A 55,139-nucleotide genomic window follows, 5' to 3' on the forward strand; every position below is an offset into this window, starting at 1 on the left:
TCGCGGGCCAGCACCGTCAACCTGGCTTCCAGCCGCTCCCGGTCGGCATCGAGCTTGGCGATCGCCTTTTCGATCTCGCCACCCTTGGCGGCCGCGCCGGCGGAATCGCCTGCTACGTTGACAAGGCGCAGCGGGAAGGTGTTGCCCTCGCCCTTCCTTTCGCGAAGTCGCGCGATCTCCTTTTCGCGGCGGTCCAGCTTTTCTTCGCGATCTGCAAGCGTGGCGAGCAGGCGCTCGACCTTCTTGTCCAGTTCACCCGTCCTTTTCTTCTCGGCTTTCAACGCGTCCCGCACGGCCTTGCTCTGGGCCGCGATCTCCTGGCTGCGCCTGTCCGCTTCCTTGCGCTGGCCGCGCAACAACGAAATGTCGCTGGCCAGCTTCTGCAGCTCGGATTCGCGCGCCACCAGTTCGATCTGGCGGTTGCTGGAGGAAAAACTGGCTTCATCATACATGTGCTCCAGTTTTTCCAGCTCGAGTGCGCGCTTTTCCAGCACACGCTCGGTTTGGGCAAGCCGATCCGTCAGACCCTGCAACTGGTCTTCGCGCTGTCGAAGTTCCTCGCTCTTGGCTTCGAGTTCCAGAAGGGCCTGTTTCTTGTCCTTCCGCTGGATTTCCAAACCCTTCAGGGCCTCGAGGCCACGGCCGATCTCGACAAGCTGTTCGGCTGATTTCTCGCGCAGCGACTTCACGCTCATTTCGAGCCGGCGCGTCGACATGGCGAACTCGGCCCGGACGCGGTCCTTGTCCGCCTGGATCTCGGCCAGCGTCAGCGGCATTGAACCCTCGACGCGTTTGCGCGTCAGCGCCACCGCCCTTCGCCAGATCGCCGGAGCAATCATCAGCGCCAGAAAGCCGGCGCAGAGAAAGCCGAGAACAAAGAACAGGATCGACTGAACCAAGATGACTATCCGTTATGGATGGCAAACAATCATAAGCAATTGTGCCACGTTCGCATGACGGAATTCCAGCGCTGCGGCAAGGGTCCGCCGCGACACCGTCCGGGTCGCGGCTTCAAAAAATCCGATCGAGATGATGCAGGTGTCCCGCTCAGAACGGATTCCAGGTCGCACGCTGGGTAAGCTTGAGGTAACCGAGATTGACGCCGAGGCGGGCGCCAACGCCGGTACGGATCGGCACCAGCAGCACGTTGTTGTTCTTCATGACGTTGAAGCCGACGCCGGCCACGATATAGGCCGAGCCGGCAACGCCGCCGAAACGATTGTAGAGGCTGCTCACATCATTGAGATTGTAGACCAGCATCATCACCCGCGAGCCCTCGCCGCCGAAATCCCAGCCAAGCGACGGCCCCTGCCAGAACACTTTGTGATCGCCGGCATTCTTGGTGTAGAGCGTGCCTTCGCCATAGGTCAGGCCACCGATCAGCGCGCCGGACCCCTCCTCGCCAAGCAGATAGCCGTTTGGCAAGCCGTAGGAGGCGAAGATCTTCTCGACGACGGTGGCGAGCCCGCCCGATGTCGCCCCGAAGAATTTGTGACCGGAATCAACGATCTCCTGAGCGGTGTATTCCTGGGCTCGCGAAGCCGAGGGGGAAAGGACGACAAGGCCCATGAGAGCGATCGTCATTGTGAGGACGCGGAAAAAAGTCCGGTCGTAGAATCGGGAAAACATGCTTCCAATCTCCGTCAGGGAGCACTTTCGCCGACGCCTCGCATCCGTTCGGCTCTTTGGCGGCCGTTAAGGATGACTGTTACGGGCAAACTATGCCGTAATTCTTTTTCAACCATTAAGCTTTCACATGAAGATGGCGGTTCGAAGGCTGGTTTTAGCCCGGTTTCGCTCGCTTGCGCATCCACTTGCGTGAACGCACCATTTTCTATCACGGCAAATTCTGGATTTGTTGATGCACGCACAAGCGCTGTGTATTCAGAAAGCCTTGGGAGCGAGCGTGATTCGTGTGGACAGGCGTGATCGTCGATCGCCCGGCCCTTGGTTGTGAAATTTTGCAGGGACTTTTCGCTGATGGCCGAGCTTTTCACCCTTTCCGCACCCGATCTCGCAGCACTTTTGTGCAGCCGGGTCTGTCACGACATTATTTCGCCGGTGGGCGCCATAAACAACGGGCTCGAACTGCTCGATGAAGGCGGCGCCGACGAAGATGCCATGAAACTGATTCGCCAGAGCGCCAGAAATGCCTCGGCCCGCTTGCAATTCGCCCGTATCGCCTTCGGCGCGGCCGGTTCTGCCGGGATGATGATCGACACCGGGGACGCGGAAGCCGTTGCCATCGCCTTCCTCAAGAACGAGAAGCCGGAACTGATCTGGAACGGAAGCCGCGCGCTGTTGCCAAAAAACAAGGTCAAGCTGCTGCTCAATCTCATTCTCGTCGCCAACGCCGCCATCCCGCGTGGCGGCAAGCTTGTGGTCACGCTTGAGAACCTCGACACCGCGCCGCGCTTTGCTCTGGCCGCGAGCGGTCCGATGCTGCGCGTACCGCCGAAGTTCCTCGAACTTCATTCCGGCCACAGACCCGAGGAACCGATCGACGCGCATTCGGTGCAACCCTATTACACGCTTCTCCTGGCGCGCGAAGCCAACATGACGATATCGATCCACGCAACCGCGGAGGAAATCGTCCTGTCCGCAGCCTGAGACTTCCTGGAGCGCTACACTGCGTCTCGGCTGCATGATCCGCTTGCCAACCTGTAATTTGGATCGCTCGCCAGCAGAAAGCACAGATAAAGAGCTTTTCTAACAATACCTGGCGTCGTAACTGAAAGATTTTCCGATCTGAATAAGTCGAAGTATCGACGAAGAAGAATACGTAAATAGCGCCTTTACAAAAATTTTACCCAACGGGTTTTCGGCTTCTTTACCGGATTGACCCTATGGTGCCTTCCAGCCCCTCGCGACGCCGACGGCAAAGAAGGCCCGAATGAAACGCTGCATGTTCATCGACGATTCGAGCGTCATCAGGAAGGTTGCAAAGCGCATCCTGGGTGGCCCCGACATGCTGGTCATCGAAGCCGCCAGCGGGTTTGACGCGATCGAGATGTGTGCAGCCGATATGCCTGATATCATCATCGTCGACGGCGCCCTGCCGGACATGCAGGCGGTAGACGTCATTCGCCGTCTGCGCGCCCTGGCAAGCCCGATACAGCCCCAGATCCTGATTTCGCTGGTTGAGGTCGAAGTCGCGGCGATCATGAAGGCAAAGCGCGCAGGCGCTCAGGGCTATCTGCTGAAGCCGTTCAATCGGCCGCAACTGCTCGAATGCTTCCGCAACTTGAAAATCGCATCTGACGCCAGATCACGAGTAGCTGTTCAAAAGCAAAACCCGACGGAAAGCCGGGTTTTTGTAGGAAACCAATCGAAAGATGGGTTTCAGGCGCTGACGCGGATATCCTCGGGTTCGCGCAGCACATAACCACGGCCCCAGACCGTCTCGATATAATTCTGGCCGCCGGAAGCGGCATCGAGCTTCTTGCGCAGTTTGCAGATGAAGACGTCGATGATCTTCAGTTCCGGTTCGTCCATACCGCCGTAAAGGTGGTTGAGGAACATTTCCTTCGTCAGCGTGGTGCCCTTGCGCAGCGAGAGCAACTCCAGCATCTGGTATTCCTTACCGGTCAGATGCACGCGCTGGCCGCCGACCTCGACGGTCTTGGCGTCAAGGTTCACCACCAGGTCACCGGTGGTGATGACCGACTGGGCATGACCCTTGGAACGCCGCACGATAGCGTGAATGCGGGCAACCAACTCATCCTTGTGGAACGGCTTGGTCATGTAGTCGTCGGCGCCGAAGCCGAGACCGCGCACCTTGTCCTCGATGCCGGCCATGCCTGAGAGGATCAGGATCGGCGTCTTCACCTTGGAAAGACGAAGTGTCCTCAAGACTTCATATCCCGACATATCAGGGAGATTGAGGTCGAGAAGGATGATGTCGTAGTCGTAAAGCTTGCCTAGGTCGACACCTTCTTCGCCAAGGTCGGTCGTATAGACGTTGAAGCTTTCCGATTTCAGCATCAGCTCGATGCTTTGTGCGGTTGCACTGTCATCTTCTATCAGCAGAACACGCATTTCATTCCCCTTTTCTGCCGCCGGACCATTTCTCGACCCGTCCAGGACCGGAGCAGTGATTGCCTAGAGCAGAGGCTGCCATCGAATGGTTAACAAAACCTAATTCCGTGCTGATGACGATATCAGATTTTTTAACCTCTTTCTACACCTTGTTGAATCTAATGATGAATCACAGAACCAAACCGCTAATGCAACACATTAATAAGCCAGACTAAGTGACTCCAGGGACTCGCTGGCCATGCTTCCAACCGAGGGACCGAAATTTTTACCCGGCCTTAAGTCCTGAGCCGTATGATTAACAATGCCCGTAAACGAATGGTTACCGCCGGCAAAAAACTTTAGGGGTTTGTTTCCCATAGTTCCGGGAAAGCCGGTGGAAACGGGTGAAGCCTCGGCTTGCCGGGGCGGATTGGACGATATGTGCAGGTGTGCGTTTCCAGGAGTACCGAATCATGAAGTCACGTGAAAACCTCGTTCGACTGAAGCAATTTCAGGTGAACGAGAAGCGGCGGCAGCTGCTGCAACTCGACATGATGATCGCCGAATTCGAACGCATGGCCGTCGAACTGGAACTTCAGATCACCGCCGAGGAAAAGAAGGCTGGCATCACCGACATCAACCATTTTGCCTATCCGACCTTCGCCAAGGCGGCGCGTTTGCGTCGCGACAATCTCAGAAATTCGCAAAGCGATCTCGCCCAGCAGCGAAGCATTGCCGAATCACTGCTCGGCGAAGCCGAAGCGGAGCTCTCCAAGGCCGAAATGCTCGAATCGCGTGACACCAAGATCCGCGACGCCGAGACCGGCGGCCGCAGCGCCATGATCGGCTGAAAACAGGGCTCCAGGCCCAATTTGCACGCGGCGATCGGGCATTGACCCTGGATGCCGCCACTCGCCAGACGGGTGTCAGTCTCAAGCCATCCTTCCTGTCCCGCAGCCCGCGCGCGAGGTATCCGGGTCGAACGCATGTCTGTCGTGACCGACCACAACAGCCTTGCTGAGCTTGTGGAGCGGGGTCGGCGCGAAAAGCTTGCCGTTCCCTAGCGAACTTCTTTCCTTTTGAAGAGGCCGGCGCCGCGCATACCTTTCTCGGCCCAAGCCGATCTTCAAGGTGGCGCTTGCGGCCTGACACGGGAGAATCGTTTCGGCAAAACAAAAAGGGCGCGGATTGCCGCGCCTTTCATCGTCCTCGAACCGGGTTCAGACTACGATCCCGAAAAGTGGAATCCGGTTTTCCGAAAAGATCATGGCCAAAGCTCTAATGGCGATATTGCTGGATGCGCGTCGTGCGCAGCCCGGCAAGGCCGTATTCATCGATCGATGCCTGCCAGGACAGGAATTCCTCGGTGGTCAGCTTGTAGCGCTGGCAAGCTTCTTCAAGACTCAAAAGCCCGCCGCGCACCGCAGCAACCACTTCCGCCTTGCGCCGGATAACCCAGCGACGAGTGTTCGTCGGCGGCAGATCGGCGATCGTAAGAGGGCTGCCGTCGGGCCCGATAACATATTTGACTCGCGGTCGAACTAGATCGGTCATCGTACTCTCTACTAAAAACTCAAAGACCCAATCCCCACCACATTACCGCCACAGCTTTAAAAATTGCCTAAGCGAACCCTAATAGCTAGGTAAGGTTCATGAACGCCGCGTTAGTGTTTTCGTCGGCATTTGAGATATCCGCCGGCAAACGCGGAATTTGCTGGCGAAAATCGGCGCCGCCACAAAGCTGGCGCACCCGAAGTGCTTGACCTATATTCCGGCCATTGGCATTCAAGCGCCGCCAATCGGGCGCCGCGCAGAACGAAAGAACCATGAACAGCCTCGACCTTCCCGGAAGCCCGCAAAACACCCGCGTCGTCGTTGCCATGTCGGGCGGCGTCGATTCGTCCGTCGTCGCCGGACTTTTGAAGCATGAAGGCTATGATGTCGTCGGCGTGACGCTGCAGCTTTACGACCACGGCGCGGCAACGCATCGGGCCGGCTCATGCTGCGCCGGCCAGGATATCGACGATGCCCGCCGCGTTTCAGAGACGCTTGGCATCCCGCATTATGTGCTCAATTACGAGGAGCGCTTCCGCAAGGCGGTGATCGACCCGTTCGCCGAAAGCTATGTGGCCGGCGAAACGCCGATCCCTTGCGTTTCCTGCAACCAGACGGTGAAGTTCGCCGACCTTCTGGCGACGGCGCGGGAGCTCGGCGCCGACGCGCTGGCCACCGGCCACTACATCCGTTCCGGCGCCAACGGCAACCATCGCGCTCTCTACCGGCCGGTCGACGCGGATCGCGACCAGAGCTATTTCCTGTTTGCCACCACACAGGCGCAGATCGACTATCTGCGCTTTCCGCTCGGCGGCCTGTCGAAGCCGCAGGTTCGCGCCATTGCCGAGGAAATGGGGCTTAACGTCGCCGCCAAGCAGGACAGCCAGGACATCTGCTTCGTGCCGCAGGGCAAATATTCCGACATCATCGCCAAGCTGAAGCCGGCCGCCGCCAACCCGGGCGACATCGTCCATATCGACGGCCGCGTGCTCGGCCGCCATGAAGGCATTTTGCGCTATACGATCGGCCAGCGCCGCGGCATCGGCATCGCTTCGGGCGAGCCGCTCTACGTCGTCCATCTCGATGCTGACCGCGCCCGCGTCGTCGTTGGTCCGCGCGAGGCGCTGGAGACGCACAAGATCTATCTGCGCAACATGAACTGGCTGGGCGACGGGCAGCTCGCCGACATTCCGGCGACCGGGCTGGAGCTCTTTGCCAAGGTGCGCTCGACGCGCCCGCCGCGCCCGGCCGTGCTCCATCACCGCGCCGGTAGCGCCTTTGTCGAGTTGGTCGACGGCGAATCCGGCATCGCGCCGGGCCAGGCCTGCGTGCTCTATTCCGACGACGGCAACGAGGCCCGCGTGTTCGGCGGCGGCTTCATCGAGCGTTCCGAGCGCGGCGCCGAGGCCGAAGCGATGCTGAACCGGCTTGCTGCCCGGCCGGCGCAGGTTCCCGCCGAATAGAGCAGCACCGCCGCTTTTCTCTTAGAGACTGTTTCGAAATTCGCTCTGGCGAGTCATATGGTGGTGGTTTCGAGAACCGGCCTACGCCGGCCGTAGCCTTCATAGGGCGGAGCGCCTATGAGTGCTTCGGCCGGCGAAGGCCGGAGCGCAGCGGACATTTGGGTCCGTGAGCTTCGCGCATGACCCCGAAAATCGAAATCGATTTTCGGAAAGGATCATGCGCAAAATCAAAAGTGCTACAGCGTCCTTTGCGCGTTCAAAAGGACGCGCGGCGCTGTAGTAGCGCAGAAAACGCCATCGGATGGCCGCTAGAGTAGAGTTTCCAAACGGTCTCTCAGGAAGGCGATCCGGTATGGGCAACCGTGCCGGCGGTCAGGATACGCAGCACCCTGATGGCTTCCTCGCCGCTGGTGCGGGGTTCCGCCCGCGTCTCGATGCACTGGATGAAATGTTCCAGCTCGCGCGTCAGCGGCATGCCCTCCCCGACCGCCACATAGGACGGCTCGTTGGCGGTGAAGGCCCATTGGCCGCTGTCTTGCCATACCGCGTGGCGGTAGACGGCGAGCTTGCGCTCCCATGGCTCGACATCGTCGAACACCGCCATCGCCTTGGTGCCGACCACGGTCAGCCGCCGCTCACGGTAAGGATTGAGCCGCGAGGCGAAGAGATGGCTGCGCAGGCCATTGGGAAAGCGCATGTGCAGATGCGCGAAGTCGCTGAGCCTGTCGAGCAGGGCAGCCCCTTCGCCACGCACCTCGACCGGCTCCGAGCCGGTGATCGCCAGGATCATCGACAGATCGTGCGGCGCAAGATCCCACAACGCGTCGTTTTCGGTATGGAACTTGCCAAGCCCGAGCCGGTGCGAGTGGATGTAGCGCACCTCGCCGAGCTCGCCGTTGTCGATCAGCGCCTTCAGCGTCTCGAAAGCGGGATGAAAACGCAGCACATGGCCGACCATGAAGACGCGGCCGTTGTCGGCCGCCGCCTGCACCGAGCGCTCGGCATCGGCCACCGTCAGCGCGATCGGCTTTTCCACCAGCACATCCTTGCCGCTCTCGACGGCGCGCACCGCCATGTCGGCGTGGAACTGCGGCGGCAGCGCCATGACGATGGCATCGACGTCTTTGCGGCCAAACAGCGCCTCGGGCCCGATCGCCAGGCAGTCCTGCTCGCTGGCGAACCCTTCGGCACGGGCAGGGTTGGCGTCCGAAACCGCGTGCAGCGCGCCGAGCGCCTTGAGGGTGCGGATGTGGTTGCTGCCCCAGTATCCGCAACCGAGGACTGCAATGCGCGGTTTCATCAATTTCAGACCATGACTTTCGTGGCCGAGACATAGCGACGTGCCTCGTCGAACTCAACCCCGGCAGCTCAGCTCAAATATCTGCCCGGCAACGCATTTCGGCGACCCTCAATATGACGGCATGCCGACTGCATCGATGCTTGACAGGCTTGGTGTCCCAACCTTATATCCGCGCGACCTTGGCGAATGCCTCGACATGCCTTTCGATTTGAGGCGGATTTCGGGCCTTTCGCCGCCCTGGCGGGGTAGCTCAGTTGGTTAGAGCACGGGAATCATAATCCTGGGGTCGGGGGTTCAAGTCCCTCTCCCGCTACCATCACGGTCACCTAACGGCCTGATATTGTTACAGATTTTTTGACAAGAGAGTTCAGGACCGCTCCCTTTGCAGTTCTGATCTTCCTCAACTCATTGATAATAAAGGCGTTTCACCTCGGGGTTCAAATCACCTCGGGTTCAAAACCCAACCGCTACCACACGGCTCAGGAATGCGACTGTGCTCCTGGACCTTGCCCCCTGATGCGCTAGATCGAGAAAGCAAAGGGCCAATTTCGAGGCTTCTCACCACCTCGTTTGGGAATACGACAATGGAATGGCGATTAGCCGAACGGTTTTCCTTCGAAGGGCACTCTGTCGCTTGGAACGCAATCGGCGAAGGTCCGCCTGCCGTTGTGATGCACGGTTCGCCCTTCTCTTCGCTCGAGTGGCGGCGCATCGCGCCGTGGCTCGCCCGCCACCGGCAGGTGTTCTACTATGACATGATTGGGTTCGGGCAATCGGACAAGCCCGAGGCAGATATCCTGCATGGCGCCCAGAACAGGCTGTTCACCTCGCTTGTGAGGCATTGGGGCCTTGTGCGACCCGACGTCGTCGCGCACGATTTCGGCGGGTCAGCTGCCCTGCGTGCGCATCTTCTCAACGGCCTCGACTATCGCAGTCTCGTGCTGATTGATCCAGTCGCGATCAGCCCCCAAGGATCAGCCCTGGTGCAGGCCGCCAAGGAGCATCAGGAGGCGTTTGCAGGACTCCCGCCCTATGTTCACGAAGCCATATTGCGCGCGTATATCGGGGCCACGGTGAAGCACGCGCTCCGAGAAGAGGAGATGCAACTCTACCTCAGGCCGTGGCTCAACAAAGGGCAGAAGGCCTTTTGGCGTCAAGTCGCGCAAATGGACGACGAATACAGCTATGAGGTGGAGCATCGCTACGGCGAAATCCGCTGTCCGGTGGCCATCCTGTGGGGAGCCGAAGACGAATTCATTCCGTTGAAGGACGGCGAGGAACTCGCGCGACGCATTCCCGGCGCAGCGTTCACCGTCATCCCCGGCGCCAAGCATCTCGTACAGGAGGATGCGCCCGAAGCGATCGTCGCTTCCGTACTAGACTTCTGGCGACAACTGGAGGGAAACGCCATGATCCGCATCGGTCTGCAGAAATGACGTAGCGCGATGCACTCGCGTGCGGAGCATCGATCTTGCAGCCATCAAATTGCCTTGGACGCTCCGGGTGACGCCGTTCTCCAGCGGTGGAGGCCCGTAGCAGCGCTGTGCCATTTCCTATGAGCGTGCGACGGCCACACCCGGCAATTTAACGACAATCATGTCGGCGGCGCGTAAGCGCAACGGAGGCGACAGCCTGTCAGGAGGCATAGATGCCCGATACCACCGATACCGGAGAAGGCAAAGAACCCGACCGAGCCCTCGTCGTGCTTGCGGACTCGCGAAGCGTTACGCCAGCCCTTCCGACGCCTCGTTGGATATCTAGCGATGATTTCTGCCCACGACAAAGTTCGGAGCCTAATTTAATCGGGAACAAATCGGCGGCTGTGCGATTGGAGAGCCAATCAGCCGCGATGCGGCTGAAAAGCCTGCCTCCGCGAGGGCTGTCGTGCGCATAGGACACTTTAGAAAGCCAATTGTCATCCAGCCCGGCCGGATAGACCGTGACAGAGTTGTCGTTTCCGTGTCGGACGCAGCCGAAGTACTGCTGCGCGACTGGCCGAAGCCAACCTGCGCCAGGCGCCTTGCGGCAATAGAAGCTTGCCTAGCCGTGATGCGGGGAGAGAAGCCGCCCAAGGTTGCGCGACAGGCTTTCATCGTCGCGGCAAAGGACGCCAGAATCCTGCTCGACGAGAAATCTCGCTGATCGACCGGGCTCCCATGCCTGGCGCGAACGCCTGGTAATTTTTCGTTTGTCCGGAGGTGATCATGGCCGAAGTCCCCAAACCGAGTCTCGCCGAAGCCAGAGGTGAAATTCAGGCGGGCGCCATGCACGACAAGACCCCAGGTTTCGACCCTGCCGTCGCCCCATTGGAGACTGACGCCGAGGCGGCGGACACACGAAATCCGAGCGTTGAAGCCGGTCCGCGACGTTCTCATCAGCGGAAATTCGAAAACGACACCAGCTTTGCCGGTGCGATGCGGCCGGTCGAGAGCGAGCCAGGATTGCGGCCTGGCAGCAATTGGCCGCTGTTGGTGATTGCAGCTGTCGTTCTGATGGCAGCCGCGATTTTTCTGACGGCAAGCATGCTGCGTTAAAAGGATGTCCACCCGACGGCGCGACGACTTACTCCTGAGGGTCGCTTACGTCCTGCATGCCGGAGAGTTCGCTTATCGGACACAGCAGTCGCGGTCGCGCTGGGTCGGAGATGTCAAGCTTGTCCCAGGGAATGCGATAGAAACCGTCGCGGCGGCGCAGTCGCAAAAGGTCGAGCACCGCCACGCCCATTGCCGAGGCCGAGAGACGCTCGAAAGCAGCGTAGATGCCGACATGGAATTCGGTAACGACAAGATCTTCGCCATCCTGTTCGGCGCGAATCTCCTCGATGTGACCGATGCTCTTGCCTCGCTGCGATAGCACACGTCGCCCAGCCAGATGGTCGAGATTGACGGTAATCATCATCAAGCTCCCGGAATGCGTCCTATGACATGATCGCGCAACCAGTCCTGCCAGGCGAAAATCGACGTCTCGCGCACATCGATGTCGAATTCGATGTCGATGCCGATATCTTTCACCTTGTTCCAGGCGATCCGATGCGGCTCGCCATGGCGCTTGCCACCCAGCTTTGCCGCGAGCTGCGCCACCCAACGTCCGGGCCGCGCGCCAAGGCGACGCGCCAAAGCGATTGAGCCGAGCTCAACCGCAACGATCCTTGGCGGCTTGCCTGGCCGTAACTCCGCCACCAGCCCGTCGACCTTGCCGATTTTGACCTGCTCGCGGTCGACCACCTGCTTGTCCAGGAGATCACGCAGCAATTTCATCATGTGCCTCCGAATATCTGCAGTGGGATGGTCACCACGGCCAGCACGAAGCCAAGCGCGATGATGAAGATGACCGCGGCATTCGAGAGAACGCCGTTGCGATGATCGCCGACGTAGCGTTCGTCGTTCAGCAGAAACAGGAACGGAACCACCGTCAACGGCAGGCTGGCCGCCGTCAGCGCCATGGAAAAGATGGTGAGCCTCAGTGGATCGAGACCAAGCATCATAGGGATGGCGGCCAGAAGCAATGATATCGTATAGACGGCGCTGAAGCCCGGATCGTCGCGCGGCTTGCGATCCTCGCCCCACGTCCAGCCCAGGCCTTGAGCCACAAGATAAGCTTGTTGCAGCCCGACCTCGAGTGCAGCACCGAAGCAGGCGATGGCGAGAGAGGCAACGAACAGAACGAAGCCCCAGAACCCGAATATCTGGATCAGCATCAACGGCAATTGATGGTAGTCGTTCACCTGGTCGATACCGTGCGTTGCGAGCACAAGAGCGGCCACGATCAACACGCCGATCGAAATGGTGCCGCCGAAGCTCATGCCCAGTCCCGCGATGGCCCGATTGATTCCGAGATAGCTGCCGTCCCACTGGTCCTCGATAGCCCCCGAGGAATAGAACATGAACAGATAGGGCGATATCGACGCGCCAAGAATGCTGACCGCCATGAACCAGTAATTGGCGGCATCGTGGGTTGGCAGCGAAGGCACCGCGCCGGCTGCGACTGCTGTCCAATCAGGTTTCAGCATCACGGCTCCGACAACGAAACACAACGTCACCAGACCAAGGATCGACACGCCTTTCTCGATGAATCCGAACGTGCCTTTCCAGAGCAGCAGCCAAGCCAGCAAAGCAACCGGCAGCGCCCACCACTGGAAACCTATGCCGGTGGCAAGTTCGAGCGCGATGGCAACGCCACCGATCTCGGCGGACAGCACCATGAAATTGACCAGCAGGGTGGCGAGCAACGGCCATAGAAAGACGTTAAAGCCAAACCTCTCCCGGATCCCGTCGGAGATCGTGTGATGGCTCACAGCCGCGAACCGGCCGGCCATTTCCACGAGAAAGATGATGCAGATGGTGCCGAGGACCACCGCCCAGATCAGCTGGAATCCGAAGGTCGTGCCCGCCTGCGCCGCCGTCGCCATCGATCCGACCTCGAGAAAACCGCCGACGCTGGTGACGACACCGAGCGATATCTCGAAAAGCTTCTTCATGGCTTGGTCGGCAAATATCTGGCATGGGCGGCGGCCAGAGAGCGCGAAGCCCGGCGAAGATCCTGCCGCGCGTCTTGAACCTCCGGCAGGTCGCCGGCCCGCAATCCAGCCTCGGCACGGGCCACCGCCACCGACAAGTCCTTGACCGCTGCCGACAAGCCAGCTTGCTCGGCAGGCTCAACCGTCCCGGCCGATCGGATTTGCACCTCGGCATCGGCCAGCCTCTTGCCGACCGATTGCAGCGTGCCTGCCGTGTATGCGAACGGTGCCGCCCCCCTTATCCAGGCATCAACCACCATCGATGCTGTCTGTGCAGCCGAGGCGGCGATGCGCGACTGCTGCTCGATATGCTCGGATCGCGAGCATGCCGTCAACGCGCCCAGAAGCAACAGCAGGAATAAACGGTTGAGCTTAAGATGAAGGCCTTTAAAGATTACAGCCCGCGTTTGGTGCGCCACATGAACAGTCTCCCCGGGGCCGACAAAACTGTGCTCGGCGTGAGTTTGATTTAGAGCGCTCGACGAGCCCGTCAACCGAAGGACGCCCATCGGTCTGGCGAGCCATGAGCAACGCTGGCAGGAGCCGACCCGCGCCTCATGCGCTAGACCAGAACGGGTCCTTCAATCGGCACGATCCTGCTCGGCCTCGCTGCCGGGTTTGTCGATCTTGTATTCGTGAATCAGGCCGAGAATCTGGCTTCTTACCGTGTCGCGGGCGTCGGGCTGAATGAAAGGCATCAGCTCTTCGACGGCATGCACGACCTTCCGCGGCAGATCCACAACCACATCGGTGAACTCGCTCCCACGCTTATACATATTGTCGGTCAGCTTCTTGTCGAGGTCGGAAAGGATGCCCATCATCCACCCCCAGATCAGTGCTCTCTGCTCTCTTAATGACCAGTCCAGCAGAGATGTTCCGCGAAGAACTTTGGCGCCCAGGCCGCTGGAGAATCTTGACGGCCAGAAGCGATCGTTCGGACGACCGCGACATGGCCTCTGGCCGCGAAAGCCTCGCTTGGCAACGACGCTGACCAGTTCCCCGGCGAAACCACCAGCAACAGGGCTCTTATCGTGCCAGTTTTACTTGTAAAAGGCTCGGGCGCTATCAGGATTGGTCCAGCGACTTTCTCTCCGCTGACTCGGGAACAATCCATCGCAGGTGAGGTTTGGTGGTCGCATTGACGAGGACCACCTGCCATGAAACCCGCCGTAACCGATCGTGTCGAAATTAAGAAATACGACCACCCGACGGGCGGGTGGGGATCTCTGACCTCGTTGATCCGCAAGGCATATGGCGAAGGCCTGTTGATGTCGGGGATATGGAGCACGCTGCTCAAGCAAAACAAGGCAGACGGCTATATGTGCGTCTCCTGCTCATGGGCCAAGCCAGCCGAGCCGCGCCCTTTCGAGTTTTGTGAAAATGGCGCCAAGGCCACTCTATGGGATCAGACGACGCTGCGCTGCGGCCCCGACTTCTTCGCCCGACATTCGGTGACCGAACTGCTCGATTGGCCGGATCGCGACCTGGAAAAGCAAGGCAGGCTCACAGATCCGCTACGCTACAACGCCGTTACCGATCACTATGAGCCGATTTCCTGGGATGAGACCTTTGCCGAGATCGGCATGGAACTTCGGCGCCTCGATCCAAAGTCGGTTGTCTTCTACACGTCCGGCCGGGCCTCGCTGGAGGCTTCGTTCATGTATCAGCTCTTCGCGCGTATCTACGGTTCGTCGAACCTGCCCGATTCTTCCAACATGTGTCACGAATCGACCTCGGTCGGGCTTCCGGAATCGATCGGTTCGCCGGTCGGGACCGTGCGACTCGAAGACTTTTCCCAATGCGACATGATGTTCTTCTTCGGCCACAACACGGGCGTGACGGCCCCGCGGCTGTTGCACCCGCTGCAGGAGGCCCGTCAACGCAACGTGCCCGTGTTCACCTTCAACCCCCTGCCGGAGCGAGGGCTCAAGCGCTTCAAGAACCCGCAGGATCCTGTTGACATGCTGTCGCCGGGTCCCGGCACCAAAATGTCCAGCGACTTCTTCCAGGTCCGCGGCGGCGGCGATATCGCCGCCATGACCGGCATCGCCAAGGCTGTGCTCGCTCTCGACGACGCAGCCCGCGAGCGGGGAAATTCACGTGTCCTCGATGTGGAGTTCCTCGCCGAGCATACGCACGGCTTTGCCGAATTCGAGGCCTATCTGCGCGCTGCCGAGTGGGATGACATCGTCGCCCGATCGGGCATCGCGCGACCGGATCTGGAACATGTCGCGGAGGTCTACAGCCGTTCCAACGCGGTGATTGGCAACTATGGCATGGGCCTGACGCAGCACAGGCATGGTATCGAGAACGTGCAGATGTTGTGCAATCTGCTGCTGATGCGCGGCAACATGGGAAAACCCGGCGCCGGCATTTCGCCACTGCGGGGTCATTCCAACGTCCAGGGCCAGCGCACCGTCGGCATATCTGAAAAGCCTGAACTCGTACCACTCGACAAGTTCGCGGAATTCTACGCTTTCGAGCCACCGCGCGAGAAAGGCCTTGATACGGTCGAGACCTGCGAGGGCGTCATTGCCGGCTCGGTGAAAGGCTTTGTCGGCCTGGGTGGTAATTTCGTCCGCGCCGTGCCCGAAACCGGCCTGGTCGAGAAAGCCTGGCGGAGACTTGGTCTGCATGTCGAGATCGCGACCAAGCTCAACCGCAGTCACCTTTTCCCCGGGGCGATAACTTATCTGTTGCCCTGCCTGTCGCGGCTGGAGAGAGATCTCCAGGCAAGCGGCGATCAAACTGTTTCCATTGAGGACTCCACGGCTTGCATCCATGGTTCCTTTGGATCGCGCCCGCCGATTTCGCCAAATCTGCTTTCGGAGCCGAAGATCGTCGCCGAGCTTGCAAAGGCCACCGTGCCAGGCGTGAGTTCGATCCCTTGGGACAAGTGGATTGCCGACTATTCCCGTATTCGCGATGAGATCGAGCGCTGTTTTCCGCAGCATTTTCGCCATTTCAACAAAAGGTTCCTGACACCCGGAGGCTTTCATCGCGATATCAAGGCATCGAAGCGAATTTGGGAGACGCCGAACAAGAAGGCCAATTTCAAGCTGCCGACAACGCTTGAGACAGATCCCGATATCGATCTTTCGGGCCGCAAAGTGCTGACGTTGATAACAGTGCGTTCTAACGACCAGTTCAACACGACCGTCTACGGCTATGACGACAGGCTGCGCGGCATCCATGGCACACGCATGGTCTTGCTGATGAATGAGGCGGACATCCAGCGGTTCGGGTTGAGTGCCGGACAACAAGTCGATCTCGAAACGCATGCTGATGACGGTGTGGAGCGTCGCGTGCGCGGCTTGCGGGTGACACCCTATTCCGTGCCTCAGGGCAACTGCGCCGGGTACTATCCCGAACTCAATCCCCTGGTCCCGCTGTGGCATCGCGCCGAGAAGGCTCACGTGCCAGCCGCGAAGTCCGTTCCCGCAAGAATTGTTTGCTGAGACCAAGAGGCTCTCAAGCGGCGAAGACGTGCGCGGTTAAAATCTCGGCAGTGTCATGGCAGTTGGACAGGCGGCAGTCGCCGTCTAGCCGCCGCTCAGTTTGGGCGACGCCGGCTGCGTTGGTTGCGTGCCCTGCTGGTCCCCGCCGGTACTTGTCTGGGGCGTCGGATTGGTGTCCGTCGTCGGATTTTTGTCGACCGGCTCGCTGTTGACATTGTCCGTCTTGGATTTGACCGGATCGGCATTGTTGTTGCACCCAGCCAGGAAGAGCAACGCCAACGATGCTAACAACGCTGCTCTCATGCCAATTCTCCCCCGCTGAGTTCGGGCGAAGCCGCCGGCTGATGACCTATCCGGTCGAACCGTACGGAAAGCCCCTGTCTGAGGGCATACTCGGCCAGCAAACGATCTAGTTCCATGTCCTCGATCGGACTTCGCACCACTTGGCGAATGGCCTTGCAGGCCAGCTCGGTCGAGACAAAATCATATCTCCTGCTCCTGGCGATGACGTATTGCTCGACCAGCATCCCGACGCGCCTGAGCGCGATTTCTTCGGCATATTGCATCTTTGCTTATCTCTCCTCCTCCGGCCGAACTGCCGGACCGGTAAGTTGTTCCCGCTTTCGACCAAAAAACGCAGTCCTCCGAAACATCGAAGCCCGCGCCTCCCTATGTGAGCGGCGCGGGCTGATCAGGCCGGCGGCGGGCCCGATCGCGCAGCGTCAAAGATGGGAGGACAACAACGCCGCATGATGCCGAACTTGGATCAGCTTCGCTTGTTCCAGCTTGAAAGAATTAATTGCGGACCGGCTTCGACAATCGTCGCCAGACCCGTGTCGACGCGTCAAGGAAATCGCCGAGCGCGCCTCCACGATGAGTGACGACCACGCGCGACAACCAGTCGGAGGCATAAAGATGTCACGGAACATTCGCGGCCGCCGGTGGTTCGGCGGGGACGAAGATCGGAGGACACAATGGCAATCGCAAAATTGGCTGTGGTGACCGGAGCCTCGAGCGGCATCGGCAAAGAACTTGCCAAACTGTGTGCAAAAGACGGCTACAATCTCATCATAGCCGCCGACGAACCCGCGATCCAGCAGGCGGCCGAGGCACTCGCTTCGCACAATGTTGCGGTCGAAGCCATCGAAGCCGATCTGGCGACCGTCGAGGGTGCCGACCGGTTGATCTCCCGGATCGGCGATCGCGACATCGACCTTCTGTTCCTCAATGCCGGACGCGGGCTTGGCGAGGGGTTCGTCGATCAGGACTGGAAAAAGGTGCGCCGCATCATCGACACCAACATCACCGGAACCGTCTATCTGGCGCATGAACTTGGCGCCAGGATGGCCCGCCGCGGACGCGGACGCATCCTGTTTACGGGATCGATCGCCGGTTTCATGCCCGGTACTTTCCAGGCTGTCTACAACGGCACCAAGGCGTTCATAGACTCCTTCTCGATCGCACTGCGCCATGAACTGCAGGACACCGGCGTCACGGTCACGGTGCTGATGCCCGGCGCCACGCAGACGCGGTTTTTCGAACGTGCCGAGATGATGGACACCAAGGTCGGCACCGACGAGAAGGACAACCCCGCCGACGTGGCCAAGACCGGTTACGAAGCTATGATGGCGGGCGAGGAACAAGTCGTCAGCGGCTGGAAGAACAAGCTGCAGGTTGCCGCCGCGCACGTCACGCCGGCAGGCACGCTGGCGGAACAGCATCGCAAGATGGCCGAGCCGGGTTCGGCCTCCAAGGACTGATCTCGATTAACGGAGCAGACGATTTGCGGCCCGAGACACCCTTTGAACTTTTGGGCGGGACATCCGCCCGTCAACCTTCTTCCAGCTCAGGAGCAACATGATGAAGGCCCTCACATGGCACGGCAAAGGCGATATTCGATGTGACCAGGTCGCTGATCCCGCCATCGAGGATGATCGCGACGTCATCATCAAGGTCACCTGCTGCGCCATATGCGGCTCGGACTTGCATCTGATGAACGGCTACATGCCGACCATGGAATCTGGCGACGTGCTCGGCCACGAGACCATGGGCGAGGTGGTGGACGTCGGTCGCGGTCATTCCAAGTTCAAGAAGGGCGACCGGATCGTGGTGCCTTTCAACATCTCCTGCGGCGAGTGCTGGTTCTGCACGCGCGGGCTGTTCTCGCTTTGCGACCGGTCCAATCCCAACGCCAAGCAGGCGGCGGAAGCGATGGGGCAGTCGCCGGCCGGCCTGTTCGGCTATTCGCACCTGGTCGGCGGCTATTGGGGCGGACAGGCAGAATATCTGCGCGTGCCCTTCGCCGATGTCGGTCCTATCAAGGTGCCGGACGGCATTGACGACGAACAGGTGCTGTTCTTATCCGACATCTTTCCGACCGGCTATATGGCGGCCGAGAACGCGGGCATCGAGCCCGGCGATACCGTCGCCATCTGGGGCTGCGGCCCGGTCGGCCAGTTCGCCATTCAGAGCGCATGGATGCTCGGCGCTGGACGCGTCATCGCCATCGACAAGGTGCCGGAGCGGCTGGCCATGGCGCGCGGGCATGGCAAGGCCGAGACGCTCGATTTCAGCAATTCCGACATCTATGACGCCCTTATGGCGATGACCGATGGCCGTGGCCCGGATCGCTGCATCGACTGCGTCGGCACGGAGTCCGATCCCGGCGCCAGTGCCGACGCCATGCTCGACAAGGTCAAGGCTGCCGTCTACCTCGGCACTGACAGGCCGCATGTCCTGCGCGAGGCAATCTATTGCTGCCGAAAGGGCGGCACCATTTCAGTTCCCGGCGTCTACATCGGCCTCATTGACCATATCCCGTTCGGTGCGGCGATGAACAAGGGCCTGACCTTCAGGATGGGCCAAACCCATACGCAACGTTATCTGGAGCCGCTTCTGGCCAAGGTCCAGAACGGGGAGATCGATCCGTCCTTCGTCATTACGCACAGAGCCGGCCTCGAAGCCGGGCCGGATCTCTACAAGGCGTTCCGCGACAAGCAGGACGGCTGCATCAAGGTGGTGATGCGGCCACATGGCTGAGATGTCGGATCTGCCTTGGGCAATCCGCTGCCTACTGGCGGTTCCGGAACTTTCGGCCGTGGCGGCGGTTGGAACAAATCGACAGCGACGCGAGCGCCTTTACTCTGGCACTGCAAGGAGGTTCCCATGAGTAACGAGAATTCCACATCGAAGCCCGGCGTCCGAACTCCAAACCCCGGTGGCCTGCCGCACCCGCGGCGGAATGCCAATGCCACAGACGCCGGCGCAAAACCGCTGACGCCAAAGACCGCCGGCGCATCGCGACCATCGAGTGCTCCGCTGGATAGTCCTGTGGCCAATCGAAACACGGAACGGCCACGTCAGGCGAGCACCACGCCTAGGCCTACCGACAAGCCGCTGGATTGATCGCGACGAGTCTGCCGCCTGAAATCATGAGCTCGCTGGACGCGCGTCATCAGCTCTTCTGATTGCGCTCGACGAATTTGTTGAAACGGCTGGCTTGTCCGTCACCGGTCTTGTCTTGATAAAGAAATGCCAGATCGTTCTCATCGAATATCCGGAAGAACTCGTCCCATTCGATTGGCTCGAATGCTTCCTCGGCCTCACCGAAGTCGATCCGCAGGATGCCACCCTCGCCTTTGGTGCGCACCACTGCCGGCCGGCCTTCCCGCTCCTCGGCCCATTTGCGAATCTCATTGTGGTTGGTGGTCGTCTGCGACTGCGACATTGAAATCTCCTTTGATCATCGGCTTCGCCGCATAGGGCGTCACGCGGCTGTCGGGCGTCCTAACAGCACACGGACAGCAATGTTCCAGTAGCGCGAGCTGATCGCGATGTGCCTGCTTCCGAACAAAGCCGCCCAAGGGGAACTTTGTTGAAGCACAGGGAACAAACCTTTTGCCGAATAGTTCGGGGCGCCGAGGTCACTTGTTCGAGGAGTCGTCGTGAAACGCATATTGGTTACGGGAGGCTGTGGCTTCATCGGCCGCCACGTCGCTCAGGAACTCATCGAGCAGGATTATTCCGTACGTATCCTCGATGCGCTGCTGGAACAGGTGCATGCGGGCGAAACGGTTGCCGTTCCCGCCGGAGCCGAACTGATCAAGGGCGACATTCGCGACCGTGAGGTCGTCGCCAACGCACTGGAGGGCGTCGACGCGGTCATTCACCTGGCGGCGGAAGTCGGCGTCGGACAGTCGATGTACGAAATCGCACGCTATGTCGGCACCAATGATCTCGGCACGGCAACGCTGCTCGAAGCGTTGATCAAGCACCCCGTCGAGCGGATCGTCGTTGCCTCCTCGATGAGCGTCTATGGCGAGGGCCTGTACGCCACGCCCGACGGCCGGCGCGTCGACAATGCCCGGCGCAAGGCCGGCGACATCAAAAGCGGTCAGTGGAACCCGCTGTCGCCGGAAGGTGAACCCCTTTCGCCGCTGCCGACTGACGAAGAAAAGCCGGTCGACCTCGCCTCGATCTATGCACTGACAAAATACGCCCAGGAGCGCGCCGTGCTGATCTTCGGCGAAGCCTACGGCATGGATGCGGTGGCGCTACGGCTGTTCAACGTCTTCGGCGCCGGCCAGGCGCTGTCGAACCCCTATACCGGCGTGCTGGCCAACTTCGCCTCACGTCTTGCCAACGGCCAACGGCCAATGATCTTCGAGGATGGCGAACAGAAGCGCGATTTCGTCCATGTGCATGACGTCGCCCGCGCCTTTCGCCTCGCCCTGCAGCAACGCCAGGCAAAAGGTCACGTCATCAACATCGGCAGCGGCCGAGCCTATGCAATCAGCGACGTAGCGCGAATGCTGGCCGAGGCCATGGGAACGCCGAAACGTTCGCCAGAGCTGCTCGGCAAAGCCCGCTCCGGCGATATCCGCAACTGCTTCGCCGATATTTCCAAGGCCCGTGAGTTGCTCGGTTTCGAGCCGGTGCGGCAACTGGAGAACTCTCTCGGCGATTTCGTTTCCTGGGTGCGCAACACGTCCGCCGTCGACCGCGGCGCCGACATGAAACGCGAGCTAGAAGAACGCGGGCTGGTGTCATGAACACACGCAATCGACGTGACCCGCCGATCGCCATTGTCGGCGGCAGCGGCTTCATAGGATCGAACCTGGCCGACAGCCTGTTGTCGGACGGCGAGCCGGTGCTGGTGATCGACAATCTCAGCCGTCCAGGCGTCGTGCAGAACCTTGAATGGCTGGCGCGAGAACACGGTAGCCGCCTTATGGTCGAGACTATCGACGTGCGGGACGCCAATGCCTTGGCGCCCGCCCTGACGGGCGCAAAGGCGATCTTCCATCTGGCCGCGCAAACCGCCGTCACCACGAGCCTGACGCAGCCAGGCGAAGATTTCGACATCAATCTTCGGGGAACGTTCAACGTGCTGGAAGCGGCGCGACTGAGCGGTGAGTTCATCCCGGTGATCTTCGCCAGCACCAACAAGGTCTATGGCAGTCTGCCCGACGTCGCCGTTCGCGTGGAGGGCGATCGCTATGTGCCTTGCGATGACATCATCCAAGCGAACGGCATCGACGAGACGCGCGGCCTGGATTTCTGCACGCCCTATGGCTGCTCCAAAGGCGGAGCGGACCAATATGTGCTCGACTATGCCAAATCCTACGGCATGCCGACAGCGGTGCTGCGGATGAGCTGCATCTACGGACCGCGCCAGTTCGGAACTGAAGACCAGGGCTGGGTCGCGCACTTCCTGCTCAGTGCGCTGACGGGACGGCCAATCACCATTTACGGCTACGGCAGGCAAGTACGCGACATCCTGCACGTCTCCGATGCGGTTGCGGCCTACAGGGCCGTTCTCGACCGGATAGAGATCACCAAAGGCCAGGCATTCAACCTCGGCGGCGGCCCGGAAAATGCGCTCAGCCTGCGTATGCTGTTGAGCGAGATCAGCGGCCTGACTGGCCGCGAGCTTTCGATCCGCCATGATCGAGAACGAACCGGCGACCAACCTTTCTTCGTGGCCGATACCCGCAAGATCAAAACCACGCTTGGCTGGAAGGCGCATGTTTCATGGCGCGAAGGCATTCGCGATCTCGCGGACTGGCTGCAACGCCACCGGGTCGAGCCTCGCCCCGAAGTCGTGAGGAACGTCGCGTGAGGATCGCCCTGGTAAACCCGTTCTGGACGTATGACGACAGCATCTATTTCGGCTGCCGCCAACCCCATCTGCCGCTGGAGCTCGGCTATTCGAAATCCCTGTTGGAAAAAGCCGGGCATGAGGTGCTGATGCTGGATGGGCAGTTGCAGAAGCTCGACAATGCCAGCCTCTGCGAACGCGTGGCTGACTTCGCGCCGGCAATGACAGTGGTCAGCACCGCGCCCACCTATCTGTTCTGGCGCTGCGCACCGCCGGAATTGCGCGTGCCGGCCGATTTCCTCAGCCGCCTCGCCGGGCGCGGCGGACGCACGGTCGCCGTCGGGCCGCACGGCTCGGCGACGCCGGCGCCGACCCTGCGCAAGCTTGGCGCCGACATTGTCGTGCGCGGCGAATGCGAGGAAGTCGTCGCAGAACTTGCCCAGCGCAACGATTGGGGCACGGTGCCTTCAACCGCCTATCTGCGGGATGCCAAGCTGGTTTCGAACGGCGGCGTCCATGCCAGTTCATTTGTCGATCATCCGCCGCTCGAATGGCCAGTGGACTGGATCGCTGCCCATTCGCATCATCATCACAGGTTCGATGATCATCAAGTTGGATACGGCGCTGAAGTCGAGGCGTCACGCGGTTGTCCGTATAATTGCAGCTTCTGCGCCAAGATCGATTTCCGCGATGCCTATCGGCGCCGAAACCACGAGGCGGTGGTGACGGAAATCGATCGCCTGATCGGCCAAGGTGTTGGCTACATCTACTTCATCGACGAAATCTTCCTGCCGCAAAAAGCATTGCTGGAAGCATTGATCGATCGCGATGTGAAGTTCGGCGTACAAACCCGTATCGACCTGTGGAAACCCGAGCTGCTGGAATTGCTGGGAGCTGCCGGCTGCGTCTCAATCGAAGCCGGTCTTGAAAGCCTGACAGTGGAAGGCCGTGCCATGCTGGCGAAGCGCTGCCGGTTGGGCACCGAGGAACTCGCCGCGCTGCTCGTCGATGCCAGGCGTCACGTTCCCTTCGTCCAGGCCAATCTGATCGGCGTGGTTGAGGATGATCCTGCGCTGGTCGATTACTGGCGAACCCACCTCATCGATAACGGCGTATGGGCCAATGAACCCGTCCCGCTTTATCCATATCCGAGTTCGCCCAGCTATCGCGAGCTTTGGGGTGAACCCGACGACCTCGCCTGGGAGCGCGCGCATGATCACTACCTCGCATCGTTCCAGAAGTTCAGCGACATCCAGGAAAAGCGCCCGCGTCCGCTGGTGGAACTGGAGGCGACATGTTGCAGACACTGACGCCGCGCTCGCGGCGCATTCTGATGACCGTGGATGCCGTGGGCGGTGTGTGGCGGTATACGCTTGATCTGGCCCGAGAACTTGTCAACGGCGGCGACAGCGTGGTGCTTGCAGGGCTTGGCCCACAACCATCCCGTCAGCAGGCCGAGGAGGCGGAGGCCTTCGCGACACTGATCTGGCTTAACACGCCGCCGGATTGGATGACCCGCAACGCCGCTGATCTCGATACCTTGCCGCGGGAATTGCGTGCGCCCATACGTGACCACGCCATCGATCTTGTCCATCTCAACGCGCCGACGCAGGCAGCGGGATTGAATGCGGGCTGCCCAACCGTGGTGGTCTCGCATTCCTGCGTGACGACCTGGTTCCACGCCGTCAGGAGACAGGCAGTGGATAGCGCATGGGCATGGCAGAAAGAGCGCAACAGGCAGGGCTTCGACAGGGCCGGTGCAATCATCGCGCCAAGCCGCAGCCATGCCGATATGCTCGAGACCTGTTATGGCCCGATTGCGCGCCTAAACGTGGTCGCAAACGGCGCCCGTTCGGCGCCGAAAGCCGAGAAGCGCCAACCGCTCGTCTTCGCCGCCGCCCGCTGGTGGGACGAGGGAAAGAATGCAGCGGTGGTCGACCAGGCAGCGTCGCTGTCGCGATGGCCGGTCTTTGCAGCCGGTTCGATGCACGGGCCGAACGGTGAGTGTGTCAACTTCAGCCATGCCGTTCCTCTGGGAGCGCTGGCCTATGACGAGGTGCGTTCCTTGATGGCGCGTGCGGGCATTTTTGTATCACCATCGCTCTATGAGCCGTTCGGTCTGGCGGCGCTGGAAGCGGCCATGTCGGCGACGCCCTTGGTGCTCTCCGATATCGCGACCTATCGCGAATTATGGGACGGGGCTGCGATATTCTACGACGCTGGCAACCCGCACGATCTCGCGGCCCGCATCAATCATCTTTCCAGTGATGCCGAGCACAGACGGAAACTCGGCCAGGCAGCCATCCGCCGGAGCCGCAGGTTTACGCTGGCAAAGCAGGCAGCGGCCGTGCGCGGCGTCTACGAAAAAGCGGCGCTAGCCATGGCGGAGCGCTGAACATGCGCTTTCTGTTCTACACCCATTCGGTCGTTTCCGACTGGAATCACGGCAATGCCCATTTCCTGCGCGGCGTCATGCGGGAGCTGGTGGCGCGCCAGCATCAGGCGGTCGCGCTGGAGCCGGCGGACGGCTGGAGCCGGTCGAATCTGCTGGTCGAGAAGGGATCCTTTGCCATCGAACGTTTTCGCAAGGATTTTCCCGAGTTGATGCCGGTGACCTACGACGCCGGGTTTGACCATGAAGCCTGGATCGCTGATGCCGACGTGGTGGTCGTTCATGAGTGGACTGATCCGGAGCTTGTGGCACGCATCGGCCGTGCCCGGGCCGCTGGCGGCAACTTCATCCTTCTGTTTCACGATACCCATCACCGGGCCGTGTCGGCGACCGAGGCAATTTCGGCACTCCGGCTGGAGCATTATGATGGCGTTCTCGCCTTCGGCGAAGCCTTGCGGGAGAGCTATCTGCGCGCCGGCTGGGGCAAGCGCGTCTTTACCTGGCACGAAGCGGCGGATGATCGCCTGTTCACGCCGCACCGGGAGATCCACCCCACTTCGGATCTGGTCTGGATTGGAAACTGGGGAGATGATGAACGGACCGCCGAACTCAAGGAATTTTTGATAGAACCGGTGCACGACCTCGGCCTTGAGGCCACTGTGCACGGCGTCCGCTACCCCAAGCCGGCGCTCGCCGATCTGGCCATCGCCGGTTTGCGCTACGAAGGCTGGATCGCCAATGCCGACGTGCCGAAGACGTTCGCCGCGCATCGCGTCACCGTCCACATCCCACGGCGGCCATACCGGGACGGCCTGCCCGGAATTCCGACGATCCGCATGTTCGAGGCACTCGCTTGTGGCATTCCGCTGATTTCAGCACCGTGGTCAGATGTCGAGCACCTGTTCAGGCCAGGCGTTGATTTTCTGTTTGCAAAGAATGGGTCGCAAATGCGGCAACACCTCCGGACGCTGTTGGCCGATGCGGATTTCGCGGCCTCTCTGGTGAACTCGGGCCTTGACACCATTCGCTCGCGGCACACTTGCCGGCACCGCGTGGACGAATTGATCGGCGTGCTCGCCGAGTGTGGCAACCAAAACACCACCAACCCGGCCGTCGCAAAGGAAGCTGCTGAATGAAGATTGCATTCTATGGATCGAGCCTTCTGTCGTCCTATTGGAACGGTGCTGCGACCTATTACCGTGGATTGCTCAAGGCGCTTTCCCGATTGGGTTATGAAATCACCTTCTATGAACCCGATGTGTACGACCGGCAGAAGAACCGCGACATCGAGGCTCCGGATTGGTGCACTGTCGTTGTCTACGCGGCGACCCAGCATGCGCTGATGCAGGTGGCGGCGCGTGCCGCCGAGGCCGATATCGTCGTCAAGGCGAGCGGCGTCGGTTTCGAGGACGAAACGCTGCTGGGCGCCGTGCTTGATCACGCCCGCAGCGACGCGCTCGTCGTTTTCTGGGATGTGGACGCGCCAGCCACCCTCGCCCAACTGCGCGACGAACCGGACCACCCGCTCCATAGCGCGCTGCAAAAAATCGATCTTGTGTTGACCTATGGTGGCGGCGACCCGGTCGTATGGGCCTACCGGGCACTTGGAGCCAAGGAATGTGTGCCGATCTACAATGCGCTCGATCCCGAAACGCACCATCCGGTCGCCCCCCACACGCGCTTTGCTTGCGATCTGGCGTTCCTCGGAAACAGGCTCCCGGATCGTGAGGCGCGCGTCGAAGCTTTCTTTCTCGATCCTGCCAGCCGTTTGCCGGAGCAGCGTTTCCTGCTCGGCGGATCGGGCTGGGGCGACAGGCCACTGCCCGCCAATGTCGATTGGCTCGGCCACGTCGGCACCCGCGATCACAATGCCTTCAACGTCACACCCAAGGCGGTGCTGAACATCAGCCGCGACAGCATGGCCGTAAACGGTTTTTCACCGGCCACGCGTGTCTTTGAGGCGGCCGGTGCCGGTGCCTGCCTCATCACCGATGCCTGGCTAGGCGTGGAACTGTTCCTGAAGCCAGGCGAGGAGATCCTGGTGGCGCGCGACGGCGGCGATATCGCCGAGATCATGCGCTCCCTGACCCGCGGTCGGGCAAAGGCAATCGGCCAGGCCGCGCTTCACCGCGTGCTGGCGGACCATACCTACGCGCTGCGGGCGGCCGTCGCAGATGCCGTCTTCAAACGTCATTTCGAGCACGGGACCGTGGAGGCAGCGGAATGACCAGGCAACTGGACATCGTCTTTCTCGGCCTGTCGCTGTCCTCATCCTGGGGAAATGGCCACGCCACGACTTTTCGGGGCCTGCTGAACGGCCTGCGCGGACTTGGTCACCGCGTGACCTTTCTGGAGCGCGACGTGCCGTGGTACGCCAACCACCGCGATCTGCGCAATCCGGATTTCTGCGCCTTGCGCTATTACGAAACCACTGCGGAGTTGCAACGCGACTACGCACCGTGCCTGGAGCAGGCCGATATCATCGTCGTCGGATCCTTTGTTCCAGAGGGACGTGCGGTCATTGACATCGTCGCCTCGCTTTGCAAGGGGCAGCTTTGCTTTTATGACATCGACACCCCGGTGACGCTGGCGAAGCTTTCGGCCGACGATTGCGATTATCTGAGTTGGCGGCAAATCCCGTATTTCGACGTCTACTTCTCCTTCGCTGGGGGACCGACGCTTCGCCAACTGGTGGAGGACTTCAACGCGCGCCGTGCCGAACCGCTCTACTGTTCGGTCGATCCGGAACATCACCACCGGACCAGCAATCCGATCCGTTGGGATCTCGGCTATCTCGGCACCTACAGCGCGGACCGACAGGCTACGCTGAACACTCTGCTGCTCGAACCCGCACGGCATATGCCGGACCGCCGTTTCGTCGTGGCCGGCTCGCAATATCCGTCCGGTATCATCTGGCCGGCCAACGTCGAGCGCATCGAACATTTGCCGCCGGCCAATCACGCCGCGTTCTACAGCCGTCAACGCTACACGCTGAATGTCACACGCAGTTCCATGATCGCCGCGGGATGGTCGCCCAGCGTACGCCTTTTCGAAGCGGCGGCTTGCGGCACGCCCATCATAAGCGACCGCTGGCCAGGCCTCGACAGCTTCTTTCCCGCATCGGCGATCCACACTGCCGCGGAGACGGACGATGTCGTCGGGATCCTGTCCGACGAGACGGAGCGTACACGCCTCGCCATGGCCGGCCGGGCACGCGAACTCGTCCTTGCATCCCACACCGGTGCGGCCAGGGCCCGCGAATTTGTGATGGCGCTGACGCAACCGAAGGCGGCGGCGCTCGATCTCGATATTGGAAGTGCAGCATGACTGATAGACAGGAGAAAACGGCGATGCGACAAACAAGAAAATCGCAAAGGGCGAAGACAGCGCTCGTTGCCGGTGGCGCGGGTTTCCTCGGTTCGCATCTTTGCGAAACATTGTTACGCAACGGCTGGCGCGTGATCTGCGCCGACAATTTTCTCACCGGACGCATGGAAAATATCATCTCGATCATGGACCAGCCGGGCTTCCGGTTGATCGAACAGGATATCTGCCGGCCATTCGATCCTGGTGAGCCGCTGGATCGCATTTTCAACCTGGCATGCGCTGCCTCGCCGCCGCGTTATCAAGCCGATCCGATCCACACCACGCGAACCTGCGTAATCGGAACGCTCAACCTGCTCGAACTCGCTACCCGTAATGATGCGCGATTGCTGCAGGCGTCAACGAGTGAAGTGTATGGCGACCCGGAACAACATCCGCAGAGGGAAGACTATGTTGGCCACGTCAACTGCACGGGGCCGCGGGCTTGTTACGATGAAGGCAAGCGCACTGCCGAAACGCTGTGCTTCGATTATCTGAGAGCCGCCAAAGCCGATATCCGGGTGGCGCGTATCTTCAATACCTACGGTCCCAGGATGGATCCTGCCGACGGCCGCATCGTCTCGAACCTGATCGTGCAGGCGCTCGAGAAGCGCCCGCTGACGATATTTGGCGACGGCCTGCAGACGCGGTCTTTCTGCTATGTCTCCGATCTGATCGATGGATTGATGCGCCTGATGGATATTGATCCCAATCCGGGCAAACCGGTGAATCTGGGCAATCCCGAGGAGTATACCATTGTGCGGCTGGCGGGGTTGGTAAAGGCGATGACCGGCACCAAATCGGATCTGAAGTTTCTCCCGCTGCCGCAAGACGATCCGCGGCGCAGGCAGCCCGATATCTCGTGCGCAAAAGCACTGCTCGGCTGGAGGCCGAGCGTGCCTCTCAAGGAAGGGCTGATGCAAACGATCGACCACTTTGCCGGGATCGAGAACAGCCGGATCAAAGGCATGACGAGATCGATCGGAACAGGCATCAGACCGGCATCGGACAGCCTGCACCTTTCAGCATGAAGCTCATCGGGGCGTCGCATGGTCCTTGAACGCGATCATGCTGTGTCCGTCGATTTCTGCGGATCAAGGGAACATCCGGCGATGCTTGTAGTTCGACGGTGAGAGCCGATGTGGAGAACGAACCGGTGCAATCCAGACGATCCGCGAAGGATATAAAACAAATCTCGGAAAGGGAAACGGCTGCGTTTCTGCGCCGCGCTTCCATCACCTATCTCGAGTGCTGTGTCAGCCTGATGATGACGCATCTGCAGCGGGAGGAAGTGGCCGCCATTCTGGAGCAGGAAGCAGACATGCTGCGAAGGCTGGATTGACCGTGACCGACCACGCTCGTCAAGAAACCGAGTGAGCATTGTTTCGTATCGCTTGGCGGCGCGCCGGCGCCTCAATCGATGCGGCCACGATAGCTGCAAACCCAAGCCCGATGCTCGGATTCCAACGACTCATCTGTTTGCATCGAGACGTGCCTGGCAGCGAGCGCAACCAGACGATCATCGGTCGATTCTCCAATACCGTGCGGGCAACTCGGCATGTGCAGCTTCGATCCATGCCGTCGCGCAATTTTTCCATAGGCCAAGGAACATTCCGGCACGCTGGCGGTTCGGCGCCAGGAACTTACCTTGAACAGCATAGGCGGCAGTTTCGTGCGATCGAAAAAGGTTCGTGTTGGTATTGTTGGGGTCGGCAATTGCGCATCCTCCCTGGTGCAGGGCCTCTCCTATTATCGTCACGCAAAAAGCAACGAACCGATCCCCGGCCTTATGCATGCCGATCTCGGGGGGTATCATGTCGATGACATCGAGATTGTCTGTGCATTCGATATCGCCGGGAGCAAGGTTGGCCGCGACGTCGCGGAAGCGATCTACGCCACCCCGAACAACACATTCCGCTTTGCCGACGTGTCGACAACAGGCGTTGGCGTCGAGCGCGGACCGACGCTCGACGGGATCGGCAAATACTTGCGCGATGAAATCGAAGAGGCGCCGGAGCCGGTTGCCGATGTTAGCGAGGTTCTGCGCAAAAGCGGCACCGACGTGCTGGTCTCCTATCTGCCGGTTGGTTCTGAGGAGGCGACGCGCTTCTATGCCGAATGCGCACTCGAGGCCGGCTGCGCCTTCGTCAACTGCATACCCGTTTTCATCGCCTCGCGTCCGGAATGGCGCAGGCGCTTCGAACAGCGCGGGCTGCCACTGGTTGGCGACGACATCAAGAGCCAGGTGGGCGCCACCATCGTCCATCGGTTGTTGGCCAACCTCTTCCGCGAGCGCGGTGTTCGCATCGATCGCACCTATCAGCTGAATTTCGGCGGCAACACCGATTTTCTCAACATGCTGGAACGCGAACGGCTGGAATCGAAGAAGATCTCGAAGACACAATCCGTGACCAGCCAGTTCGACGTTCCCCTGGAGCCGGGCAACATTCATGTCGGCCCCAGCGACCATGTGCCTTGGCTTACCGATCGCAAGTGGGCCTATATCAGGGTGGAAGGCACGACCTTCGGCGGTGTGCCGCTCAATGCCGAGCTCAAGCTGGAAGTCTGGGATTCGCCTAACTCGGCCGGTGTCGTGATCGATGCGGTGCGCTGCGCCAAGCTGGCGCTCGACCGTGGCATTGCCGGAGCCCTGACGGGTCCTTCAAGCTATTTCATGAAATCACCTCCCGAACAGTTCACTGACGCCGAAGCGCGGCAGCGCACACTCGCCTTCATCGCCGGCAAGGGCGAGCCTTTGCTGGATGCCGCGGAATGACAACGACTTTCCTTCTGATCCGCCATGCGGCGCACGACGATGTCGGCTTCTATCTTGCAGGCCGGATGGAGGGAGTTTGTCTTGGCGAACTGGGGAAGGCGCAGGCAGCACGCCTTGGCGGCCTCATGGCCCGGGAGCCGATTGCCGCGATCTTGTGCAGCCCGCGTGAGCGCACGCAACAAACCGCAGCGGCAATCGCGAGCGCCTGCAATGTCGGTGAAATCGCCATCTGCGCGGAACTCGATGAAATCGACTTCGGTGCCTGGGCGGGAAAGACGTTCGACCAGTTGAGCGGCGACGCCAGCTGGCGGGCATGGAATGACCGGCGCCAGGAGGCAATGACACCGACGGGGGAGACCATGCTGGATGTCCAGCAGCGCATCGTGTCGCTGATGGAGCGGGCTCGCGAATTGCATCCGAACCGATGCGTCGCCCTGGTTAGCCACGCCGATGTGATCAAGGCCGCCGTCTGCAAGGTCCTTGGCTTGCCGGCCGGCGATTGCTTTCGCTTCGATATCGATCCCGCCTCCATCACGACGATCGTGTCGGGGGACTGGGGAGCGAAGCTGATCCGATTGAACGAAGTCGCCTGACGAGGACTTGCCAAATGCAGATGGCCATTTTCGGTCTTACCGTCACGTCCTCATGGGGTAATGGTCACGCCACTTTATGGAGAGGGCTGATCCGAGCTCTCGCCCGGCGTGGCTGGTCCATTACCTTCTTCGAACACAACACCTCCTACTATGCCGGAGCGCGCGACCTCGATCAGCTGCAAGGCGGCAACGTCGTGCTCTACCCCGACTGGGAGGATATTCGCCGCGTCGCGGAGCGAACCATCAAGCAATCGGACGTCGTCATCGTCACCTCTTACTGCCCCGATGCCGTGGACGCGTCTCGCCTGGCGCAGCAGGCAGGCTGCGGACTGCGTGTCTTCTACGACCTCGATACTCCGGTCACGCTCGCCCGCATCGAACACGGCGAGCGGCCACCCTATTTCGGACCTGAGGGTCTTGCCGATTTCGACCTCGTCCTAAGTTATACGGGCGGCTCGGCGATCGACGCGCTGAAGACGGTTTTAGGCGCGCGCCACGTGGTGCCACTCTATGGACATGTCGATCCCGACCAACACCGGCCGGCAGAACCGAGAGCCGAATTCGCCGGCGATCTGTCCTATCTCGGAACCTACGCGCCGGATCGCCAGGCAGCCATCGAAAAGCTGCTGGTCCACGCGGCCGCGCGTTTACCTGATCACCGCTTCATCATCGGCGGCGCACAATATCCGCAGGAATTCCCGTGGGGCGACAACATCTTCTTCGTCAGACACCTTCCGCCGGCCGATCATCCGGCGTTTTTCTCATCCTCTCGCCTGACACTGAATGTCACCCGCGAGGCGATGGCGCAAAAAGGCTGGTGCCCTTCGGGCCGCCTGTTCGAAGCGGCGGCGTGCGGCGTGCCGATCATCACCGACACCTGGCTGGGGCTAGACAGCTTCTTCGAACCCGGCAGCGAGATCCTGCTTGCGCACGACACCGATGACGTGGTCGCGGCGCTCGCCCTGCCGAAAGGAGAACTCGATGCCATCAGGACCCGTGCGCGTGAACGGGTTCTGGACGAACACACCTCGGCACGGCGCGCGGCGGACCTGGAACTTATTCTGAACGATGCGTTGCAAAGGCCGATCGGCGAACCGATGAAGGAAGCAGTCTGATGTTGGGCATTGTGCCCGCTGCCGGACGTGGCAGCCGCATTCAGCCGCTCGGCTTCTCGAAAGAGCTGCTGCCGGTCGGCAGCCGGATCGATGGACAAACCGAGCGTCCCTGTGCGGTCAGCGAGTATCTGGTTCGGCGGATGGTGAACGCCGGCGTCGACAAGATCTGCTTCATCATCGGATCGGGCAAATCCGACATTCTCGAATACTACGCCGCCGGCTACGGCATAGCGACTTCCCTGTTCGTGGTGCAACCCACCCCGGTCGGTCTCTGCGACGCGATATTCCGGGCGGCGCCGCTCGTCGCGCCGGACGAGACCGTTTTGATCGGCCTGCCCGACACGATCTGGTTTCCCGAAGACGGCTTTTGCCGCCTGCCGGAAGATCGGCTGGCCTTTCTACTGTTCCCGGTGGATCGCCCGGAATTCTTCGACGCCGTCGTTCTCGACCATGAGGACCGGGTAAAGGAGATCCAGGTCAAGCACGAGTATCCCAGTACAAACTGGATCTGGGGCGCGTTCAAGATGCCGGGCCGAATCCTGCACCAGCTTGCGGCACTCTGGCGTGAACGGGACCGCCGCGACGAATATATCGGCACGCTGGTCAACGCCTATCTGGCAACCGGTGGTGAAGCCTGTGGCGTCAAGGCTGGAGCCTCCTATGTCGATGTCGGCACGCTCAACGGCTACCGCGCGGCTCTTCGGCTGCTCGCGGACGGCGCTCCATCCGAACAAGGCCAGCCCACCATGATCATGCGTGGAGTGCACTCGCGTGTGCCTCTCGTTCCGGGCGAAGGAGCCTGACCATGCTGCATTCCCATGCCGAAATCCGCCGCCGCATCGACGCCCTCGGCCCATGGTTCCACAATATGGAACTGGCCGGCGTCGAGACCGCTCCCGACCACTTTCTCGGCAATTACCCGCTGATCAAATGGCGCAAATTCGCCGATGCCATTCCCGCCGACCTGTCCGGCAAGACCGTGCTGGATATTGGCTGCAATGCCGGCTTTTATTCGATCGAGATGAAACGGCGAGGCGCCGCCCGTGTGCTCGGGATCGATTTCGATGACGCTTATCTGGCGCAGGCCCGCTTCGCCGCCGAGGTCGCGGATTGCGAGATCGAATTCCAGAAGCTTTCGGTATACGACGTCGGAGCCCTGTGCGAGACATTCGATGTCGTGCTGTTCATGGGAGTGCTCTACCACTTGCGCCATCCCTTGCTCGCGCTTGACCTGATCCGCGAGCATGTCGCTGCCGACCTGATGATCTTCCAGTCCATGCAGCGCGGCAGCGCGGATTTGCCTGAGCTGGAAGAGAACTATCATTTCTGGGCGCATGATCTGTTCGACCGGGCGGAATTTCCGAAGCTGCATTTCATCGAACACCGCTATGCCGACGATCCGACCAACTGGTGGATTCCCAACCGCGCCTGCACCGAAGCGATGCTGCGCAGCGCCGGTTTCGAGATCATCCTGCACCCCGAGCAAGAGGTCTATTTCTGCCGCGCTGCCGGCGATCCGACCGGCGGCGGCGCGATTTACCCATCGAAAGGACAGCTCCATGATTGAAGCCGCGATGATCTGGAACGAGCCCAACAACAAATCGCATTGGGACCCTGAGCTCGATCCCGATTGGAGCCGCTTTGCCAGGATGGCAATTCTGTCGGCTGACGCGATTGCGTCCGAAAACCCGCTATTGACAAAAGTTCTTGGCGGCATCTCGCCGATCGATCCTGACTTCATCGCGCTCCTGAAGGGCTTCGGCGTGCTGGACCATGTCGACGCCCTCGCAATACATGGCTTTCCTCTCGACTGGAACCTTTGGAAGATCCAGGAATGGCCGCAGAAGATCGGTGAGATCGCGACCGTTACCGATCTTCCCATCTGGGTCAGCGAAGTCGGCGTGTCGACTTTCGGCGCCGATGAAATCCAGGTCTGGGGACTCCGGCGCACCGCCGAATTGCTGCTTGGCAACGCACCACGCATCCACTGGTACAGCCTCTATGATCTTCCGCGTGAATGGGGAGCAACGACGCGCCATCGCGAAGCGGAGGGCTCCTCCTATTACCGTCATTTCCACATGGGGCTGCTGCGCCAGGACGGCACGCCAAAACCGGCGCTGGAGGAATTCCTGCGCTACACACCCGAAATGGGACTGGTGCAGTGGTTTCATTTCGAAGACCCGCGGCTGGACGATGCCGTTGCCTGGATGAAGCGGCTCGGTGTCACCAAAATGCGCACCGGCCTTTCCTGGGCCGACAGTTTCAGACCGAATGCGTTGGCCTGGTTTGACCGACAGATGGAAGCACTCGCCGATTTCGACGTGACCGTCACCTTCTGCTTCACGCCGGAGCATCGCGGAATGATGCCCCACCACACCAGCCCGCCGCTGGTGCCCGAGGAATTCGCCGAATTCTGTGCAGCCATGATCCGCCGCTACGCGTCCGGCATGACGTCCGCCTTGCTCCCCACGCAGCGGCCCACGGCTGCGTGAGGCACCCATGTTGCCCATGCATCAGTCACCGGAAACGCTGAGCGAATTCGCGGCGCTGTTGACGGGCGGAGACCGCGCGCATGGCTCTGCCGCCATGGTCGTCGTGGCGCATCCGGATGACGAGACGATCGGGATCGGCGGACATCTTGCGGGACTGCCGGGGTGCCGCATCGTCCATGTCACCGACGGCGCCCCACGCGACCTTGCCGATGCGCAAGCTCATGGCTTCGAGACATGGCAGGTCTATGCCGATGCCCGCCGCGCGGAACTGATGGACGCCTTGGCCACCGCCGGCCTGTCGCCAGCGGGCCTGACCGCTCTCGGCTACCCCGACAAGGAAGCCACGGCAAATCTCGTTGCGCTAGCGCAGGAGCTTGCCTGCCTGATGTCCGATCCGGACGTGCGGTTCGTCTGCACACATCCCTTCGAAGGCGGCCATCCCGACCACGATGCGACAGCTTTCGCAGTCCACGCGGCCTGCCACCTGCTGCGCCGCGACCGGCGGCCTGTGCCGACCATCGTCGAAATGGCATTCTATTCGGCGGGTCCGGACGGTGCGGTATTTCAGGATTTCGCTGGCGGCGCCGGAAGCGATTGCATAGAGGTCTGCCTGACCGAAGCGGCCTTTCGGCAAAAGCAGCGCATGCTTGCCAGCCATCTGACGCAGCAGCGAACGCTGGCGCCGTTTTCGACACGTACCGAACGTTTCCGGCTGGCGCCGGTGTATGATTTCCTGAAGCTGCCCAACAACGGCAGACTCTACTACGAATCGCTGCCCCTGGGTTTCGAGCCCGGCACCTGGTTGCGCGCAGCCGCCCTTGCTCATGAAGCTCTGCGCCTCGACCGGCCATGACACTCACCGTCCTCAATGTCGCCTATCCTCTGGCGCCCGTAGGACCGGATGCGGTCGGAGGTGCCGAACAGGTTCTGTCGATGCTCGATAGGGAACTGGTTCGCGCGGGACATCGATCTATCGTCGTTGGCTGCCGGGGCTCCAGCGTAAGCGGCACGCTTGTGGAAATACCGGCAGAAGACGGCGCCCTCGACGAGGCGGCAAAGAGCCGCGCGCAGCAGGCTCATCGCAAAGCGATCGCCGCCGCCCGTGCCCGATGGCCGATCGACGTGGTTCATCTGCATGGCATTGATTTCGATGCTTATCTGCCTGACGACGGCCCGACCTTGGTGACCCTCCACCTGCCTTTAGATTGGTATCCGACCGAGGCACTGCGTCCGACGCGCAACGATCTGTGGCTTCATACGGTCTCGGCCGCCCAGCAGAAAACCGCGCCACCGGGCGCCAGACTGCAGGCGCCGATTCCGAACGGCGTTGACATAGAAGCACTGAACCTGCTGCAGCCGAAGCGCGACTTTGCACTGGTTCTCAGCCGGGTCTGCCCGGAAAAGGGCATTCACCTGGCGGTGGATGCGGCCAAACAAGTGGGTGTGCCATTGGTCATCGGCGGCAAGGTTTATCCCTACGAAGCGCACATGCAGTACTTTCGCGACGAGGTCGAACCCCGTCTCGATGGCCGCCGCCGCTTCCTGGGTCCGCTCGGATTTACCGCCAAGCGGCGCTTCCTCAACGCAGCCCGCTGTCTTATCGTTCCGAGTCTTGCCGCCGAGACCAGTTCGCTTGTCGCCATGGAGGCCCTCGCCTGCGGCACGCCCGTAGTCGCTTTTCCGAACGGTGCGCTTCCGGATGTGATCGAGCACGGCAGGACCGGCTTTCTCGTCAACAATGTCGACGAAATGGCGCAAGCCATCCTTGCCGCGTCCGATCTGGCCGGCGAGACATGCAGGGCCGAAGCGCGACGGCGGTATTCGCTGGAACGGATGATCTCGTCATACATGGACGCCTATCAGGCGTTGGCACAACTTGGCGCCGATCGCCTGCGCTTCGCTGCGACACCGTGAGCAACCTGTGCTGCGCAGCGAGATCATCGTCGACCCGTCGCAATTCGATGCCTTGACGCCGCATTGGTGGAAATTGTGGGAGCAGAGTTCCTCGGCGACGCCGTTTCAATCTCCCGCCTGGCTGGTGCCATGGTGGCGCACATTTGCTCCCGGTGATCTGGCAACGGTCGCGGTCTGGCGCGGCGGCGATCTGGTCGGGCTGGCGCCGTTCTATCTTGAGCATGGAATGGCCGGCCCGAAGCTGCTTCCGGTCGGCATCTCGCTCAGCGATTATCTCGACATCCTTTGTGTCCCCGACATCAAAGCCGCCGTCGTCGCCATTATTGCCGAAACGATCCTATCGGTCGGCTGGTCGCAATGGATCTTGTCGGATTTGCCGGAAGACAGTGACGGTCTTGCGATCACGCATCCGGCTCTGAAGGCCGATCGGCCAGCCGCCCATGCCGCTTGCCCCGTGCTCGCCATCGCCGGCGACGAAACGCTTGCAGGTTGTGTTCCTGCCCGACGCAGACGCCAGTTGCGCCGGGCGCGCCAAGCTGCGTCCAGACGCGGCCGGATTGCGTTGTCGTCGGCGCAAGGTGATTCCCAGATCTTCCTCGATCGACTGATCCGCCTGCACAATGCACGCTGGGCCGAATATGGAGGTGGTGTGTTGGCCGACGCCACCGTAGAGCAATTCCACAGGCTCTCACTTCCCTTGCTCGATGCTCGCGGTTTGGTCCGATGCTGGCAGTTGGCGATCGACGGCAGGACTGTCGGCGCCTATTACGGATTTCACCATCGCGGCAGCGCCTATGCCTATCTCGGCGGCTTCGACCCTGCCTATGCCGAGGAGAGTCCAGGCGCGATCCTGATTGGCCACGCGATCGCGGAGTCGATCCGCGAAGGTGCGCACGAGTTCGATTTTCTGCGCGGCCAAGAGGCCTACAAATATAGCTGGGGCGCCGTCGACAGGTGGACAATGCGCAGGATGTGGACGCGGAGTTGATGCCATGAGTGCAACAAACTCGCAATCCGCCCGCCGCCAAGCGGTCAGATTGGCACTCGAAGATTGTATGGCAGACGGTGTTTGCGCAGAAGCTGTCTTCGCCAGACTGGCGCTTCATCCGCAGGCGGGAATCGGAGCGGCGGAATTGGTGGAGATCGTGCTGGATGTCGAAGCATCAGACTTTCAAGCCTCGGAAAGACTGAAACAGGTAGCCGGGCTGCTTCGCCGCAAACCAGGCGCCTTCGCCACGTTGCGCGCGACGGGCGGCGCCGTTCGGCATGAACGCGATGAGGATGAGACGGATGCCGCTGTCGTCATGCGGCTGGCCTCGAGCTTCGACGCTGCGGCAGCGATCTCGGGGGTCGCAAGTGTCCAACTCTCATCCCTCGGTGATGAGGAAAGGTTGTCAGCCACGACAGACGAAATTGTTGCATGGTTAAAGGCGCAGGAGTTCACCGGAGTCGAACGAGACATTTTGGATATCGGCTGCGGCATCGGGCGTTTCGAACGCGCGCTGTCCAAATCCTTCAATCGGATGGTCGGCATCGACATATCCTCGCGGATGATCTCCATCGCCTCTGAGCAATGCGCTGCGCTTGGCAATGTCGAGCTGCGGCAAACCTCCGGTCTCGACTTGACCGAATTCGACGATGCCACCTTCGATTGCGTACTGGCGGTCGACAGCTTTCCATATCTGGTGTTGGCTGGCATGGCTGAGCGGCATGTCGATGAAATTGCCCGCGTTCTGAAACCCCAGGGCTGGTTTGCATTGCTGAACTATTCATATCGCGGATCGCTTTCTCTGGACCGCGTCGATATTGGTCGTCTGGCGCAGACTCACCAATTGCGGGTCGTCATCGATGGCGACAAGCCGTTTCGGTCATGGGATGGCGACGCCTTCCTGCTTGCTCGACGCGACGGAACATTACCGCGCCATGCCAGTTCGGATGTCGAACCAGGGGCACCGAAGAGTGTCCTCAATGCGAAGGAGGATATCATGGCATCAGGCAGCAAGAAACATTTCGGTAGCGGCAGCCAGGGCAAGGGTACCGGCACCGGCGCGATGACCAATCTGGCTAAGGACAAGATCGAAGAAAACGCGGTTCTGTCCAATCGGGACAAGAAGCAGCACAGCGAAAAACGCGGGCTGGACGGCAATCGAATCAAGTCCGATCAATATCAGGATCATGCCGCAAACCGGTTGCCGAAGGAGTGAACGCCATGACGCCGCATCCTTGGCCTGTGGCGATAGAAAAGTAGGGAAATAAACCTGTGCAAGGGCCGCCGGCGGCCGTGTCGGCAGATAACCCTACCTTGCAATGTCGAACACATATCACCACACTGGGATCAAGGTACTGCTATCAATCAAGAGAATATGATGTCTCGTTCGAGCGATGATGCCATGGATCCGCGTGCTGGCATGGCGGTGGACCAGGAGATTGCTTCCCTCCTGGCCGCCATAGAGCAGGAAAAGGTTCCAGACCGCCTGACCAGGCTGGCGATCGAATTGCAAAACGCGCTGGCCGAGAAACGTCGGCGCGATGTGAAGAACTGACTATCTGCGGCTGTCGATCTCCATATCGAGTTGACCGTCCGATAGATGATTTCGTCTTTCTATCAATGTCTGCAGCGAGCTCTCTCCAAGAAACTCAAGGATGTTGGCGCGGGCACGGTTCAGCCGGCTTTTGACCGTTCCTACCGCACAGCCGCATATCTCGGCGGTTTCCTCGTAGCTCACTCCCAGAACGCCGATCAGCATCATGACCTCGCGCTGGTGTTCGGGTAGCTTTTGAATGGCGGCATGAACTTCCTTGCTCTGAATGGTCCATTCCTGGGTGGCTTCCGAAATCGGTCTCGAGGACGCACAGTCGAGCAGGCCTGGCGCTTCCCGGGCAGCGATCTTGACCCGGGTGTAGTAAGTGTTGCGCATGATGGTGAAGAGCCACGACTTCATGCGTGTACCGGGTTCGAACCTGTCGATGTTGGCGAGACCCTTGGTTAGCGTCTCCTGCACCAGATCGTCGGCATCGTCGGGAACGCGGCAGAAGGTACGCGCGAATGCTCGAAGCGCAGGTATCAGATCAACGATGGAAACTTCATCGGTTTCCTGGTCGGCCAAAACGTAGCCTCCGGATGACAATGGTCCAGCTCCCAAAGAAGAATGTTGAACGTAACCCCTGCTAAATGCATGGAAGTTGGGTTCGTTCCTCGTGTTGGAGCAACTCTTCAGAAATTCTGCCGGCGGGATATCTGACAGTGATCGGTGCGTACTATCGCATTGGTTGCGCCTCCTTCGACACCGTCTGTCTGCCGCGCCAGCTCTTTACGGGAACAAAGCCGCGCACCGGCAGTTTGAGGCCCAAGTGCTTCAACTTTCCGCATCGATCGAGGACCCGTCATGGCCAAAACCGCCCGTCGTTCAGCTCGCCAATCGGCAAATGGACCAGATCAAAATACCGTGCGCGGAAATGGCGGCGAATTACACCAGATCGCGGGAGGCGACACGCCCACTCTCACCACGGCGCTCGGAACGCCCGTCTCCGATGACCAGAACACACTGCGAATCGGCGAACGCGGCCCCTCGCTGATCGAGGACTTCCACTTCCGGGAGAAGATTTTCCACTTCGATCACGAACGCATCCCGGAAAGGGTCGTTCATGCCCGCGGCTACGGCGCGCATGGCTACTTCGAGACCTATGAGTCTTTAGCCAAGTACACACGTGCCGACATCTTCCAGCGGGCCGGCGAAAAGACGCCGGCCTTCGTGCGGTTTTCGACAGTTGCCGGCAACAAGGGCTCGTTCGACCTGGCCCGCGACGTGCGTGGCTTTGCCGTCAAACTCTACACCAAGGAAGGCAATTGGGATCTGGTCGGCAACAACATTCCGGTCTTCTTCATTCAGGACGCCATCAAGTTTCCCGATCTGATCCATGCCGCCAAACAGGAGCCGGACCGCGCTTTCCCGCAGGCCCAGACCGCGCACGACAATTTCTGGGACTTCATCAGCCTGATGCCGGAATCGATGCACATGGTGATGTGGATCATGTCGGATCGCGCAATCCCGCGCTCCTTCCGCTTCATGCAGGGTTTTGGCGTGCACACATTCCGCCTCGTCAACGCGAAAGACGAATCCACCTTCGTCAAGTTCATCTGGAAGCCGAAGCTCGGCATGCAATCGGTGGTCTGGAACGAGGCGGTCAAGATCAACGGCGCCGATCCCGATTTCCATCGTCGCGATCTGTGGGACGCTATCCAGTCCGGCAATTTCCCGGAATGGGAGTTGACGGTGCAACTGTTCGATCAGGCATTTGCCGACAGCTTCGACTTCGACATACTGGACGCAACAAAGATCATTCCTGAAGAGATACTCGAACCAATTCCGGTCGGGCGGCTGGTGCTCGACCGCATGCCGGATAACTTCTTCGCCGAGACCGAGCAGGTTGCCTTCATGACGCAGAATGTGCCGCCCGGAATCGACTTCTCCAACGATCCGCTCCTGCAGGGCCGCAACTTCTCCTATCTCGACACCCAATTGAAAAGGCTGGGCAGCCCGAACTTTACCCATATCCCGATCAACGCGCCGAAGTGCCCGTTTGCCCATTTTCAGCAGGACGGGCACATGGCCATGCGCAACCCGATCGGCCGCGCCAATTACGAACCGAATTCATGGGGACTGGGACCGCGCGAGGATCCGCAGCGCGGCTTCCGCTCTTTCGCCGATGCCGAGGAAGGGCAGAAAGTACGCCTGCGGGCGGAGAGCTTCGCCGATCACTACAGCCAGGCGCGACAGTTCTTCAACAGCCAGACGCCGCCTGAGCAGCGTCACATCGCCATGGCGCTGACGTTCGAATTGAGCAAGGTTCAGGCATCGGCAATCCGGGAACGCATGGTTTCGCACTTGCTGAATATTGATGAGACCTTGGCTGCCACCGTTGCCGACAAGCTGGGCATTCGTGAAATGCCGCAGCCCGCCGAAGCCGCCGTGCCGGTGCGCGACGACTTGCCGCCGTCGCCGGCGCTCAGCATCATCGAAAACGGGCCCGACAGTTTCAAAGGCCGCAAAGTCGGCGTCTTGCTCAGCGGCGGGGTCGATACAGCACTGTTCGAAGAACTCCGCTCCGCCATCGAAACGGAAGGCGCGACAATGGAGGTGGTTGCGCCCAAGGTGGGCGGCGTCGAGGCGGCCGACGGCACCTACATCGAGGCCAGACATATGATCGACGGCGGGCCATCCGTCTTGTTCGACGCGGTGGTGCTGCTCCTCTCGGAGGCGGGCGCCGAACTACTGGTCAAGGAGGCCGCCGCGAAGGACTTCGTCTCCGATGCCTTTGCACATTGCAAATTCATCGGCTTTGCGCCGGGAGCCGAGCCGCTCCTGACCAAGGCGGGCGTCGCTGCCGATGCCGATGAGGGGCTGATAAGGCTGGATTCCGCAGCTTCGGTAAAGACGTTTGTGCAGGCGTGCCGCAAACTGCGGCTCTGGGCGCGGGAGGCCGCGGTCAAGCTTTGAAGGGACAGCGTCAACTGTTCCGCCGGTGGATATCGCGGATTTATGATCCGCTGCTTTCCTCAGCCGCCCGTTGCCGCTGCCTTTTCAGAACCTCGTCGGTGCCAACCAGCTTCTTTGCTCCCCCTGAAATCGTGGTGGAAACCACCGCAGGCGGGTCGCTTGCCGGAAAGGAATCCTCCAACCCTGACTGTAGCTGATCCTCGAGCGTCTGTGGTTCCTCCGAACGGCCGGATGTTCTGCGAGTTTCCATCTTCTCCAATGACTGTTTCTTTTTTGGGGACTCATTGGCTTCCCGGATCAAGGCGTAAAGCTGCTCGATCGCAAATTCCTTCATGGTGTCGAAATCGGCCCGATCATCCTTCACAGCCTCGATCTGATCGACCATGGCTTTCTCGAACCTATCGAGGCTTTCACCTCCACCGGCCTGGCAAAGACGCAGCAATGCCTCGTGCAGCATCATCGGGACGAAATGGGCCGAAGCGTCAAGCCTGAGTTGCTGCAGACGATCCGGGGTGGCGGCCTGGAACTTTGACATGGACCGTGTCCTTTCTTTCACAAGCATCTCAACGAAAATTGACCGCTGATGTTCCACCGCCCCTGAGCGTCCTTGATGCCGCCGCCAACTATAGGAACCAGGTTGCCACCAGTCCCGCCGACGCCGCAAGGATCGCCAGGGTCGTGACGCCACCCAGGATGTTCGTGCTTCTGCTGTTGACCTTGTCACCCATGATTTGGCGGTTGTTGGTCATGATAAGGATGAGAAGCAGGAGAGGAGGCGTTGAAAATCCTTGCACGATACCGGACCAGACCAAGGCTTTCATCGGATTGAAGCCGAAGAAATTGAGACCGACCGCGATCAGGGTTATGATTGCTATCACGATGTAGAATTTTGGGGCCTGCCGAGGTTTGGCGTTCAAGCTATTCTTCCATCCCATCGCTTGAGCGAAATCGAAAGCGGCGCCAGCCGTCATGACCGGCACCGCCAGAAAGCCGACGCCAATCACGCCTGCCGCAAAGAGAATTCCAGCCGCGTCGCCGGCAAGCGGCCGCAGCGCTTCGGCCGCCTGGGCCGCGGTTTCGATCTGCGTTTGCCCCGACTGGTAGAGCGTTGACCCCGTCGAAAGGATGATGAAATACATGACCAGATTGGAGAAGATCATGCCGATCAGGATATCGCGTCGAGATCGGCGCAGTTCGCTCTCGGTCGCTCCCTTGCGCTCTTCAACGCTCGTTCTGCCCTTGGCGATCTCCTCCTCGACCTCCTGATTGGACTGCCACGTGTAGAGATATGCGGAGAGCGTCGTCCCGATGATGGCGACAAGGATGGAGAGGTATTCGCGGCTGAACTCTATCGTTGGCAACAGCGTGCCAAGCAGGACCGAGGCCACATCCGGTTTGGCAAGCACGGCTGAGACCACATAGGCAAGCAGTGTCAGCGCCAGCCAGCGGAACACGTTGCGGATCAATTTGTAGGAGCCGAACACCTGCAGCGAGAAAATGACAACCGCAACGGCAATGACGATCAGCGGAGCAGGCAGAGGAACGAATAGGACAATGACCGCAGCCATGGCGCCAAGGTCGGCGGCTGCCTCGATCGTGTTGCCAATCAGTACGCCCGCCAGAACGGACCATAGGAGCCAACGCGGATAAAAATCGGAAATGACCTTGAAAAGCCCACGGCCCGAAACCTGGCCAAGTTTGGATGAAAGGTAGACGACGAGATACATCATCGGCAGCGTGACGGGTGCCATCCACAGCAGGTCGGGCCCAAACCGGGCTCCCGCACTTGCATAGGTGCCAATGGCCGAACAGTCGTCGTCGGCCGCGCCGGTGATCAGTCCGAGTCCGAGAGCCCGGGCGACGCCATCTTTTTTTCGCTCGCTTTCCCTTTGACCGACATTGTCAGGCTTTCCATTCATTGGAAGCGTGTTCTTAACGAGGCCACACAAGAAGTCATGGCAAACATCCCACCCGAAATGGCTTGTGAAGCTGCGCTGCTCGAACCTTTGGTCAGGCCTTTTGTTCCTGGAGAGGGCGCGGGGTGCCGAGAGCGCTTCACCCGGTAGGGTTCTTTCGGCAGGGTCGAAAACCCCGGCGCTGGCGCGCTGACCTGGCGCTACGGCGATACATGCCGAGCTAATTGGATACGTTCTGTGAGTTCACGCTCCAGAAACATGTCACGATTTCTTGTGACGAAGGAACCAACTCGGGATTCACCGGTTCGGACACCATCCACCGGAGCTACCCTGACATGCCAAATGCAGCAGAAATTCTCGTCGATACACTCGTTGCCTGGAACGTGGAGGTGGTGTTCGGTTTGCCGGGAGACGGCATAAACGGCGTCATGGAGGCGCTGCGCACACGGCGCGACAAGATATCCTTCGTGCAGGTTCGGCATGAAGAGTCGGCTGCCTTCATGGCATGCGCCTACGCCAAATGGACAGGTAAGCTGGGCGTGTGCCTGGCGACGTCCGGTCCCGGCGGAACGCATCTCCTGACCGGCCTCTACGACGCCAAGCTCGATCAGGCTCCGGTGCTGGCGATCACGGGCATGCAGTTCCACGATCTGATCGAGACGTTTACGCAACAGGATGTCGATCTGACACGCGTATTCAACGATGTCTCCGTTTATAACGCCCATGTTGCCGATGCCGCGCACATGGAAAACGTCGCCAGCCTTGCCTGCCGAACCGCGCTGGCGCGCAAGGGCGTCGCCCATCTTTCGATTGCAAGCGACATCCAGGAGCAGGAGAGCTCTGCGTCGAAGCGTTCCAAGCGCAATCGCCCGGCGCACACGCCGCAGGATATGTTCGCCGGCCATAGCTTGCCGCTGGATGTTGAACTCGAAAAAGCCGCCGCCATTCTCAACGACGCTTCGCGGGTAGCGATCCTGGCCGGACGCGGCGCCATCGGCGCGGCCGCCGAACTCGAACATACGGCACGCCTGCTGCAGGCGCCCGTCGCGAAGGCCTTGCTGGGCAAGGCGGTGCTGCCGGACGACCATCCCTACACGACCGGCGGGATCGGCATTCTTGGAACCCTGGCTTCGCAAGAGGCGATGGAGACCTGTGACACGGTGCTGATTGTCGGTTCGACCTTTCCCTATATCGAATACTACCCGAAGCCTGGGCAGGCGCGTGGCGTCCAGATCGACTGTGATGCCCAGCGGATCGGGTTGCGCTTTCCGGTCGAGGCCGGCCTCGTCGGCGACGCGGCCGAGACATTGCGCGCCCTCAACCAGCGCCTGACACAGAAGTCCTCCGATGAATTCCTGCAACGCTCGCAGGAGACCATGAGAAGATGGCGCGAGATGATGAGGCAGTCGGAAGACGCGCAGGCGCAACCATTAAAGCCGCAAGCAGTCGCCCGCGCGTTTGGACAAAGACTGGCCGCCGATACGGTGCTGGCCACCGATTCCGGTCAGAACACGGAGCTCGCCGCGCGCCATGTCGACCTTCGCGACGGCCAGGCGTTTGGTGTCTCCGGATCCCTTGCATCGATGGCTTGCGGTCTCCCCTACGCCATCGCTGCCGGCATAGCATTCCCGGGTCGACCGATTGCCGCCATCGTCGGGGATGGCGGCTTTGCCATGCAACTTGGCGAATTCTCGACGGCGGTGCGCTACAAAATCCCGCTGAAGGTTCTGGTCATCAAGAACAACATGCTCAATCAAATCGCCTGGGAGCAGATGATGTTCCTGGGGAACCCGCAATTCGGTTGCGAATTGCAGCCGATCGATTTCGCCAAGGCGGCGGAAGCGATGGGCGCAAAGGGTTTTCGCATCGAGCGACCCGATCAGATCGAGGCGGTTCTCGACGAGGCATTCGCAGCTGACGGTCCGGTTGTGATCGAAGCGCTGGTGGACGCCTATGAGCCGATGATGCCGCCGAGGATGCCGCCAGACTACGCCAAGAATTTCCGCCAGGCGTTGCCACAGACGCCGGGGCACGAACGCATCGAAGAAAACATCGCCCGGGAGCCGGCGAAATCGATGATGGATGCCTAGAGTGAGAGGGCAACGAAGCTGACATGACCGAAGTCGTCGGGAAGGCGCGCACGGCCGAAACAGCCCAATTTGGCTCGCACGGCAGGTCGGCGAACACGCAACGAGGATCGCTGCTCAGTTGTCGAACGAATGAGTTGGATATTGCCTACGAGGTCTCAGGACCAACCGATGGAAGACCACTTGTGCTCGTGCATGGCTGGCCGGATGACATCAGCTGCTGGGACAAAGTGGTTGGGAAGCTGGAGAACCGGAATTTCCGTGTCTACGCGCCCTATCTTCGCGGGCTCTGGTCCGACGCGATTTTTGCAGAGTTCCGTCCTGCGCAGCGGCGCCATCGCGGCCCTCACGCTCGATCTGTCGCAATTCCTGGAAGTGCTGAATTTGGACGACGTTCTGCTCGCCGGCTATGGCTGGGGCGCGCGTGCGGGCTACGGCGTCGCGGCCCTGTACCCGAAAAGAGTGGCGAGTCTTGTCGCCGCCTCAGCAGGCTATGCCACCGCCATGTCGCCAACCGAGATGCCCTATGATCTTGCAAAATCATATTGGTACGAGTGGTATGTTTCCACCGCGCAAGGAGAAAAGGCATATCGCGAAGACCGCAGACGGCTCTGCAAATGTCTCTGGGAAAGCTGGTCGCCGCGATGGCCGGAACGGGACGTCGAATTCGATGCCATGGCAGCCTCGCTCGACAATCCCGACTGGGCCGAGATCAGTCTCCACGCCTATCGCCAGCGCTGGCACGACGCCAAGGGCGCACCGGAACATGAAGATGTCGAGCGGCGCTTGGCCGAATCTCCCAGCATTGCCGTTCCGACACTCATGCTCCAGGGCGCCGATGACGGCGACAATCTGCCGATCACATCCGAAGGCAAGGAAAAGTACTTTACCGCAGGCTATGAACGCCGCCTTCTCCCTGAAGTGGGACACTTCGTTCCGCGAGAGGCTCCACAGGCTTTCGCGCAGGCGATCCTCGATCTTTCCAGATGAGCCGGAGGTCTGGCCCTGGTGCTCTTCCTGGTGATGGGCGCGCGCCATGAGCTTCGACGCGCTCTTCTCGACCTCCATATGCTATGGCAACGGCGCTCCGCAAGCCGGTTGGACGCTCGCGCTTCCGATCACATTGCCGCTGGCGGCACTCCTGTTGCTTTACATCGCGGGCGCCAGCCGGCTGTGGCGACGAAGCGGACGCGGACGTTCCTTGCGATCGCGTCAGGCCTTGCTGTTCGCTGCCGGCTGGGCCGCATTGGCGTTGGCGCTTGTAAGCCCGATCCATGCGTTGGGCGAACATGTGTTTGCGGCTCACATGATCGAGCACGAATTGCTGATGACGCTCGCAGCGCCTCTGCTGGTTGCTTCCCGCCCGATGGCAGCGATGATGTGGGCACTGCCGGCGCAACTGCGCCAGACGTTCGGAGCGGCCGGACATGCAAACGCACTTCGGGTAGTCTGGGCGTTCACCAGCCGCCCTGTGGTCGCGACCATCCTGCACGGAGCCGCGATATGGATTTGGCATGTCCCTGTGCTGTTCGACGCTGCCCTTCATCAGGGCTTCCTGCACTATGCCCAGCACGCGAGTTTCCTCGGCACCGCGCTGTTGTTCTGGTGGGTGCTGCTGCCTCGCCCTGGCCGCGAGCAAGACGGTGGCGGTGCGGTCGCGCATCTTTTCTTCACCTCGCTTCATACCGGCCTGCTTGGGGCGTTGCTCGTCGTCTCGCCCAGGCTGTGGTACCCGGAAAATGCCATCGGCTCGAAATTGTGGGGTCTCAGCCCTATTGAGGACCAGCAACTTGCAGGCCTGATGATGTGGATCCCCGCCGGTCTGATCTATGGCGGAGCCGCATTGCTCCTGGCCGCTTGCTGGATTCGTACAAGCGGGCGGCGACAAACGTCGTCCTTGTCCATCCTCTAGAGCCGCGATTAGGCGCGCGTGTGCCAGGCATCCTTTTGCAACCGGCCGCGTTATGGCTTTGGCAACGATGGTGGAGCCTTCATGGCAAGGTGCATGAGTCCGTTGGCCCGCTTTCGCAAGCGGACACGCCCGCCGCTGTCGCCTGTCTTCGCCTGTCCAACACAAATCCCGTCCGGCAATCGTCCAACTGGCAGCATTCCAGCAAAGGCCGCCTATCCAAAACAGGTCTCGAGTTGGATCGGCACGGCGTTAACGCTGGTTCTGGCAGGATGCAGCGACTGGCAATCCGCGCTCCATCCGCATGGCCCGAATGCCCGACAGATATTCGATCTGATCTGGTCCTTCAGCGGGGTTGCGGCGATCACATGGCTGCTTGTCATGCTGGTCTTGGCGGCAGCGCTTTTGCGCCGCCGCCTGGTCGACACGACACGCTCACCGCTCGATACCGATTCCCGCCAGGAACGCCGATTGGTCCGCGCTGTCGGCAGCGCTGTGGCGTTGACCGTTCTGGTGCTCGTCATCTTGACGACGGCGAGCTTCTTCGCGGGCAAGTCCATTGCTTCGCTGAGCGGAACGGAAACCCTCACCGTCCGGATCACAGGGCATCAATGGTGGTGGGAGGTGCGTTATCCCAAAGACGATCCGTCGCAATCGATCGTCACGGCAAACGAAATCCATGTCCCGGTTGGCGAACCGGTCAAGGTCGAACTCGATTCGCTCGATGTCATTCACAGCTTCTGGGTGCCCGGCCTTGCCGGCAAACGGGATCTCATCCCAGGCCGGCCAAGCGGGCTCACGCTCATTGCCGACAAGGCCGGCATCTATCGTGGCCAGTGCGCCGAGTTCTGCGGCTATCAGCACGCCCATATGGCCATTACCGTCATCGCGGAAAGCCGCGAAGCCTTCGACGCATGGCAATCCAGGCAAGATGCCGACGCATCCACGCCTGCCGGCGAGGAAGAACGCCGCGGCCAACAGGCGTTTCTTTCCACCGGTTGTGCGCTCTGCCACACGATAAGAGGCACGCCTGCCAGCGGAACGGTTGGACCCGATCTTACCCATCTCGCAAGCCGACGCGCACTGGCCGCGGATACGCTCGCCATGACCCCCGGCGCGCTTGCCGCCTGGATTGCTGATCCACAGTCGATGAAGCCCGGCGCCAAGATGCCGCGTATTGCCCTCAGCGCGGACGATCTCAACGCGGTCGTCACCTATCTCGGAAGCCTCGAATGAGTGGCGTTGCGGGAAAATCGGCCGAGGATGAACAGGAGGCCCTGAAAGGTGTGCGGGACACCGGCCTCGAGGATGTGAGGCTGCGGGCCTTTCTGGCGCATGCCTGGCGAACGCCGACAGGACTTTACGGCTGGTTGGTCACGGTCGATCACAAGCTGATCGGGCGGCGCTATATCGTCACGGCTTTCCTGTTCCTCATCCTTGCGGGTTTTTCGGCGCTCGCCATGCGTTTCCAGTTGGCCCAGCCTGAGGCAGATCACATAGGTCCCGATCTCTACAATCAGCTGTTCACCATGCACGGCACGACGATGATGTTCCTGTTCGCAGTGCCAGTGATGGAAGCATTCGCCATTTATCTTGTGCCGCTGATGATCGGTACCCGCAACGTTGCCTTTCCGCGGCTCAATGCCTTCAGCTACTGGGTCTATCTCTCCGGCGGGCTGATGATCTGGATCGCCTTCGCTTTCGAAACCGGTGCCGATGCCGGCTGGTTTTCCTATGTGCCGCTCGCCGGACCTGAATATGGCATCGGCAAGCGCCCCGACTTCTGGGCACAGATGGTGACCTACACCGAGGTGTCCGCACTCGCGGTGGCGGTCGAGATCATCGCGACGGTGTTCAAGCAACGCGCACCGGGCATGTCGCTCGACCGCATTCCCCTCTACGTCTGGTCGGTCCTCGTCACGGCATTCGTCATCCTGTTCGCCATGCCCGCAGTGATGGTGTCGAGCACGATGCTGATCCTCGACCGGCTGGTCGGCACGAAGTTCTTCGACCCCAATGCGGGGGGCGATGCGCTGCTGTGGCAGCATCTGTTCTGGTTCTTCGGCCATCCCGAGGTCTACATCATCTTCATTCCGGCAACCGGCTTCGTCTCCGCAATCCTGCCGACTTTCGTCCGCCGCCCGGTCTTCGGCTATCTCGGGATCGTGCTGTCGCTGATGGCGATCGGCTTTCTTTCTTTCGGACTGTGGGTGCACCACATGTTCGCCACTGGGCTGCCGCAACTTGGCGAGAGCTTCTTCACCGCTTCCTCTATGATGATCGCCATTCCGAGCGGCATTCAGATCTTCTGCTGGATTGCGACGATCTGGGGTGGCCGGCCGATCTTCGCCACGCCCATGCTTTTCGTGCTCGGCTTCATATTCACCTTTGTGATCGGCGGCCTGACCGGGGTCATGGTTGCATCGGTGCCGCTCGACCTGCAGGTGCACGATACCTATTTCGTGGTTGCGCATTTCCATTATGTGCTGGTCGGCGGCGCCGTCTTTCCCCTGCTCGGCGCCGTCTATTACTGGTTTCCCAAGATCACGGGACGCATGCTGTCGGAGAGGCTTGGCCGCTGGAATTTCTGGCTTGTCTTCCTCGGATTCAATCTCACCTTCTTCCCCATGCACATTCTCGGTCTGCAGGGCATGCCGCGCCGCGTCTATACCTATCCGCCGGCGAGCGGCTGGGGCGAGATGAACCTCTTCATCAGCCTCTCGTCGCTGGTGGTGTTCGCCGGTTTTGCGCTTTTCTTCTTGAACATCCTGCTCAGCCTTCGCAACGGCCGCATTGCCGGAGATAATCCGTGGGGGGCGAGCACGCTCGAGTGGGCGACGACATCGCCACCGCCTTCCTACGATTTTCCTCGTTTGCCGGTGGTAACCCATCGCGAACCGCTCTGGGCCGAGCCCGACATGCTCCCCGTCGTCGAGGGTCTGCGTGTCGATGCCCGCGAGGTGCTCGCCGGCACCGTCGCCGACGCGGTGCCGCAAGTAAGGGTGCCTTCGGCTGACAATTCGATTTGGCCGTTGCTGTCGGCCATTGCCGTTGGCGGCGCTTTTCTCGGCTCGATATACACGCCATGGGCGGTGGTCTGGGGCGCGATACCAGTTTCGATCGGCTTTATCTGCTGGTTCTGGCCAAAAGGCGAACCGGAGGACGAAGAATGAAGCACCGCCCCGTCGCCGACGTCAGCCACCTGCCCACATATGACTTCGGAGCGGCGAGCCCGATGTGGTGGGGAACACTTGCCTTCATTGCACTCGAGGCAACAGGTTTTGCCCTGGCGATCGGCAGTTATTTCTATCTGGCCGTGCTGGCCCCGCATTGGCCGATCGCAGCTCCGGCGCCGGATCTTTTGCCGGGCACGGCGATATTGGTCATTCTGCTTGCCAGCATCGTGCCCAACCATCTGATCGAACTCTGGGCGCGGCGTCGGGACCTGGTGAAAGTTCGGGTCGGCATGGTTTTCATGTCGATCATCGGAATTCTTCCGCTGATCGTGCGCATCTGGGAATTTCCGGCGCTGCACATTTCCTGGGACCAGAACGCTTACGGATCGATCGTCTGGTTCTTGCTCGGGCTGCATACAACGCATCTTCTTACCGATGTCGGCGACACGATCGTGCTTGCGGTTCTCATGTTCACGCAAGGAGGCAAGGCCGGCCGCCGATTCAGCGACGTCTCGGACAACGCCTTCTACTGGGACTTCGTCGTCGTCTCATGGGTCGTGCTCTATCTTGTTATCTATTGGGTTCCGAGGATGTGAGATGCAGGCGATCCGTACCGGCGTTTCCTGGGCAGGTCTGGTCAGCGGGCCAGCCGCGTGGGCAATAACGCTGCAGCTCGATTATTCGATCGCATTCTGGCAATGCCACGCCGGCTTCCGTCCCGCCGCCCTGTTCTCGCTGATAGGCGCCGCTGCCGCCCTGGCAGGCGCGCTGCTGTCGTGGCGCGCCCTTCATGACCTCAGGCATGGTACAAGCCCACGCTTGAACGTGCGCACACGCGCGTTCCTGGCCAGGACTTCGGTTGGCATCGGGGCGCTGTTCACGCTCATCTTGCTGGCGCAAGCAGTCGCAGGGCTCATCTTCAGCGGGTGCGAACTGTGACGATGCCAAGAGGCCGGCGACTGGCCATGCACCGTCGGCGGCGTTGGCTTTGGTTTGCCGCAAGAGTTTCAGTCCTGGCCGTCATCTCGCGAGCGGCCGCTGTCGTCCTGGCATCGTTGATGCTTTGTACGGAACTGCTGGCGAACGAAATCCAGAACGGTGAATATCTCACCCGAGCCGCCGATTGTATCGGCTGTCACACGTCCAATCCGAGCCGCCCGTTCGCCGGTGGCTATCGCGTGCCGACACCGTTCGGCGATGTCTATTCAACCAACATCACGCCCGATCCCGACACCGGCATCGGACGTTATTCCGCGGACGAGTTTGTGCGAGCGGTCCAGAAAGGTATCAGACGCGACGGAGCCGATCTTTATCCCGCCATGCCCTATGACAGCTTCGCCAAAATGAGTCGCGAGGACGTGCTTGCGATCAGAGCCTATCTGCTGGCGCAGCCGCCGATCTCCCAGCCGCGGCCGCAAAACATCCTGTCTTTTCCGTTCAACCAGCGTTGGACACTTGCACTGTGGAAACTCGCGAATTTCCACGCCGGCAGTTTCGCGCCTGACCCGAGCCGAACCCCCGCTTGGAACAGAGGGGCCTATCTTGTCGAGGTACTCGGTCACTGCGGTGCCTGTCACACGCCGCGGAATGCGACACTGGGCATGGATGAAGATCGCAAGCTTGCCGGTGGCACCGCCGGCATGTGGCGAGCCTTCAACATCACCAGTGACAGGATCGCAGGCGTGGGCGGCTGGCGCGATGAGGAGCTATTTCGATTTCTCAAAACCGGCGCCGTCCCTGGAAAGGCCTATGCGGGCGGTCCGATGGCGGAAACCGTCATGAACAGCCTGCAACACCTTTCAGATGAAGACATCCACGCCATGGTTGCCTATCTCAGGGATATGCCCGCCCAACCGGGATACGAGAGGCAACCGCGTTTCTCATGGGGCAATGTGCCCGCGATCGCCGACGATGCTGGAACCAAAGGGATAGCCCAAGGCAGCGGGAGCACAGACGGCGATAATCTCTACCGTTCACTCTGTGCGGGATGCCACGGGATGAATGGAGGCGGGTCACCTGACGGAGCCTACCCGTCACTCATCCGCAACACTGCCCTCGGCGCGGCGGCGCCCGATAATGTCGTCATGACGATCCTTGAAGGCGTCAAGGCCGGTGACGTCGCGGGGCGCAAATCGATGGCGGCCTTCAGCGGCTGGCTGGACGATGGCCAGGTGGCGACACTTGCAAACTATGTGACGGCGCGGTTCGGGAATCCGGACCTGAGCACTACGGCGGCCGACGTGCGCCAGATGCGGGCCGGCTCGTCAACAGGGCAAACAGTCATGCTTCTGGTAGCCCAGGCACTGGCAGTGAGTGGCGCCGGATTGCTGCTTGGCCTGCTGCTTCTGCTGGCAGGACGCGTTCGCCCGAGAACGCGTTCAACACGCGTCACGTCCGGGCATAAAGATAGGCGGTGATGTCGCGCGCCTCCTGGGGCGACAGATTTGTATTGGGCATGGCCGTCCGCGGATCGACGTCCCGCGCCCTGCTGATCCAACGCATCATCGCCTCTGGGCTGGCTCGCGACACAATCCCTCCGACATACACTCTGCTGGCAATGCCTTGCAGAGAGGGACCGACAGTGCCATGGGCGCCAGGCACACCAGGAATTTCGTGACATCCACCGCAACCATTGCGGATCATCGCCGGGACAGCCCGTTCAGGATTGCCGCCGATCGCTTGCAGGATGATGGTTTCTCGCAGGCTGTTGCCGCGGCTGACGCCGATAGCGCAGGCTGCCGAAACAATGACGACAGCCATCGATATGCCAGCCGCCCACGGGAGTACCGCTGGTACTTGCTCAAGGGCCCGTCCGCTCATCTGCGCCTACAGTCATTATACCCGCAAAAAAGCTGCCGGATCGTAGCCACGTAATAGGCAACGCTCTGAGGCACTGGGGTCATTTGAAAAGGCCAACCGATCGTACGCCGGCAGGGAACTTTCCGCGGCAATGGAAGAGAGGCTCTTGCAGGTATCGCAAAACCCGAAAAGCCCGCACAAGTGGGGCTTGGGCGGGCTTTCATTGTCAGGACAACATGGTGGGTGCAGTATCCGAGAAGAAATCCTACCAGCCCTGGCGACTGTACCAGTCATCAACATCACGTTGGACACGATCCTTCTCGATACCGTAACGCTCCTGTATCGTACCTTCGAGCTGGTCGCGCTTGCCGGCTATCCGGTCGAGATCGTCATCGGTGAGCTTGCCCCACTGCTCCTTGACCTTGCCTTTGATTTGTTTCCAGTTTCCTTCCACGCGGTTCCAATCCATGACAGTGTTCTCCTTCGTTTGAAATAAGATCCGAAAAGGAAACGCAATCCAGCCAAGGATGTTCCTGAAAGCTCAGGGAAAGCTGATCACAGGAACGCGGAAGCTTGCGGTGGCGAGGAGCCGGCCGCTGCGGGAATTAGGAGCACTTTTCTCTCCGAAGGCCGACTGGTAGGCAAATGCCTTTCCGCAACCAGCCTCCCAGGCATACGAAGGTCCCAAACAGACTGGAACA

General features: G+C 60.5%; 58 protein-coding genes, 1 tRNA gene and 2 pseudogenes (1 of these 61 only partly in view). 41 read left to right on the plus strand and 20 right to left on the minus strand.

Annotated features, from left to right (window positions below):
• From AC0L2H_RS01160 to AC0L2H_RS01170, 3 genes are all read right to left on the minus strand, one after another.
• Window positions 1–899 carry the 5' portion of a coiled-coil domain-containing protein gene (locus AC0L2H_RS01160; RefSeq protein ID WP_473588472.1) on the minus strand. The gene continues 259 nt to the left of window position 1, outside the view, so 899 of the gene's 1,158 nt are visible here — the first part of the coding sequence; the start codon lies at window positions 897–899; its stop codon lies beyond the left edge, outside the window.
• 148 nt (window positions 900–1,047) lie between these two features.
• Window positions 1,048–1,584 carry a DUF1134 domain-containing protein gene (locus AC0L2H_RS01165; protein ID WP_473588865.1) on the minus strand — a complete coding sequence of 179 codons (537 nt, stop codon included), beginning with the start codon at window positions 1,582–1,584 and terminating at the stop codon, window positions 1,048–1,050.
• A gap of 59 nt (window positions 1,585–1,643) precedes the next feature.
• Window positions 1,644–1,997 carry a hypothetical protein gene (locus AC0L2H_RS01170; protein WP_473588473.1) on the minus strand — a complete coding sequence of 118 codons (354 nt, stop codon included), beginning with the start codon at window positions 1,995–1,997 and terminating at the stop codon, window positions 1,644–1,646.
• Here AC0L2H_RS01170 and chpT point away from each other — a divergent pair.
• A complete protein-coding gene (gene chpT / locus AC0L2H_RS01175) occupies window positions 1,981–2,610 on the plus strand; it encodes a histidine phosphotransferase ChpT (RefSeq protein ID WP_473588474.1) in 630 nt (209 codons plus the stop codon). The genes AC0L2H_RS01170 and chpT overlap by 17 nt on opposite strands.
• Before the next feature lie 283 nt (window positions 2,611–2,893).
• Window positions 2,894–3,259 (plus strand): annotated as a pseudogene (locus AC0L2H_RS01180) (response regulator); the annotation flags it as partial.
• 83 nt (window positions 3,260–3,342) lie between these two features.
• Here the strand turns inward: AC0L2H_RS01180 and ctrA are convergent.
• The gene (gene ctrA / locus AC0L2H_RS01185) at window positions 3,343–4,038 is read right to left on the minus strand and encodes a response regulator transcription factor CtrA (RefSeq protein WP_006203583.1); all 696 of its coding nucleotides are present in this window, start codon (window positions 4,036–4,038) and stop codon (window positions 3,343–3,345) included.
• 452 nt (window positions 4,039–4,490) lie between these two features.
• Between ctrA and AC0L2H_RS01190 the strand changes: the two genes are divergently transcribed.
• The gene (locus AC0L2H_RS01190) at window positions 4,491–4,868 is read left to right on the plus strand and encodes a flagellar export protein FliJ (protein WP_292190762.1); all 378 of its coding nucleotides are present in this window, start codon (window positions 4,491–4,493) and stop codon (window positions 4,866–4,868) included.
• A 427-nt stretch (window positions 4,869–5,295) separates the two neighbouring features.
• On the opposite strand, the gene sciP is transcribed toward AC0L2H_RS01190, so the two are convergent.
• Both sciP and AC0L2H_RS01200 read right to left on the minus strand, forming a co-directional pair.
• Window positions 5,296–5,571 (minus strand): CtrA inhibitor SciP, encoded by a 276-nt coding sequence (sciP, locus tag AC0L2H_RS01195; RefSeq protein WP_006203587.1) that lies wholly within the window; start codon window positions 5,569–5,571, stop codon window positions 5,296–5,298.
• An 85-nt stretch (window positions 5,572–5,656) separates the two neighbouring features.
• Window positions 5,657–5,845, minus strand: a complete 189-nt coding sequence (locus tag AC0L2H_RS01200; RefSeq protein ID WP_473588475.1) for a hypothetical protein — start codon at window positions 5,843–5,845, stop codon at window positions 5,657–5,659.
• Between AC0L2H_RS01200 and mnmA the strand changes: the two genes are divergently transcribed.
• Entirely contained in the window at window positions 5,844–7,034 is a 1,191-nt protein-coding gene (gene mnmA, locus AC0L2H_RS01205) for a tRNA 2-thiouridine(34) synthase MnmA (protein ID WP_473588476.1), read from the plus strand. The two genes, AC0L2H_RS01200 and mnmA, sit on opposite strands and share 2 nt — an antisense overlap.
• A 334-nt stretch (window positions 7,035–7,368) precedes the next feature.
• Here mnmA and AC0L2H_RS01210 read toward each other — a convergent pair whose 3' ends face one another.
• Complete coding sequence (locus AC0L2H_RS01210; protein WP_473588477.1) at window positions 7,369–8,334, minus strand: Gfo/Idh/MocA family protein; 966 nt, start codon at window positions 8,332–8,334, stop codon at window positions 7,369–7,371.
• Window positions 8,335–8,573: 239 nt separating this feature from the next.
• Between AC0L2H_RS01210 and AC0L2H_RS01215 the strand changes: the two genes are divergently transcribed.
• The 4 genes from AC0L2H_RS01215 (at window position 8,574) to AC0L2H_RS01230 (ending at window position 10,868) form a co-directional block, all read left to right on the plus strand.
• Window positions 8,574–8,650: transfer RNA gene (locus tag AC0L2H_RS01215), tRNA-Met, on the plus strand.
• 355 nt (window positions 8,651–9,005) lie between these two features.
• Window positions 9,006–9,770, plus strand: coding sequence for an alpha/beta fold hydrolase (locus AC0L2H_RS01220; protein ID WP_473588478.1), 765 nt, complete (start codon window positions 9,006–9,008; stop codon window positions 9,768–9,770).
• A gap of 448 nt (window positions 9,771–10,218) precedes the next feature.
• Entirely contained in the window at window positions 10,219–10,476 is a 258-nt protein-coding gene (locus tag AC0L2H_RS01225; protein WP_473588479.1) for a DUF982 domain-containing protein, read from the plus strand.
• Between the two features lie 62 nt (window positions 10,477–10,538).
• Entirely contained in the window at window positions 10,539–10,868 is a 330-nt protein-coding gene (locus AC0L2H_RS01230) for a hypothetical protein (protein ID WP_473588480.1), read from the plus strand.
• Window positions 10,869–10,896: 28 nt separating this feature from the next.
• Here the strand turns inward: AC0L2H_RS01230 and AC0L2H_RS01235 are convergent, their stop codons facing one another.
• The 5 genes from AC0L2H_RS01235 to AC0L2H_RS01255 all read right to left on the minus strand — a co-directional run bounded on the left by AC0L2H_RS01235 (window position 10,897) and on the right by AC0L2H_RS01255 (window position 13,668).
• A complete protein-coding gene (locus tag AC0L2H_RS01235) occupies window positions 10,897–11,229 on the minus strand; it encodes a hypothetical protein (protein WP_473588481.1) in 333 nt (110 codons plus the stop codon).
• 2 nt (window positions 11,230–11,231) lie between these two features.
• Window positions 11,232–11,591 (minus strand): hypothetical protein, encoded by a 360-nt coding sequence (locus AC0L2H_RS01240; protein WP_473588482.1) that lies wholly within the window; start codon window positions 11,589–11,591, stop codon window positions 11,232–11,234.
• Complete coding sequence (locus tag AC0L2H_RS01245; protein ID WP_473588483.1) at window positions 11,591–12,811, minus strand: NRAMP family divalent metal transporter; 1,221 nt, start codon at window positions 12,809–12,811, stop codon at window positions 11,591–11,593. The genes AC0L2H_RS01240 and AC0L2H_RS01245 overlap by 1 nt, the downstream gene beginning before the upstream one ends.
• Window positions 12,808–13,269 carry a hypothetical protein gene (locus AC0L2H_RS01250; RefSeq protein ID WP_473588484.1) on the minus strand — a complete coding sequence of 154 codons (462 nt, stop codon included), beginning with the start codon at window positions 13,267–13,269 and terminating at the stop codon, window positions 12,808–12,810. The genes AC0L2H_RS01245 and AC0L2H_RS01250 overlap by 4 nt, the downstream gene beginning before the upstream one ends.
• Before the next feature lie 162 nt (window positions 13,270–13,431).
• The gene (locus AC0L2H_RS01255; RefSeq protein ID WP_473588485.1) at window positions 13,432–13,668 is read right to left on the minus strand and encodes a hypothetical protein; all 237 of its coding nucleotides are present in this window, start codon (window positions 13,666–13,668) and stop codon (window positions 13,432–13,434) included.
• 339 nt (window positions 13,669–14,007) lie between these two features.
• On the opposite strand from AC0L2H_RS01255, the gene AC0L2H_RS01260 reads away from it, so the two are divergent.
• Entirely contained in the window at window positions 14,008–16,308 is a 2,301-nt protein-coding gene (locus AC0L2H_RS01260; protein ID WP_473588486.1) for an FdhF/YdeP family oxidoreductase, read from the plus strand.
• An 84-nt stretch (window positions 16,309–16,392) separates the two neighbouring features.
• Here the strand turns inward: AC0L2H_RS01260 and AC0L2H_RS01265 are convergent, their stop codons facing one another.
• The gene (locus tag AC0L2H_RS01265; protein ID WP_473588487.1) at window positions 16,393–16,611 is read right to left on the minus strand and encodes a hypothetical protein; all 219 of its coding nucleotides are present in this window, start codon (window positions 16,609–16,611) and stop codon (window positions 16,393–16,395) included.
• Window positions 16,608–16,874, minus strand: coding sequence for a hypothetical protein (locus AC0L2H_RS01270; protein ID WP_473588488.1), 267 nt, complete (start codon window positions 16,872–16,874; stop codon window positions 16,608–16,610). The genes AC0L2H_RS01265 and AC0L2H_RS01270 overlap by 4 nt, the downstream gene beginning before the upstream one ends.
• Before the next feature lie 408 nt (window positions 16,875–17,282).
• Between AC0L2H_RS01270 and AC0L2H_RS01275 the strand changes: the two genes are divergently transcribed.
• The gene (locus AC0L2H_RS01275) at window positions 17,283–18,068 is read left to right on the plus strand and encodes an SDR family NAD(P)-dependent oxidoreductase (RefSeq protein WP_473588489.1); all 786 of its coding nucleotides are present in this window, start codon (window positions 17,283–17,285) and stop codon (window positions 18,066–18,068) included.
• Between the two features lie 100 nt (window positions 18,069–18,168).
• Complete coding sequence (locus tag AC0L2H_RS01280; RefSeq protein WP_473588490.1) at window positions 18,169–19,347, plus strand: zinc-dependent alcohol dehydrogenase; 1,179 nt, start codon at window positions 18,169–18,171, stop codon at window positions 19,345–19,347.
• 415 nt (window positions 19,348–19,762) lie between these two features.
• On the opposite strand, the gene AC0L2H_RS01285 is transcribed toward AC0L2H_RS01280, so the two are convergent.
• A complete protein-coding gene (locus AC0L2H_RS01285) occupies window positions 19,763–20,035 on the minus strand; it encodes a hypothetical protein (protein WP_473588491.1) in 273 nt (90 codons plus the stop codon).
• Window positions 20,036–20,252: 217 nt separating this feature from the next.
• On the opposite strand from AC0L2H_RS01285, the gene AC0L2H_RS01290 reads away from it, so the two are divergent.
• From AC0L2H_RS01290 to AC0L2H_RS01390, 21 genes and pseudogenes are all read left to right on the plus strand, one after another.
• Window positions 20,253–21,359: an NAD-dependent epimerase/dehydratase family protein gene (locus AC0L2H_RS01290; RefSeq protein ID WP_473588492.1), complete on the plus strand. Its 1,107-nt coding sequence runs from the start codon at window positions 20,253–20,255 to the stop codon at window positions 21,357–21,359.
• Complete coding sequence (locus AC0L2H_RS01295) at window positions 21,356–22,429, plus strand: GDP-mannose 4,6-dehydratase (RefSeq protein ID WP_473588493.1); 1,074 nt, start codon at window positions 21,356–21,358, stop codon at window positions 22,427–22,429. Before AC0L2H_RS01290 ends, AC0L2H_RS01295 begins: the two co-directional genes overlap by 4 nt.
• Window positions 22,426–23,718: a TIGR04295 family B12-binding domain-containing radical SAM protein gene (locus AC0L2H_RS01300; RefSeq protein WP_473588494.1), complete on the plus strand. Its 1,293-nt coding sequence runs from the start codon at window positions 22,426–22,428 to the stop codon at window positions 23,716–23,718. Before AC0L2H_RS01295 ends, AC0L2H_RS01300 begins: the two co-directional genes overlap by 4 nt.
• Window positions 23,703–24,803 (plus strand): glycosyltransferase family 4 protein, encoded by a 1,101-nt coding sequence (locus AC0L2H_RS01305; RefSeq protein WP_473588495.1) that lies wholly within the window; start codon window positions 23,703–23,705, stop codon window positions 24,801–24,803. The genes AC0L2H_RS01300 and AC0L2H_RS01305 overlap by 16 nt, the downstream gene beginning before the upstream one ends.
• A 2-nt stretch (window positions 24,804–24,805) precedes the next feature.
• Window positions 24,806–25,936 carry a CgeB family protein gene (locus tag AC0L2H_RS01310; RefSeq protein ID WP_473588496.1) on the plus strand — a complete coding sequence of 377 codons (1,131 nt, stop codon included), beginning with the start codon at window positions 24,806–24,808 and terminating at the stop codon, window positions 25,934–25,936.
• The gene (locus tag AC0L2H_RS01315) at window positions 25,933–27,027 is read left to right on the plus strand and encodes a CgeB family protein (RefSeq protein WP_473588497.1); all 1,095 of its coding nucleotides are present in this window, start codon (window positions 25,933–25,935) and stop codon (window positions 27,025–27,027) included. Before AC0L2H_RS01310 ends, AC0L2H_RS01315 begins: the two co-directional genes overlap by 4 nt.
• Window positions 27,024–28,127, plus strand: a complete 1,104-nt coding sequence (locus AC0L2H_RS01320; protein WP_473588498.1) for a CgeB family protein — start codon at window positions 27,024–27,026, stop codon at window positions 28,125–28,127. The genes AC0L2H_RS01315 and AC0L2H_RS01320 overlap by 4 nt, the downstream gene beginning before the upstream one ends.
• A 23-nt stretch (window positions 28,128–28,150) precedes the next feature.
• Complete coding sequence (locus AC0L2H_RS01325) at window positions 28,151–29,194, plus strand: UDP-glucuronic acid decarboxylase family protein (protein ID WP_473588866.1); 1,044 nt, start codon at window positions 28,151–28,153, stop codon at window positions 29,192–29,194.
• Window positions 29,195–29,304: 110 nt separating this feature from the next.
• Window positions 29,305–29,505 carry a hypothetical protein gene (locus tag AC0L2H_RS01330; RefSeq protein ID WP_473588499.1) on the plus strand — a complete coding sequence of 67 codons (201 nt, stop codon included), beginning with the start codon at window positions 29,305–29,307 and terminating at the stop codon, window positions 29,503–29,505.
• A 330-nt stretch (window positions 29,506–29,835) separates the two neighbouring features.
• Entirely contained in the window at window positions 29,836–30,939 is a 1,104-nt protein-coding gene (locus AC0L2H_RS01335; protein WP_473588867.1) for an inositol-3-phosphate synthase, read from the plus strand.
• Entirely contained in the window at window positions 30,936–31,532 is a 597-nt protein-coding gene (locus AC0L2H_RS01340) for a histidine phosphatase family protein (protein WP_473588500.1), read from the plus strand. The genes AC0L2H_RS01335 and AC0L2H_RS01340 overlap by 4 nt, the downstream gene beginning before the upstream one ends.
• Before the next feature lie 14 nt (window positions 31,533–31,546).
• Window positions 31,547–32,647 (plus strand): CgeB family protein, encoded by a 1,101-nt coding sequence (locus AC0L2H_RS01345; RefSeq protein ID WP_473588501.1) that lies wholly within the window; start codon window positions 31,547–31,549, stop codon window positions 32,645–32,647.
• On the plus strand, window positions 32,647–33,450 hold the full coding sequence (locus AC0L2H_RS01350; protein ID WP_473588502.1) for a nucleotidyltransferase family protein: 804 nt from the start codon (window positions 32,647–32,649) through the stop codon (window positions 33,448–33,450). Before AC0L2H_RS01345 ends, AC0L2H_RS01350 begins: the two co-directional genes overlap by 1 nt.
• A gap of 2 nt (window positions 33,451–33,452) precedes the next feature.
• A complete protein-coding gene (locus AC0L2H_RS01355; RefSeq protein ID WP_473588503.1) occupies window positions 33,453–34,214 on the plus strand; it encodes a TIGR04290 family methyltransferase in 762 nt (253 codons plus the stop codon).
• Window positions 34,207–35,139, plus strand: coding sequence for a glycoside hydrolase 5 family protein (locus tag AC0L2H_RS01360; protein ID WP_473588504.1), 933 nt, complete (start codon window positions 34,207–34,209; stop codon window positions 35,137–35,139). Before AC0L2H_RS01355 ends, AC0L2H_RS01360 begins: the two co-directional genes overlap by 8 nt.
• A 7-nt stretch (window positions 35,140–35,146) precedes the next feature.
• Window positions 35,147–35,992, plus strand: coding sequence for a PIG-L deacetylase family protein (locus AC0L2H_RS01365; protein WP_473588505.1), 846 nt, complete (start codon window positions 35,147–35,149; stop codon window positions 35,990–35,992).
• Window positions 35,989–37,053 carry a glycosyltransferase family 4 protein gene (locus AC0L2H_RS01370; protein ID WP_473588506.1) on the plus strand — a complete coding sequence of 355 codons (1,065 nt, stop codon included), beginning with the start codon at window positions 35,989–35,991 and terminating at the stop codon, window positions 37,051–37,053. The genes AC0L2H_RS01365 and AC0L2H_RS01370 overlap by 4 nt, the downstream gene beginning before the upstream one ends.
• Before the next feature lie 7 nt (window positions 37,054–37,060).
• A complete protein-coding gene (locus AC0L2H_RS01375) occupies window positions 37,061–38,041 on the plus strand; it encodes a GNAT family N-acetyltransferase (RefSeq protein WP_473588507.1) in 981 nt (326 codons plus the stop codon).
• 316 nt (window positions 38,042–38,357) lie between these two features.
• Window positions 38,358–38,813 (plus strand): annotated as a pseudogene (locus AC0L2H_RS01380) (class I SAM-dependent methyltransferase); the annotation flags it as partial.
• Window positions 38,814–39,038: 225 nt separating this feature from the next.
• The gene (locus tag AC0L2H_RS01385) at window positions 39,039–39,257 is read left to right on the plus strand and encodes a hypothetical protein (protein ID WP_473588868.1); all 219 of its coding nucleotides are present in this window, start codon (window positions 39,039–39,041) and stop codon (window positions 39,255–39,257) included.
• Window positions 39,258–39,419: 162 nt separating this feature from the next.
• Window positions 39,420–39,596 (plus strand): hypothetical protein, encoded by a 177-nt coding sequence (locus AC0L2H_RS01390; RefSeq protein WP_473588508.1) that lies wholly within the window; start codon window positions 39,420–39,422, stop codon window positions 39,594–39,596.
• Here the strand turns inward: AC0L2H_RS01390 and AC0L2H_RS01395 are convergent, their stop codons facing one another.
• Window positions 39,597–40,160, minus strand: a complete 564-nt coding sequence (locus AC0L2H_RS01395; RefSeq protein ID WP_473588509.1) for a sigma-70 family RNA polymerase sigma factor — start codon at window positions 40,158–40,160, stop codon at window positions 39,597–39,599. It abuts the gene before it with no gap.
• Between the two features lie 279 nt (window positions 40,161–40,439).
• Between AC0L2H_RS01395 and katE the strand changes: the two genes are divergently transcribed.
• Window positions 40,440–42,551, plus strand: a complete 2,112-nt coding sequence (katE, locus tag AC0L2H_RS01400) for a catalase (RefSeq protein WP_473588510.1) — start codon at window positions 40,440–40,442, stop codon at window positions 42,549–42,551.
• A gap of 40 nt (window positions 42,552–42,591) precedes the next feature.
• Here the strand turns inward: katE and AC0L2H_RS01405 are convergent, their stop codons facing one another.
• On the minus strand, window positions 42,592–43,086 hold the full coding sequence (locus AC0L2H_RS01405) for a hypothetical protein (protein WP_473588511.1): 495 nt from the start codon (window positions 43,084–43,086) through the stop codon (window positions 42,592–42,594).
• Window positions 43,087–43,174: 88 nt separating this feature from the next.
• Entirely contained in the window at window positions 43,175–44,470 is a 1,296-nt protein-coding gene (locus tag AC0L2H_RS01410; protein ID WP_473588512.1) for an Nramp family divalent metal transporter, read from the minus strand.
• Window positions 44,471–44,802: 332 nt separating this feature from the next.
• Between AC0L2H_RS01410 and AC0L2H_RS01415 the strand changes: the two genes are divergently transcribed.
• The 8 genes from AC0L2H_RS01415 to AC0L2H_RS01450 all read left to right on the plus strand — a co-directional run bounded on the left by AC0L2H_RS01415 (window position 44,803) and on the right by AC0L2H_RS01450 (window position 54,056).
• Window positions 44,803–46,557: a thiamine pyrophosphate-dependent enzyme gene (locus tag AC0L2H_RS01415; RefSeq protein ID WP_473588513.1), complete on the plus strand. Its 1,755-nt coding sequence runs from the start codon at window positions 44,803–44,805 to the stop codon at window positions 46,555–46,557.
• Window positions 46,558–46,725: 168 nt separating this feature from the next.
• A complete protein-coding gene (locus AC0L2H_RS01420) occupies window positions 46,726–47,544 on the plus strand; it encodes an alpha/beta fold hydrolase (RefSeq protein ID WP_473588514.1) in 819 nt (272 codons plus the stop codon).
• Window positions 47,545–47,590: 46 nt separating this feature from the next.
• Entirely contained in the window at window positions 47,591–48,466 is an 876-nt protein-coding gene (locus tag AC0L2H_RS01425; RefSeq protein ID WP_473588515.1) for a cytochrome c oxidase assembly protein, read from the plus strand.
• 93 nt (window positions 48,467–48,559) lie between these two features.
• The gene (gene coxB, locus AC0L2H_RS01430) at window positions 48,560–49,699 is read left to right on the plus strand and encodes a cytochrome c oxidase subunit II (protein WP_473588516.1); all 1,140 of its coding nucleotides are present in this window, start codon (window positions 48,560–48,562) and stop codon (window positions 49,697–49,699) included.
• Window positions 49,696–51,636 carry a cytochrome c oxidase subunit I gene (ctaD, locus tag AC0L2H_RS01435; protein ID WP_473588517.1) on the plus strand — a complete coding sequence of 647 codons (1,941 nt, stop codon included), beginning with the start codon at window positions 49,696–49,698 and terminating at the stop codon, window positions 51,634–51,636. The genes coxB and ctaD overlap by 4 nt, the downstream gene beginning before the upstream one ends.
• Entirely contained in the window at window positions 51,633–52,235 is a 603-nt protein-coding gene (locus AC0L2H_RS01440) for a cytochrome c oxidase subunit 3 (RefSeq protein ID WP_473588518.1), read from the plus strand. Before ctaD ends, AC0L2H_RS01440 begins: the two co-directional genes overlap by 4 nt.
• A 1-nt stretch (window position 52,236) precedes the next feature.
• Complete coding sequence (locus AC0L2H_RS01445; protein ID WP_473588519.1) at window positions 52,237–52,578, plus strand: hypothetical protein; 342 nt, start codon at window positions 52,237–52,239, stop codon at window positions 52,576–52,578.
• A gap of 119 nt (window positions 52,579–52,697) precedes the next feature.
• Complete coding sequence (locus AC0L2H_RS01450) at window positions 52,698–54,056, plus strand: c-type cytochrome (protein WP_473588520.1); 1,359 nt, start codon at window positions 52,698–52,700, stop codon at window positions 54,054–54,056.
• On the opposite strand, the gene AC0L2H_RS01455 is transcribed toward AC0L2H_RS01450, so the two are convergent.
• Window positions 54,028–54,399 (minus strand): c-type cytochrome, encoded by a 372-nt coding sequence (locus AC0L2H_RS01455; RefSeq protein ID WP_473588521.1) that lies wholly within the window; start codon window positions 54,397–54,399, stop codon window positions 54,028–54,030. The genes AC0L2H_RS01450 and AC0L2H_RS01455 overlap by 29 nt on opposite strands.
• Window positions 54,400–54,703: 304 nt before the next feature.
• Window positions 54,704–54,907 carry a CsbD family protein gene (locus tag AC0L2H_RS01460; protein ID WP_473588522.1) on the minus strand — a complete coding sequence of 68 codons (204 nt, stop codon included), beginning with the start codon at window positions 54,905–54,907 and terminating at the stop codon, window positions 54,704–54,706.
• Window positions 54,908–55,139 lie beyond the last annotated feature (232 nt).

The organism is Mesorhizobium sp. WSM4871 (assembly GCF_055811295.1).

What these genes read in the sequence shown, in the direction of transcription:
- AC0L2H_RS01165 (WP_473588865.1), bottom strand. Translation starts at nt 1,584, where the DNA reads ATGACGATCGCTCTCATGGGCCTTGTCGTCCTTTCCCCCTCGGCTTCG.
- chpT (WP_473588474.1), top strand. Translation starts at nt 1,981, where the DNA reads ATGGCCGAGCTTTTCACCCTTTCCGCACCCGATCTCGCAGCACTTTTG.
- ctrA (WP_006203583.1), bottom strand. Translation starts at nt 4,038, where the DNA reads ATGCGTGTTCTGCTGATAGAAGATGACAGTGCAACCGCACAAAGCATC.
- AC0L2H_RS01190 (WP_292190762.1), top strand. Translation starts at nt 4,491, where the DNA reads ATGAAGTCACGTGAAAACCTCGTTCGACTGAAGCAATTTCAGGTGAAC.
- sciP (WP_006203587.1), bottom strand. Translation starts at nt 5,571, where the DNA reads ATGACCGATCTAGTTCGACCGCGAGTCAAATATGTTATCGGGCCCGAC.
- mnmA (WP_473588476.1), top strand. Translation starts at nt 5,844, where the DNA reads ATGAACAGCCTCGACCTTCCCGGAAGCCCGCAAAACACCCGCGTCGTC.
- AC0L2H_RS01200 (WP_473588475.1), bottom strand. Translation starts at nt 5,845, where the DNA reads ATGGTTCTTTCGTTCTGCGCGGCGCCCGATTGGCGGCGCTTGAATGCC.
- AC0L2H_RS01210 (WP_473588477.1), bottom strand. Translation starts at nt 8,334, where the DNA reads ATGAAACCGCGCATTGCAGTCCTCGGTTGCGGATACTGGGGCAGCAAC.
- AC0L2H_RS01220 (WP_473588478.1), top strand. Translation starts at nt 9,006, where the DNA reads ATGCACGGTTCGCCCTTCTCTTCGCTCGAGTGGCGGCGCATCGCGCCG.
- AC0L2H_RS01230 (WP_473588480.1), top strand. Translation starts at nt 10,539, where the DNA reads ATGGCCGAAGTCCCCAAACCGAGTCTCGCCGAAGCCAGAGGTGAAATT.
- AC0L2H_RS01235 (WP_473588481.1), bottom strand. Translation starts at nt 11,229, where the DNA reads ATGATTACCGTCAATCTCGACCATCTGGCTGGGCGACGTGTGCTATCG.
- AC0L2H_RS01240 (WP_473588482.1), bottom strand. Translation starts at nt 11,591, where the DNA reads ATGAAATTGCTGCGTGATCTCCTGGACAAGCAGGTGGTCGACCGCGAG.
- AC0L2H_RS01245 (WP_473588483.1), bottom strand. Translation starts at nt 12,811, where the DNA reads ATGAAGAAGCTTTTCGAGATATCGCTCGGTGTCGTCACCAGCGTCGGC.
- AC0L2H_RS01255 (WP_473588485.1), bottom strand. Translation starts at nt 13,668, where the DNA reads ATGGGCATCCTTTCCGACCTCGACAAGAAGCTGACCGACAATATGTAT.
- AC0L2H_RS01260 (WP_473588486.1), top strand. Translation starts at nt 14,008, where the DNA reads ATGAAACCCGCCGTAACCGATCGTGTCGAAATTAAGAAATACGACCAC.
- AC0L2H_RS01265 (WP_473588487.1), bottom strand. Translation starts at nt 16,611, where the DNA reads ATGAGAGCAGCGTTGTTAGCATCGTTGGCGTTGCTCTTCCTGGCTGGG.
- AC0L2H_RS01270 (WP_473588488.1), bottom strand. Translation starts at nt 16,874, where the DNA reads ATGCAATATGCCGAAGAAATCGCGCTCAGGCGCGTCGGGATGCTGGTC.
- AC0L2H_RS01275 (WP_473588489.1), top strand. Translation starts at nt 17,283, where the DNA reads ATGGCAATCGCAAAATTGGCTGTGGTGACCGGAGCCTCGAGCGGCATC.
- AC0L2H_RS01280 (WP_473588490.1), top strand. Translation starts at nt 18,169, where the DNA reads ATGAAGGCCCTCACATGGCACGGCAAAGGCGATATTCGATGTGACCAG.
- AC0L2H_RS01285 (WP_473588491.1), bottom strand. Translation starts at nt 20,035, where the DNA reads ATGTCGCAGTCGCAGACGACCACCAACCACAATGAGATTCGCAAATGG.
- AC0L2H_RS01295 (WP_473588493.1), top strand. Translation starts at nt 21,356, where the DNA reads ATGAACACACGCAATCGACGTGACCCGCCGATCGCCATTGTCGGCGGC.
- AC0L2H_RS01305 (WP_473588495.1), top strand. Translation starts at nt 23,703, where the DNA reads ATGTTGCAGACACTGACGCCGCGCTCGCGGCGCATTCTGATGACCGTG.
- AC0L2H_RS01310 (WP_473588496.1), top strand. Translation starts at nt 24,806, where the DNA reads ATGCGCTTTCTGTTCTACACCCATTCGGTCGTTTCCGACTGGAATCAC.
- AC0L2H_RS01315 (WP_473588497.1), top strand. Translation starts at nt 25,933, where the DNA reads ATGAAGATTGCATTCTATGGATCGAGCCTTCTGTCGTCCTATTGGAAC.
- AC0L2H_RS01320 (WP_473588498.1), top strand. Translation starts at nt 27,024, where the DNA reads ATGACCAGGCAACTGGACATCGTCTTTCTCGGCCTGTCGCTGTCCTCA.
- AC0L2H_RS01325 (WP_473588866.1), top strand. Translation starts at nt 28,151, where the DNA reads ATGCGACAAACAAGAAAATCGCAAAGGGCGAAGACAGCGCTCGTTGCC.
- AC0L2H_RS01340 (WP_473588500.1), top strand. Translation starts at nt 30,936, where the DNA reads ATGACAACGACTTTCCTTCTGATCCGCCATGCGGCGCACGACGATGTC.
- AC0L2H_RS01345 (WP_473588501.1), top strand. Translation starts at nt 31,547, where the DNA reads ATGCAGATGGCCATTTTCGGTCTTACCGTCACGTCCTCATGGGGTAAT.
- AC0L2H_RS01350 (WP_473588502.1), top strand. Translation starts at nt 32,647, where the DNA reads ATGTTGGGCATTGTGCCCGCTGCCGGACGTGGCAGCCGCATTCAGCCG.
- AC0L2H_RS01355 (WP_473588503.1), top strand. Translation starts at nt 33,453, where the DNA reads ATGCTGCATTCCCATGCCGAAATCCGCCGCCGCATCGACGCCCTCGGC.
- AC0L2H_RS01360 (WP_473588504.1), top strand. Translation starts at nt 34,207, where the DNA reads ATGATTGAAGCCGCGATGATCTGGAACGAGCCCAACAACAAATCGCAT.
- AC0L2H_RS01365 (WP_473588505.1), top strand. Translation starts at nt 35,147, where the DNA reads ATGTTGCCCATGCATCAGTCACCGGAAACGCTGAGCGAATTCGCGGCG.
- AC0L2H_RS01370 (WP_473588506.1), top strand. Translation starts at nt 35,989, where the DNA reads ATGACACTCACCGTCCTCAATGTCGCCTATCCTCTGGCGCCCGTAGGA.
- AC0L2H_RS01385 (WP_473588868.1), top strand. Translation starts at nt 39,039, where the DNA reads ATGGCATCAGGCAGCAAGAAACATTTCGGTAGCGGCAGCCAGGGCAAG.
- AC0L2H_RS01390 (WP_473588508.1), top strand. Translation starts at nt 39,420, where the DNA reads ATGTCTCGTTCGAGCGATGATGCCATGGATCCGCGTGCTGGCATGGCG.
- katE (WP_473588510.1), top strand. Translation starts at nt 40,440, where the DNA reads ATGGCCAAAACCGCCCGTCGTTCAGCTCGCCAATCGGCAAATGGACCA.
- AC0L2H_RS01405 (WP_473588511.1), bottom strand. Translation starts at nt 43,086, where the DNA reads ATGTCAAAGTTCCAGGCCGCCACCCCGGATCGTCTGCAGCAACTCAGG.
- AC0L2H_RS01410 (WP_473588512.1), bottom strand. Translation starts at nt 44,470, where the DNA reads ATGAATGGAAAGCCTGACAATGTCGGTCAAAGGGAAAGCGAGCGAAAA.
- AC0L2H_RS01415 (WP_473588513.1), top strand. Translation starts at nt 44,803, where the DNA reads ATGCCAAATGCAGCAGAAATTCTCGTCGATACACTCGTTGCCTGGAAC.
- AC0L2H_RS01420 (WP_473588514.1), top strand. Translation starts at nt 46,726, where the DNA reads ATGGAAGACCACTTGTGCTCGTGCATGGCTGGCCGGATGACATCAGCT.
- AC0L2H_RS01425 (WP_473588515.1), top strand. Translation starts at nt 47,591, where the DNA reads ATGAGCTTCGACGCGCTCTTCTCGACCTCCATATGCTATGGCAACGGC.
- coxB (WP_473588516.1), top strand. Translation starts at nt 48,560, where the DNA reads ATGAGTCCGTTGGCCCGCTTTCGCAAGCGGACACGCCCGCCGCTGTCG.
- ctaD (WP_473588517.1), top strand. Translation starts at nt 49,696, where the DNA reads ATGAGTGGCGTTGCGGGAAAATCGGCCGAGGATGAACAGGAGGCCCTG.
- AC0L2H_RS01440 (WP_473588518.1), top strand. Translation starts at nt 51,633, where the DNA reads ATGAAGCACCGCCCCGTCGCCGACGTCAGCCACCTGCCCACATATGAC.
- AC0L2H_RS01445 (WP_473588519.1), top strand. Translation starts at nt 52,237, where the DNA reads ATGCAGGCGATCCGTACCGGCGTTTCCTGGGCAGGTCTGGTCAGCGGG.
- AC0L2H_RS01450 (WP_473588520.1), top strand. Translation starts at nt 52,698, where the DNA reads ATGCTTTGTACGGAACTGCTGGCGAACGAAATCCAGAACGGTGAATAT.
- AC0L2H_RS01455 (WP_473588521.1), bottom strand. Translation starts at nt 54,399, where the DNA reads ATGGCTGTCGTCATTGTTTCGGCAGCCTGCGCTATCGGCGTCAGCCGC.
- AC0L2H_RS01460 (WP_473588522.1), bottom strand. Translation starts at nt 54,907, where the DNA reads ATGGATTGGAACCGCGTGGAAGGAAACTGGAAACAAATCAAAGGCAAG.